Origin of the sequence: Microcoleus sp. Pol11C2, from assembly GCF_036701505.1 — a bacterium.
GTDB lineage: Bacteria > Cyanobacteriota > Cyanobacteriia > Cyanobacteriales > Microcoleaceae > Microcoleus.
On record NZ_JAUBQX010000009.1, the window covers coordinates 1 to 57,472 of the forward strand.

Below are 57,472 nucleotides of genomic sequence, written 5' to 3' on the forward strand. Positions count from 1 at the left end.
AGTTGGCGCAAGTATTATCAACTTATCACCGTATTCTCCCGATTTTAATCCCATTGAATTATGGTGGTCGCAACTTAAGTCTTTTCTGCGTAAGTTTTCTCCAACTACCACAAAAATGATTGATACATTAATTGCCGTCGCACTCGATTTAATAAATCCTCAACATCTAAAAAACTGGTTTACTAAATGCTGCTACTGTCATCTATAAACTTGCAATCTGCTGTATAATTAAGCGGTGCATCTATTTAGGACTAAACTCAATGGCTAACTCAACTCAAGAAACACCGCAACCAGACAAAAAAGAATTAACTGACATCACAGCTAAACCTCAAGAACAACAAGAAGAACCGCCCAATAAAGGTGACGGGCGGAAATAGTCGATCGCGCGGAATGATACCGCAGCAGAAGGTAAAGAAACCGGGTTTTTTGACTCTTATTGAAGGTTTTAAGCAAATATTTTGGTTAAACAACCCGGTTTCTAGCTACCCGCGCGTCAAAGAAATAAGTTGACCAATTATTCAGTTTGTGAAGTGCCGTTGTTCGATCGTAACTTCGGCTTTCCCGGCTTTCCACGGAGGCCGTTTAAAGAAACCACATCAGCCTCAGAACTCTCCCTCGCCACCCGAATCAGCAACCCCGACAACAACAAACTTGCCAACATCGAAGAACCCCCGTAACTAAAAAACGGCAGCGGCAAACCCGTAGTCGGCAAAACCCCCGTCGCCACCCCAATATTCAGCAGCGACTGTCCCACCATCACCACCATCACCCCAATCGCCACCAACTGACTCTCACTATTTCGAGCCTTCATCGCTACCCTCAAAGCCACAGTAGAGTAAGCCGCCAACATCAGCAACAGCGAGAAACCTCCCACCAAACCAAACTCCTCAGCAAACACAGCAAAAATAAAATCGCTGTACTGAATAGGCAAATAAAATAACTTTTGCTGGGACATCCCCAAACCCACACCCCAAACGCCCCCAGAACCGACAGCCAGCAGACTTTGAATCAACTGATAGCCGTCTTGCATCGGATCAGCCCAAGGATTGAGAAAAGACATAATCCGGCGGCGCTGATATTCCCTAAAACTAATACTTAAAACCGCTAAAAGCATTCCCCCCATAGCCGTTGCGCCCAACTGCAAGTAAGGCAAACCCGCAGCCAAAGCCACCAACCACAAAGTCATCCCGCACAAAGCCGTGGTACTTAAATTCGGCTGCAACAAAATTCCCAACAGCATTGCACCGAAAATTAACAGCCAAGTTAAGCGAACTTTATTCGTCAACCGGTACCAGTTGCCGAAAATGCGGGCGCTTTGGAGAACAAAAAACGGCTTGATCAACTCAGAAGGTTGAATAATCGGAACCGGACCAAGAGATATCCAGCGAGTCGCCCCGTTGATTGTGGTTCCCACCCCCGGAACCAAGGTCAGCCACAGTAATCCCAGCAGTAACAAAACGCCTAACTGAGATGTTTTCATGATGTAGCGCAGTGGGGAGTACACCATCAAGTTAAAGCCGGCCAGCCCGATCGCCACTGCGACTAGCTGTCGTTTAAAATAATAAAGGCCGTCTCCAAATTCATAATTTGCAATGGGATAGGAAGCCGAAAACAATGCTGTCAGCCCTACAAACAGCCACAGAAAAGTCAGCCACCTCAGCCACCGAGCCTCAGCGGCCCATTGAGAAGCGCTGGGGTCAAAAAAGGGAATCAAGCGTCGAATGTCATTAGCCATAGGATTTTAGAATGCTCTCCATAAACTCTAACAAAGATGGCTAAAGTACCAGATTGGTTAATTTACGCATTAATCTGCTCGCTATTATATGGTTTGTGGGGATTTTTTGGCAATTTAGCGACTAAATATATTGACTACAAAACTGCTTTTGTTTATGAAGCAATTGGCGCTATTTTAACTACTTTATTTATTATTTTCCACACTAATAATTTTAGTTTTGAGGGAGATGTTAGGGGAATTTTGTTTGCGATGGTAGTTGGCGTTTCTGGCACTGTGGCATCATTAGTATTTTTTATAGCCCTTGGTAAAGGTGAAGTTGCCAATGTAGTGAGTGTTACGTCTATCTACCCGCTGATTACTATATTATTATCGTCTTTATTCTTGAAAGAGGCTATTACATTACCACAAATGCTTGCTGTTTTGTTAGCGATAATCGCAGTTATACTTTCTGCTTATTGAAATATTTATCAATGATTAGATTAACAACGTTGGACATTCTTCCTTATACTATAACAAACAAAAAAGAGGTCATCGCGACCTCTTACCCCTCTACTAATCCAGCTTCGGCTCTTAAAGTAAACCTGTATTAGCTCCGGGCTTACCGGTAGCCAGTTGCACTTTAATAATTCTGCCGCCCATTTTCATAATTCTTTGCTGTTCCCGGAACCAGTTGTCGTAAGGAACGAGCTTAGTAAAATAGGTATTTTGCAATTCGCGCTGAGTGCGGATGCGAGTTTGACTGGGGACGCAAGCAGTCACCTTAAACATTCTCATGGGAAACTAACTCCTGAGTAGGTTTACAGATTATTAGATGGATTTTTTAAAGATTGAAGGCAGGGAGTTAGGAGTCAAAACTAGCTCGTTAAAACTCGTCGGGCTTTCTCGACAAGCCTTTGACGGTCTAGCAATCACTCTCAACTTCCCTGACCTCTTTTCAAAGCCAAAGGTAACAAGTCCAAAGTTAAAAGTTAAAAGAGGCAAGAAATAAATGTTATTTCTTCTTCTTTCTTTCTTCTTCCTTCTTCCTTCTTCCTGAGTCTTAGCTCAAGCCAGAGCAGATGTAGTCGAAATAGACGCCCATTTCTTTACCAGCGTCAGAACCGACCAAACCAGCGGTGACTTCTTTCATTGCTTGGATTGCTTGTACGGTAGAACCGATGGGCACGCCCAAGGAGTTGTAGGTTTCTTTCAAACCGTTGAGCACGCGCTCATCGAGGATGGAAGGGTCGCCAGCTAGCATAGCGTAGGTGGCGTAGCGGAGGTAGTAGTCCAAGTCGCGGATGCAAGCTGCATAACGACGAGTGGTGTACATATTGCCGCCGGGACGAGTTACGTCAGAGTACAACAGAGACTTAGCAACTGCTTCTTTGACGATTGTGGCTGCATTGGCGCTGATGGCTGTAGCGGCGCGGACGCGCAGTTCGCCAGAAGCAAAGTAGTTCTTGAGCTTGTCTAGAGCGCTGATGTCCAGGTACTTACCTTGAACGTCAGAGGAATTGATAACGGCGGTAATTGCGTCTTGCATGGTTGTCTTGTTTCCTAGAAAGTGGCTGAGTCAGTCCAATTTTGGAGCTAGAATTTGGAATTTGGGATTTGGGATTTGAGATTTTTAACTGGCTGGTTATTTGCAAAAGCTTTTAACTTGTTGCCGGCAACCCCCAATTTTTCAATCTAAAATCGAAAACCTAAAATCAAAATTCCTTACTGCATCGCACCGATAACGTAGTCGAAGTAAGAGGAAGCTTCGGAAGCATCTTCTCCAGACAGCAGCGAGCTTGCTGCATTTTTCATAGCACGAACGCCTTCGGCGACGGCTTCAATCGGGGTGCCGAGAGATTTGTACATTTCGCGGACGCCGACAATACCGATTTCTTCGATCGGAGTAATGTCGCCAGCTACGATTCCGTAGGTAATCAAACGCAGGTAGTAGTCCATGTCGCGCAAGCAAGTTGCGGTCATTTCTTCGCCGTAAGCGTTGCCGCCGGGAGAAACAATATCAGGGCGCTTTTGGAAAAGTTGGTCGCCTGCTTGCTTGACGATGCGTTCGCGGGATTCGCTCAAAATTTGGGCGATGCGGACGCGGCGTTCACCAGAGGTGACAAAGCTCTTGATCCGATCTAATTCACCTGGGCTCAAGTAGCGAGCTTCGGCGTCTGCGTTGACGATTGATTTGGTGACGATACTCATCTTGTGTGTACCCGCTGGATATTTTGCTATATGAACTGCTCTGCGCTGAGCTAGCGAAGGCGGGCGCTTGCGTCCCGTATCTTTCCTGCTCAGGCAGGAGCTTTGACGGGGAAGGCTGGACTTTCCACAATCAGCAACTGTTGAAGTTGTTGGGGGGTGACTGCCTTCGGTGCTTAACGGCGCTGGTTCTTCACGCCGGTGCGCTTGTGAGTGCTCGCACTAAGCCTGTCGCTTACAATACCATAAATGACTGATGCGATCTTTAATTTATGATCAAGATTGCAGCAGGCCACTTAGTGGCGATCGAGTGACTGTCGGGCAGTTAGTAAGGATATTGCTTCTCTGACACAACTACCTCTCGCAAGTATTTTGAGGCATTATGTTCACATTCTGAGTGTTACTGTAATAGTTTGTAACATTCCTTTTCATATTTGGGCCCTCGCTTGGGTCTTCTCGGTTAAAATTTCACAGTTAAAAAATTGCTAAAATTATCTCGCAGCAATGCTTACAGGCGATCGAGCATTGAGCTGGAATTGTGACGGGCGACGGCGCAACCATCAAAGACTTTTCCCTGAGAGGGAAGGGAGACAGGCCGGAGGCAGGGGGCTGATTGGTGTCAACTTAAGCTTTTAGTCCACCATTCCTCCCACTCACCAGGCAGTCCGCCAGGGAATGAATTCCTTGTCTTATAGCGAAAGTCCACAGCGAGGAGGACTAAGGAGTTCTTCAGTCCTCCTCGCTGTGGACTTTCGCTTTGAGGCTCTTGTTTCCCCCCCTGACGGGCTATCGATTTTACCTTAAGCTGACACCAATGAGGGGGGAGATGTGCGATCGTCTCACATCTTGCACCATTCTGAATAAGTCTTCGACGGGCGGGATCTCCTGCCCAACCCCTACTACCCACAATAAAACTCACTCTTTGTGTTTGTGCAACAGGCCGTGGGCCCTGTTCTCGCTCGCGATGCCAGATATTAAGATCATCAGAAATCGTAACTTTCGAGCTTGTAGCTAGATTTGACTCTCACTTTTAATCTGGTGCGCCGTGAAAAGAAATCTATCAGCCCTTAAAAAAGCTTTACAGTTTGGCATTAGCGGTGCTGTCGGCGGTTTCGTCGGCAATCTAATCACCGAACCTTTCATGCAGGGACTCACTGGTTCGGAATCTGTTTTTGACAGTGTATTGTCCACAGCTCGGTGGTTTGGATTGGTAGGCGGTGGCATTGCTACGGCTATCATGTTCGGCTATTATTACTATATCAAAGGCAAGCCTCAAATTAAACAAGCTTTAAAAAATGGCGGATTGTTTGGTTTAATAGCAGGAGCAATTTCTGGGGCGATCGCCGAAGGTATTTACAGCGGAATTGGCGACGGAAACAACGAATTATTGCGAGTAATTTGCTGGGGAATAGCTGGCAGTTTGTTAGGACTTGGGCTGGCACAGCGGATTCCTAATTTGGGAGCGCTTCGCGGCATGGGAGGCGGCGGTGTGGGAGGAGTTTTGGGTGGCTGTTTGTTTATTCTGTTTGCTTACAATCTATCCGGTACAGCAGGCCGTTTAGCTGGGTGTGCTGCGATCGGTTTTTGGATAGGAATTATGTTGGTTGTAGCTGAAACTTTGTTCAACAAAGCTTGGCTGGTAATTAGTTATGACACCGGAGCAAATCGCACTCTCACTCTGGGTTCGGAACCGGTGACTTTTGGCAGTGATGAAAATTTGTCTATTATTTGCATTCCTAATGTTTCGCCTTTGGCAATGCGGTTTCAGTTGGAAGCAGGTCAAATTGTTTGCGAGAATGTGGATAGCGGAGCGGTTAGTTATTTGCGATCGGGCGACCAAAAGAGAATCGGCAACTGTACAATTACAGTAGGAAACTCGGACTTGCCAGCCCCAACATCGGCAAATATTCCGCCTACCTTTATATCAGATCAGCCCGCAGTAAATTCTTTTACCAGCGGTCAATTTTCCCTGAAATTAAGAAGTAGAGTTATTCCTCTGAGTGCGGGAACTCAACTATTCACCTCTGACATACCGAGTTTAACAGCCGCAGCATCTAACGGTCTTGTAGCTATAGTCACTTCTAGATCGAGAAACGAGCTTTCGTTAGGATTGACCAATTTGTGCGATCGCGCTTGGTGGGCTACAGACATTCAAGGCGATATAAAAATGGTAGAACCTGAAAGTACCCTGACTTTGGCGTTGGGAACTCAAATCGAATTCGGTGAATTAGAGGGCGAAATTGTGTAAGTAAGATAGTAAGCTGTTGCACATTTAAACTGTGATACAAGCATTACCCTTGTTTTGGATTTTGCGACCCCATTTAATTACAGCACTTTCTGATGTTAGGAGGTAGGAGCGATAACGTGGAAAACAACTTATAGGCAAAGGTAATGAAATCCTACTCCCTCGACCTCCGCTCAAAAATAGTGACAGCGCACTTGGTCCAAAAGTTATCAAGTGAGAAAAGTAGCCACCCGCTTTTGTGTCACTAAAACTCTACTTCAAAAACGGGTCAAGCAACAACGAACTGAGCGAAACTTGCTTGCCAAATAGAGAGGAAAACGCTGATTCAGCCCTTTGAATAATGCAGAGGCAGAAGTCAGAGTATGCTTTAGCTGAATATCCCGATGCTACTTTTGCTCAATTGTCTGAATTATTCCTACAGCGAAGGGGAAATTGGGGGGAGCATCCCTGTTTCAGACCAGGCGTTGCTTAATCAGGGTATGAATCACTTTTTCGATTGAAGTTACAAAACTCACCCAACTTGGCTTAGAGCAATTGGGAAATCTTGAATTCATACCTGTATTCAGCAACGCCTATTAGCAATACCGATCCCGCCAACCCCCAAAGAAATTCCGGCGATAGCTCCCACCATAACCGTAAATAAACCTATCACATTGCTGAAAGTATCAGATAAACGCAGATGAGTGCACAGGAATTACTCATCAAAAGCAAAGAAACCGGGTTTTTGACCGTTTCTGCGGGTGTAACGCGTCTTTTCAGCAAAAAAACCCGGTTTCTGACTACCCGTGCGTAAGCCTTATAAACGTAAAATATCGTTTACGGTTGTTTCTGAATGATTAAACCGCAGAGAACACAGAGGACACAGAGTCAGAGAATGAGAGAGATGAATAATTTCGATGCCAATGGATTTGAGATCGGAACATTTGTCATAGCAATCCGCGATAGCGAATAAACACCAACATCACCGCCCACGATCCTAATGCTACTTTGACTGCAACCAGGATATTGAGCAAGGGGAGAATTCCACCGCTCAAAAGCGTGCCTAACTCTCCGTGCGGTAACTCATATCCTGACAGAGTGATAACGGACAATACAATGAAAACAAGTACCGAAACCTTCTCCAAAGTCGCGGCGTGCCAGCGCTTGTAGATTTCTTGCATCCACTGGGGTGATGAGGTAATCGCCACCAAGCCGATCGCAGTTCCCCCCGCTACACCCGCCGCAAAACCACCGCCTGGACTTAAATGCCCGCGAATTGCTAGTTCGATACCCACCAAGGCGGCAATCGTCGCTCCCAATCGCGCCAAAATAATCGATGGTTGATCGGTAAACTGATATATGGCGCAGGACGGCCTTTCATTTGCTAGCAGAAAGTTTGCACCCAAAATGGCGATCGTAAATACCACGACTTCAAAGATCGTGTCGTACAGCCGATTCCGCAAAATGATACCGGAAACCGCATTGGGTACTCCACTATCTTGAACAACTAATTCGACGATCGAACTTTGCTGCGATAAGTCCATTGTTGGATTGGCGATGAGCAGCATTTTGACAAACAGCGCTATTCCTGATAAAAAGTAAACCCACTTCATCAATGCTTGTCCTCTGCGTCTGGTGTATTTACATAGGTTAGGGTTGTCCCCGGTGATGAAAGTTCGGTTTGCATGATGTCGTAGACACGCCGAACTCTGATTGCGGTGTGATAAAGTTGCGCTTCCCCGCCCTGTTCCAATTGGCTTTGTGGCGCACAAGCTGCATGGACTTCTTTTTCGTTCAGTGCCCGCTCCAATGCCTGTACACTCGCATAGGGAACCAGTTCCAGGCGCATATGGCGTTTCTGAAAAACTGTGCGGATGTCATCTATCAGTTGCTTAAAATGACCTGCGGTTTTGTCGTTTGGGACGGCATCGCCCTCTGTCCCCTCTTCGATGACACCCAGACGCAGCACGAATGATGAACGCACCGTCACTGCATAAAGTGTAATCGCGAGTAGAGTACCCATCAAGGCTTCGGTCAAGCCCACATCCCCCGCCCCTAAAATTGTATATACCAAGGCGGCGATCGCTCCCAATACCCCCCGCAGTACCAATGCGTGGTATGGATTGACCTGAAATACCACCATACCAGCAGCTAACGGTAGCAGACCGACGAGGACATAAATGTAGCTATTATCGTTCATAGTCACTCCCTGTTTGGGAACAATAAGCCAACACATATCCCAGCATTGTGTTCCAGATTGCTAAGCAAATGATCGCCAGAATCAGCAGGGGCCATTTATTGGGTATTTTCAGCAGCAATCCGACGAGGATCGCCATCGAACCCAGCGTATCTGCTACCGAAAGACTGTGCAGTTTATATAAAACCGATCGCTTCCCAAGTAGGAAAGAAGTACCCCAAAACCAGAAAAAAATCCCTATACCGATGCAGGTATAGCTCAATACATCTATTACGATCATGCTTCAGTGATACGTTTGATTATTTGTGCCAACAACATCAATCCAGCATTACCCACACTGAGGATAATCGCCGCCACCACACCAATCATCCAATCATCGCGCCAGACGGATATAACGAGAGCGATGATTGCCGCCTTGGTCGAAATACTGGCAAACGCCAACATTGTCTGCCAGATATCATGATCTTTCCATACCTCGTACATGGGTATGAGCAGAGCCAAAATCATCGCAATTAAAATCAAGTTGTTTAAGTTGTTCAATTGTGTGCACTCCTGATTTTTCTTACTTAGCTAAATCGGAATTACTCATTTCTCTCTTCTCTTCTCTTCTCTGACTCTGCGTCAATAGCGGTTAAATCATTCAGAAACAAACTTGAGCTAGGTGTTTGATGTCCGTCGCACTCGGTGTACTTCGTAAAAACCCTCTTCGTGATATTTCACGACAATCGTCTTAGGAGTAAAAGTGATCAGGAGGACATCTAGGAATATCAGCAAGGGGGATCGATGGTTTGGCACTTTTTCCATGATCACATCTTCGTGTCTATGGGGACGGAAGATGAGTTCAAAAGCTTCCAGATAAGCTATCGGAATTGCCATGAAGATTTTACCCAACACCCCCAACCATTCCCTCAAAGGTTCCGGGGGTGCGTAGCTGCGCGGCAACAGGGCAGCAATGATGATGCCGATCGCAATATTTGCCAAACTAAAATCGGCTGTGAGTAGAAACCAGATCGTCAGTCTTAATATTAGCTGTCCAATCATGTTGAGAATGCCATCCAGAATAGTAGGAGCGAAATCAAGCTCATAAAACCGACCAAATGATCGAATTGTTCAAGCATACGTGGCAGTTTGATTGCCGTGCGTTGAAAAATTAGAAAATAGGCTGACCAACCAACGCCGATGATGGCGATCGCCTTAAGCATATTTCCCAGCGTATAAGCCTGAAAATCAAAAGCATTGGCTCCAATCAGCCCAGCTAGCAACAGCAACACCGCAGGCCAAAAACCGGGTTTGGCTGTTGTTGATCCGCCACGGGGTAGAAAGATGAATTTAGCAAAAGAGATTGCTGTTCCAACTGCTGCGACATTCATCGCGATCGTTTCCCAGGGTCCCAAATTCTTCACCGTCAACACCTTTGCCCCAAAGCCAACCAACAAGGGAAAGCCAGAGATTGATAAGCTAGCTATGACTAAAGCAATCCAGATCTTGGTATCGATCGGCTTCTGTTTCAATTCTTTCAGATTACGACTCGGTAACGATCCTGCAATCAGAAACAGCGACGATTTGACCAAACCGTGGGCCAGCGCATAAAACCCACCCACGGACGGTGCAGCGAGGATAAAGCCCAACTGCGAAACCGTGTGAAAAGCCAACATCCGTTTGCTATCTTTTTCTAAAACGGCATAGAACACGCCCAGCAGCGCCGTCCCGACGCCAAAGATTTCGACGATGGGTGCCACCTCCTCCACCATCAGCGCACAGCGCACGAGGGGATATACCCCCGCTTTGACCACAATCCCTGACAGCAAAGCCGACACAGGCGTTTCTGCTTCCGAGTGAGTTAACGGTAGCCATAACCCCGATACAAACACACCTCCCTTAACCAAGAGTCCCATAAAGATCAGAGCGATCGCCTCTGGGGGCGCTGCGCCCAAGCCGGCAAAACTAAACGAATTACTTGCCTTATAAACCAGCACGGCACCGACTAGATAAAACAGCATTGCCGTGTTGCTAATAAATAGATAGCGCAAAGCCACCCAAATCGAGCGATCGGTGCGAGGATAGGCAATCAACAGAAACGCCGCAATGCCGCTGACCTCTAACCCCACATATAAACTGATAAAGTCTGTAGAGGCAAAGGCCGCATTCAGGCTGCCGTGTACCATCAGAATTTGTGCATAAAAAAATGCCGTCTTATCTGTGGGCCAACAGTAGATAATCACCGCTGCTGTGACTAAGGCATTGGTTAAGATGAAATAGCCGCTCAAGCGATCGACTAGCAAAGTAACACTGAAATTATCCAGTAACTCCAGCGTCACCGCTGACGGCATAGCAAAAAGCTGGAAGGCATAGGCAGCAGATGCGATCGCTCCGAATATTGCGAGATACTTGTCAAGCTTCGGAATCAAATAAATACTAAACCCGACAAAAAACGGGAGTCCAATCCAGGCTAGCGTCAGGGTATTCATGGGGTATTATTCATCTCGATTTCGTTACTTTCTAATGTCGGATTATCTCGTGCCAGCTTCATCACACTGACCAGCATTAAAGCCTGAATCGAAAAGCCGATCACGATCGCCGTTAAGATCACCGCCTGGGGCACCGGATCGGCGTAAGCGACATTTTTCCCCTTTGAAATAATTGGTGTCAGCCAGCCTTCTCGCGATGCCACCACCACGTAATAGGCTATAACCCCTGTACTCATGACATCCATACAGACGATTTTCATGATCAGGTTCTTTTTAAAGATAATACCAAAAAATCCGCAAAATACTGTCGCCAATACCAATGCTTCTAACATGGAAATTGCCTGTTGGATAAGGGGTTTTTGTTATTATATTTGAATAAACGTATATTATTTCTAATGGGACTTAGGATCGCGAATTAAATAATTTACACAAGTTTGTGGGGTGTCCCGCCCCCCTTTCTGGACGGGCTTTCTGGCCCATCCCACAAGAACCATCACGCATTGTAAGTTATTTAATTCTCATTCCTTAGACATTTTCTAGCCCCTCAAAGACCTGAAAACCTCTCTAGGTAAGGGAAAGAGTTTGATGCCCCGTTATAGCTGAAACCCTTGTCAGTTCGGGACTGAACCCAATTCAAGCTCAAAACCTTTACCTGTCTGAGTTTGCAGCCATTTGTGACCTTGTTTTTGTCTAAGTCCCCTTAGCGAATCTGTGGCCGACAACGAAGTCTGATCGTCCACCAAACCCAGTTTATGACCATTCGTGCGCTAGGACTATAATTGTGACACTTGCGTTCAGGACTGTTCAATTTAACTGGGCCCAACGTCACTAAGTTCAATCATTCCGCAAGGCTGCAATCGGATCTAAGCGAGCGGCATTCCGAGCCGGCAATACTCCAGCTAACAACCCGACGGTAAAAGACAGCCCAAAACCCGCTGCGATAGACCATACAGAAACCACAAACGGAAATTTAAACGCTGTCGAAGCCCCAAAGGCGATCGCAATTCCCAACCCAATACCCGCCGTTCCTCCCACGGTGGACACTAAAATAGATTCCGCCATAAATTGAATTAGAATTGCGGCATTAGTAGCCCCTACCGCTTTGCGAATCCCGATTTCCTTAGTGCGTTCCACAACAGAAACCAACATAATATTAGCAATACCGATGCCGCCAACCACCAAAGAAATTCCGGCGATAGCTCCCACCATAACTGTAAATAAACCTATCACATTGCTGAAAGTATTAACGATCTCAGCTTGATTGACAACTCGAAAATCATCCGGTTGTGGCGGATAAATATTGTGGCGCAAGCGCATAATATTTTCCACTTGAAATTGAGCATCTGCTAAATCCGCTTCGCCGGCAGTTTCCAACCAAAAACCCGAGATCGCAATCCCTGCTAAAGAATTTCTCCCCACAATCCGCGAAGACATATTTTTGAGGGGAATATACACTCGATCGTCCTGATCGGTTCCCCCTACAGACCCCTTGCTTTCCATCACTCCAATGACCTTGTAGCGGTTTCCCTGAATGCGAATATCGGAGGATAGCGCATTAGCTCCGGCTCCAAAAAGTTCGTCCCGCACCTTAGAACCGAGGACAACTACAGGCTCAGCAGCATTCAATTCATCCTCGTTAAAAAACCGTCCTTCTTGGGGTTGAATGTTCTTCACATCGGGATAATTTAAATCCGTTCCCAAAATAGCAGTAAATGAATTTTGTCCGCCGTAAACGACTTGCACTTGGCGCTGCAAATAAGCCGAAATTGCCTTAACTGCAGGAGCTTGTTTGCCGATCGCCTTAGCGTCATCCCAAGTAAGGGTAGTAGCAGAACCGCTTCCCTGACTAACACCGCCCGATCGCGAAGCGCCGGATAAAACCAACAGCACATTTGTACCCAAAGCCTTTAACTGTTCTTCAGTGGATTTTTGTACTCCCTGTCCCACCGAAGTAATGGCAATTACCGAAGATATCCCAATAATTACGCCCAGCATAGTTAAACTGGTACGCAACTTATTATTCCACAGCGCCTCTGTCGCCATGAACGCGATTTGAACATTAGAGATTTTGTTGGTACGGGGGCGAGTCTGTAATTTCATATTATTTGTTATTTGTTATTTGGTGGCAACTTCTAAGAAGTATGCCTAAATTGGCCCCTAATTTATCACCTGACGATGCAACCGGAAACGATAGGATTTGTGGCACGACCCGCCGGGGGTTGAAACCCCCGTCTCATAGAAGACAGTCGGTTGAAACCGACTGAAAATTCGTCTAAAACCGATGTACATCAACTAAATCTTCAGTTTTCTTGAAAGGACTTTCGCTATGAGACAGGAATTTCAATCCCTGTCGGACTATCGGACTCACTCGCGGACTAACTAATGACTAATGACTACTAACGCAAGCGCGTTCCCCCACCCGGTTGCAAACCTGGAATTCCACCCGACGATGGATTTTGGGATCTAGGCCGCAATCCCGGGGGGAAACTCATCAGCACTTTTTCATTTCCTTTCAAACCCGATCGCACTTCCGTCTTATCATCCACCGTGATACCAGTCTTAATCGGCATAAAAGCAGGTTTACCATCTTCTCCACCGGGAACATAAACCCCCGATTCCCTTTGTTGGCGGACAATTGCCGCAGTCGGGACTACCAAAACATTTTTGAGTTCACCGGCCTTAAACTCAACATTCACATTCATGCCCGATCGCAGCATTTGTTGATCATCATTAATAATTGCCGCTTTTACCTCAAAACTTGTCACATTTTGCTGGACGATCGACTGAGGCGAAATTTGAGTGATTTTACCTGCAAAAGTCTTTCCCGCAAAAGCATCGGCTTGAATAGATGCAGCCTGGCCAATCTTAATCTGAGAAATATTAGTTTCTGCTACGTTTGCTACTAATTGATTTTTTGAAGCTAAGGACAAAATCGAAGAAGAAGTCGCCGAAGAAACCGCACTACCTGCCGTCGTGGGAGTCACAAAAGCGCCCGGATCGGCGTACTTGCGGGTAACAGTGCCGGTGAAAGGAGCCCGCAGCACAGTGTCGTCGATCTGCGCTTGAACGCTTTGCAGGCTGCCTCTAGCGGCGAGAACTTGGGCGCGGGCTTGGGCGATGTCTTCGGGGCGAGAACCAGCTTCTAGCAGCGCCAAAGCTTGCTGTTTTTGCTCCACTGCGGCCTGGGCTGCTGCGATGTCTTCGGGGCGTGCGCCCGATCGCGCCAGGGCCAAAGTTTGCCGTTTTTGCTCCACAGCGGCCCGCCCTGCTGCGATGTCTTCCGGGCGTGCGCCCGATCGCGCCAGGGTCAAAGCTTGCCGTTTTTGCTCCACAGCAGCCCGCGCCGCAGCGATTTCTTCAGGGCGAGCACCCGCTTGCAGCAAAGCTACAGCTTGTTCGGCTTGTCTGACTTGCGTTTGAGATCGATCGCGCTCGGTGCGGGAGTTATTGACAATTTGCAAAGCAATGGCTCCGGCATTATAGAGTTGCTGATTTCTCTGAAAGTCTTCCTCAGCTTGGTTTTTGGCGTATTCGGCATCTCTGAGTTTGGCGATCGCTTGGGCGATGTCTTCAGGCCGATTTCCCTTAAGCAATTTTTGTAAATTTGCCTGTTGTTCAGCTAGTTGTGCCTCGGCTACGGCAATATCCTGGCTTCGATTGCCGTTGAGCAATTTTTCCAGACTTGCCTGTTGCTCTGCCACTTGTGCCTCAGCTACAGCAATGTCTTGGGTTCGATTGCCGTTGAGCAATTTTTCCAGACTTGCCTGTTGTTCTGCCAACACTGCCTTAGCCACAGCAATGTCCTGGGTTCGAGTGCCGTTGAGCAATTTTTGCAGGTTTGCTTCTGCGGCTGCGAGTTGTCCGCGAGTTTGGGTAAGTTGCCCTTGCAGGTTGGAGTCGTCCATGTAAGCGAGAATCTGCCCTTTTTCAACTTTATCTCCTTCCTTGACAAGCAAACTTTTGAGCATTCCTGAAGTTTTGGGGCTGACGTTAACGGAACGTTCGGGCACAATTGTGCCGTTTGCCGAAATAGTAATCGGCAGGTTCACCCTTTCGACAGCAACGGTTTTTTCCTTGCGTCTGGTTTCGCGGCTGGATCTGACTGTGAGTTGGCTGTAAGCTGTGTAGCCTACTCCTGCAAGCAGGGAAGCGGCGAGGAGTCCGCTAAGCCAGGGAGTCAGCTCTTTTTTAATCTGAAAGTGCTTTACTAAGTACATATAAATTAGACCTGATGGGTCTGTCTTGAATTTAGACCCATCGGGAACAGAAAAGGTTCAATTATGATATTTTTAGTTAGGACTGATCATTTGCCACTCACATCAACCGTTATGCCACAAGTCCTCTATGGGGGTGTGGCGGGAAGCCGATCTTTATAAGCACCTTCTTTCTGGTTGATTCAGAAGCGTTTAGGACTGCACCACAATCGTGGGAGGTATGATTTTGATCGAGATCGAGATATTTACTGCTCAAATACGAATCTAGTTGGTAGAGACTATACTGGAAAATAATAGGAGGTTAGAGCAATGGATAAGCCTCATCGATACTTGCGAATCGCCCTTGTTGTTGTCGGAATTGCCTTTCTGCTTGTCTATCCACTGATGAAGATTTGGTCATCTGGCTGGTCATGGCAACCAGCCCAATACGAATACGAACAGATGATCGTCGGCATTTATGCGACGCTTGGTGTCTTTTTGCTGTGGGCTTCTCGAAAACCAGAAACGCATCTCAGCTTAATCTGGTTCACCGTTTGGTCGAGTGTTGTCCACGGGCTGATCATGGCGGTACACGCAGTGATTGATTCTGCGGAACGCGGACACCTCCTCGGCGATGTTCCAGCATTGATTTTGGTGGCAATTGTCCTTGGTTTCCTAGCGTCACGTGAAGTGGTGCCAAGTGAATGAACGGGCGCGGCAGAAAAAATCAAATCCAGCAGACAGACGAAACCCGGGGTGCTGAGTTAAAGACATCTACGGCTGCTGATTTGAGCCGTTCGATCGCTCATTGTGCATTTTCTCGATTAGTACGAATCGCTGCTAAGTCAGCAAGATATATCTCACCCCACTCATAAAGCGTTGCGATCAGCTAAAGGAAAATTTCACCTAATGATGTTAGTGAATATTCAACCATCGGTGGGATATTGACATATTCTGCTGGAGCTTATATCAGCTCCGGGCGCTCGCGTATAAAAAGATCAAACCGATCGAACTTTTCAAAAGTTCGATCGCCCATTTCCTACTCAACAAACAGCCACTACACCCAACTCCTGAATCGCAGCCTCCGGGCCCACCAAAGAAATATATGGTTCTACAAAATATTTCTTAGCAGCATCCCGCGCTTGTGAAGCTGTCACCTGTGCAATTTCTTCTTGAAATTGCTGGTCAAATTTAATTCCCAATCCCAAAATTTCGTACCAGCCTAAAACTTGGGCAATTTGCGAATTAGTTTGTTTTCCTAAAGCATATTGACCGAGCATTTTATTTTTGCAAGCTTGCAATTCTTCCTCGCTTAGTTCGGTGTTGGCGAGTCGATCGACTTCTGCGCGCAATCCTTCAAAAGCAGTCGCCGTATTTTCCGGCGCCGTACCCATGTACACGACAAACTGAGCCGTGTCCAAGCGCGTCGCGTATAGCGCGGAAACGTCGTAAGCCAAGCCCCGCTTTTCCCGCAATTCCACAAACAATCGGCTCGACAAACCGTTACCCAAATAAGTATTCAGCAACTTAATCGCTGCATAGTCGGGATTTTTGACAGAGGGTGCGAGGTAGCCCAGCATAATCACTGATTGCTGGGTATCTTGCGCCGTAACGACCGATTGAGGGGAGGGGTACAGGGGAGGGACGTTTAAAGTTGGTAAGGGTGTTAAAGGCGCTTTCCAGTCCCCAAAAGTTCGATCGATCAGGGCGATCGCATCTTCGGTGGATATTCTGCCGGCTACCGAAATAACTACATTATCGGGACGGAAATAGGTTTTGTGGAACTGTTCGAGCTCGTTTCTGGTTAGCTTTGACATCGTAGCTTCCGTGCCCAAGGGAGAGAAAGCATAGGGATGTTCCTGGTACATCGAGTGCCGCAATTGCTCGAAGGCGATCGCAAATGGCTGTTCTTGTTGCGATCGAATTGCTGATATGGCAATGCGACGTTCGAGTTCGACTTCAGCTTCCGGGAAAGTGGGCGATCGCGTCAATTGCCCCGCCAACTCCAAAATCTCCTCAAAATCCGCAGAAACCGTCTTCAAACTCACTAAAAAATAGTCTGTAGTAGAGTCGGCACTCAACCTCGCTCCCACCGATTCTACACGTTCGGCAATTTCCAGCGAAGACAGTTGATCGGTTCCTTTAGTCATTACCGCCGACAGCAAGTGACACAATCCTGCTTGTTCCGGCTGCACGTAGCGGCTGCCGGCCCGCAGGAATATCCTAGCTGCAATAATATCTGCTGCTGGATTTTCTGCTGCCAAGACAACAATACCGTTGTCTAAAACCGTGCGCTGGATTTCATTTTTCATTGAATTTTTTGTTAACTGTTGACTGTTGACTGTTCGCTGTTCGCTATTGGCTGTTGACTGTTCGCTGTTGATTGTTGACCACAGTAACAGATAGATTTAACGCGGTAAATCTAGGAATCCACCTAAATCTACTTTGTATGGGATATGCTTAAAACGATCGTGACTTAATATAACCATCGCTCTTGCTGTTTTAGTTGCAAGTCTTCTCTTAACTTTTTTCAATTAACCGTCAACCGTCAACCGTCAACCGTTATTAGATTGGTTTGAGTACCACGGCTGTATAGCGTCGGGGAGAGAGATATTGTTGAGCTAGGCGCTGGAGATCTAAGGGCCCAAATGCTTTAATCCTGGTGGGATAGCTAAGCGCTAATTCCGCAGTGGCGATCGTATTGTAATATCCGTAAAGACCGGCTAGCTGTCCCGGCGTTTCGAGCGAGAAAGCAAAATCGTTGCACAGCAAACGCTTACAGCGGAGCAATTCTACCTCGGAAACTGGCTCAGACTGCAATTGCCAAAGTCGATCGCAAATCCGAGATTCCACCTCTTCGACATCCTTCGCCTCCAAGACTGCACTGATAGTAAATAAACTCGATTCCCGTTGCAGCGAGAAAGTGCTGTCGATCGCCTCTACCAATTGTAATTCTTCCCGCAGTTCCCTGACTAAACGCGAAGTCCGCCCGTCTGCGAGCAACACCGACAGCAAATCCAAGCCGCAAGCACTTTGCAAGTGTTCAACTCCCGGGCCCGTCCAGGCCATCATCAGCCGCGCTTGTTCCAATCGGGGGAGACAGAGTTCCTGACGGCGAATTTCTATCAGTGGCGGTTCCGCCTCTGCGGTTAATTTGGGACAATCCCACCGATCGGAAAACTGCTCGAAAGCTTTCCCCGTAATATCTCTGGCCTGTTGTTCGTCAATTCCCCCGACTATCACCACAGTCATATTTTCCGGCTGATAGTGCGATCTGTGGAAACAGCGCATTTCGTAGGGAGTTCGGGACATCAGCAGTTCTTCCGTGCCCAATACTGATCGCCTGTAGGGATGTCGCTGGTAAACTGTTTCCATCATTGCTTGGAAACCCAGCCAATCAGGATTGTCTTGAGCTTGACGGATTTCTTCGAGCACTACATCTCGCTCGCGATCGAATTCCTGATCCGGAATCGAAGCCCGCAGCAGCAATTCTGCCAGTGGCTGCGCTGTTTCTGCTAAATAATCGGCCGCAGCGTTGACGAAAAAATGGGCGTAGTCGTGACTTGTAGCTGCGTTGGCGACACCCCCGCGATTTTCGATTACCTGGTCAAATTCTCCAGGGGCGATCGAATCCGTCCCTTTAAATATCATGTGTTCTAGAAAATGAGCCATTCCAGACCAAGAATCCGGCTCCAGCGTAGCGCCAGCCTTCACCCATACGTCTAGCGCGACCACCGGTGTGGCCGAAATCCGCTGGTGAATGACCGTTAACCCGTTGTTGAGCTTCCAGACATTTGCTGGGAACTCTAAAGCAGTGAGCAGTTGAGACAAGCTAGTTATTCTTAAACTTTAGTTAACTTCGGCTGCAACTATGGTAGCGCTTTACAGCTCTGCGATCGGGATTAATTGATACAGAAATCTTCACTCATCTGCGATTCATCCTTACTCATCTGTTGTTTTTTGCTTTTTGCTTTTTTCAAGCAGTCTCAAATACTTACCCTTTTTTTGCTCAAAAGTCAATAGGTTGCGCGGGATATTAATGAATCAGTCGGGAGAAAGAGGATGTTATCAGAATATATCAATAAATTAAGAGATGTAAGAACACTAAAGACCTTGAGAGGAGAAACGACAGATGGTAGCTACCCTAGAAGATACCAAGCGCCAAGCGATCGCAACTAAATTAGCAGACATGAAAGCGCTGCAAAACCTGTTGATCGCCAACGAGCAATTGTTCATCAATTCCTGCAACGACTCCGAACTAGCCCAGCGCTTCCGGGATATGCTCGAAGACGATCGCAAAAACTTGGGCGTATTAGAAACTACGATCGTGCAATACGGCATTCAAGCCGAGCCCAAAGAAACCAGCACAAAAATGATTGAAGAAGTTCAGAAACTCATGCAAGGTTCTGAACTCACATTGTTTGAAAAAGTCAGCCAGCACGAACTGCTCAAACACAAACAAACAATGGCCGGTTTGTTAATTCACAAAGCTGCGCAAGTAGTCGGCGCCGACATCGAAGCTGCCATTACCCCGCTCAACACAGTTAACTTTGAGAACCGCGCTCACCAAGAACAACTCAAAGGAGTTCTCGAAATTTTAGGCGTGCGCGAACTGACCGGCAAAGACCCCGACCAAGGCGTTTGGGCTCGCGTACAAGATGCAATGGCAGCTATGACCGGCATCATCGGCGGTGCAGTTACCCGCAGCAAAGATGAGATGAACATCACCGAAATCATCTCAATGGATCACCGCAAAGCCGATACCCTCTTTATGGAAATCGCAAGCACCGACGATCCTCAAAAACTCCAAGAATTCTTCGGTCAACTTTACAAAGACCTCAGCGTTCACGCCGAAGCCGAAGAACAAGTTGTTTACCCAGCAATTCGCAGCTACTACAGCAACACTCAAGAACTTTACGACGAGCAAGCAGAAATGAAGCAAATGCTCGCCAAGATTAAGTCAATGAGCCCGAGTTCTCCTGAGTTCAAAGCCCAAATCAAACAGCTCCAAACAGCAGTTCAGGATCACGTAAAAGAAGAAGAAAACGATATGTTCCCTCAAATTCGCCGCAACTTGAGCGAAGCACAAATGGAACAAATGGCTACTCAATTCAAAGCAGCCAAAAGCACCATCCAGCAAGAAATGGCTAACCTGAGCTAATTCAGCAGCGAGCTAATTGTAGCTCTAACTGAGCTCAAAACTAGCTAAACTGCAACCTATCAATCCCGCTACCTTGGTGGCGGGATTACTATTTTGTGTAAACTCCTCCCAGTTCAAAAACTCATATCAAATCTGTTATAGGAATCCTTGCAGGAGTCGTAATTTTTTTCCCCCACCCCAACCCTCCCCTTGCCAAGGGGAGGGAGTAAGAAATTCACAAATGATTTAGGCCTCCTATAGCATGGAAATTATTTATCTATCTATTCTCGACCTCTGCGTGAATCAGCGTCAATCCCTTGTCATCGGCGGTTCAGCAATTCTTTTTTTTGCCGAAGATGAGGGGAGATAAACACAGATTAACGCAGATTAATTGTATCAATTTTGTTTGCATCGTCCGTGATTGTTGACCCTTCGGCGAAGCGGAGCTGGCATCACTTTTGACTGTACTTTACACCCGATGATGCTAGCAGATTGAATATAACTAAAAAAATGAATAAACCCGCCCTAGGTAACGTGGTTGTGTGGGCGGGTTTATTTAGATTGTGAGTTATAGTCAGAGATTGTGGGTGAAAGTCGCCCCCATAAAATGCGGTTATTTATAATTAACTCGCGCCAAATCTACCCGTTAATCACAGATCCGCCGTTGGGATGCAAAATTTGACCAGTCATGTAAGACGAATCTTTTGAAGCTAAAAACACGAAACTGGGGGCAACTTCATCGGGTTGACCGGCGCGTCCCAAGGCCGTGTCTGCACCAAATTTCTCCACTTTTTCTTCAGGGAAAGTTGCAGGAATTAGAGGCGTCCAAATCGGACCGGGGGCGACTCCGTTGACGCGAATTCCTTTCTCAGCTAAACTTTGAGACAAAGAGCGGGTAAAGGCAACAATTGCTCCTTTTGTGGAGGAGTAATCTAGTAATTGTTGATTGCCTTTGTAGGCGGTGACAGAGGTAGTGTTGATAATTGCACTTCCCTCTTTGAGGTGTTTGAGAGCGGCTTTTGTAAGATAAAACATCGAGAAAATGTTGGTGCGGAAGGTGCGCTCTAATTGTTCGGCGGTGATGTTTTCGATGCTTTCTTGGGGATGCTGTTCGGCGGCGTTGTTGACGAGGATGTCGAGGCGGCCGAATTCTTTAACTGTTTGTTCTACAAGGTTTTGACAGAGGCTTTCATCGCCGATGTCGCCGGCGATCGCAATACAGCGCCGACCTTGTTGTTCGATCGCCTCTTTGGTTTTTTTGGCATCATCATCTTCGTTAAGATAGCTGATGACCACGTTAGCGCCTTCTTTGGCAAAGGCGATCGCCACTGCACGCCCGATACCGCTGTCTCCGCCAGTAATTAAGGCTACTTTGTCCCGCAATTTGTCGCTACCGCGATAGCCCTCCGCGAAGGACTGAGGTTGCGGAGTCATTTGCGATTCAATACCGGGTTGCTGTTCTTGATGTTGAGCCGGATTAATCTTCTGTTCGGTTGGCATAAAAAATTCCTCTAAGTTCTACCTATATAAATAAAGGTTTTCTGTAACTAGGGAATCGCTCTTTTTGCCGATCGCGCTCTACGACTAAAGACAGTAATTAAAGAGATAAATAAACACGTCAGCCGAGCCCATGATTGTGACGGGCTGGTTTATATAAATTGTGAGTTTTCCTCAAAGATTGTCGATAAAACCAGCGCCTACGATCAAGGGGATATATTTGTTGTAGAGGCGGGTTTCACGAAAAATATTTCTGGTAATTAAAGAAATCGATAAACCCACCCCGCGAACCTCTAATTGTTGTCACAATAGCAAAAAGCACGCCAAAACATCATTTGACGTGCAGTTTAAACAACTTAGCTGCTAATTGCTGAGTCTCGAACTAGAAACCCAACCTAACATTAAAACCAGGTAGTCTCCTGAGTAGCAGGGCCCACCAGTAATTCTTTAGATTCCTCTAAAGCCTGCTTTCTTACCCACAAATTAATCTGTTGCCTCACCGAGCCTGCCAACAGGTCCAAGTCAACGGGGCTAACACCTGCAGTGTTACGTGCGAGCAAGAAGTTATCGGGGCTAGGGGCCTGTACCCGAGTCGCCGCTGAAGGGGCGGGGTTATTCAGAGGATCGGGAGCGGGGATGCTAGAAGCAGTTACCCCATCCGTGGCGCCGCCAGTCAGCAGATCGATGCTATTACCGGTTCTTTCTGGTTCCGTCGGTACTGGCGCCGGCGCGATCGGCGTCACAAACGCATTCGGCCCTGGCACCGTTAAAGGAACAGGGTTGGGCCCGGTCGGAATCGGGAACGGGTTCGGAACGCCCGGAGCGTTGAAAACTTCCAATAGCGAATAGTTGCCCGGAGCTAAATTGGTGAACAGCACCTCGCCCTTAGCATCACTCCTGACCAGAGGCTCGGTACCAGCATCGTAGCGGCCATTGTTGTTCAAATCCAAGGTGAACGGGATATCCTGCAAAGGAGGCTCGCCCTCATCTTGAAGACCGTTGCGGTTGTCGTCCCGGAATTTTCTTCCGATCGCGTTAAAGAACTGGCCGTTGCCCACCAAAGCACAAGTAAACGTTTGGTTTGCGCCCAGAACGATATCCAGTTGTTGAGTAGTTTGGAAAGAATTTGAAGGCGTGACTTCCCGGACTCGGTAAATACCGGGGGTCAAATTGTCAAACTCCCAGCGGCCGAACTGATCGCTGACGCTAGTGGTTTCTCCCGCATCGAGGGCGTTGTTACCGTTGGTGTCGAGGTAGATTGCGACCCCTGAGATCGGCGTTTCAAAGCCGTCTCGGTAGCCGTTGCCGTTCAAGTCTTGGAATTTGCACCCAGTGATCCGGCTGTTGGGGGTGTTGCCAAAGACGACGTTGGCATCTTGATTGCTGAGGTTGAACTGCACCCGAGCCGGAGTAGTAGCACTAAAACCAGCCTGCGGCACTTCCCGAACCACATAATTGCCCGGTTGCACGTTGGTGAAAGCGGCGCGTCCGTTGGCGTCAGTTACTCTCGACTGTTCCCCTGTGTCGAGGACGCCGTTGTCGTTGGCATCAATGTAGGCCGTGACGCCGGCAATGCCCCCTTCCTGTGGAGTGTTGCCCGGTTCGTAACGACCATTAGCGTTTTTATCGTTGTATTTGAAGATCGTGATGTTGGGGAGCGTATTCCCGACACCACCGCTGCCTGGATTTACCGGAATCGGCGTGAAGAATACTGCGGGTTCCGGGTTGACCGGCGGGAACGGGGGCGGAAAGTTCGCCGCAATGACCCGCTGGCCGCCTGGAACTGTTGGATCTGCCACTATGAAAGGCAGTGTTCCCTGCTGTCGCGATTCGGGCCCGGGGGCTGTGACTTCTACCGGGTTCTGGGTAGTGTTAATTGGCGGCTGGTTGGCTATGAATGTTTCAAAGGTTTCCAATACTGAGTAGCTGCCAGCTTTCAAATTTCTGAAGGTAGCCCTTCCGTTAGCGTCAGTTAACAGTCGCGGTTCGCCCGCGTCTGTTCTGCCGTTGCGGTTCACATCTATGATGAACGGGATGCCCTGGAGAGGAATTTCCCCTGCGTCTTGTATGCCGTTGGCGTTGTCGTCGCGGAATTTAAAGAGCGGGATTTCGTACAGGGGAGTGTTGCCCACTTGAGCGCAAGCCCAGATTTCGCCAGGGCCGAGGTTAACGTCAAGCAGGGAGATGCTGCCGGGGGGGGTGCTTTGGGGAAAATCTTTTTCTAACGGTTCAGTGCCCGGCCCGTTGGCGCGCTCTTCCCGAATCCGGTAAAGCCCTGGCTGCAAATTGGTGAATCGGAACTCGCCGTTTCTATCAGTTAAGGTACTGGTGTCCCCTGCATCTAGCTGACCGTTGTTGTTGGCATCGATATAGATCCTGACGTTTTCCATCGGGGGTTCACTCCCGTCTCGAAAGCCGTCGTTATCTACGTCGAGGTATTTGCAGCCAATTATCTGACCACCGATCGGGATCGAACTATTGCCGAACAACACTGTGGCATTAGTGCCCGCGAGGGTGACGACGACTGGGTTGGGAGTTGTCGGGCTGAAATTGGCTGGCGGGATTTCCCTGACTGTATAGCTGCCTGGAAGCAAGCCTGGAAATACGAAGTTTCCGCTGGCGTTTGTCAACGTCGAGGGTTCACCTGGCTCGACATTGCCGTTGTTATTGGTGTCAATAAAGATTTGGACGTTGGGGAGTCCCGGCTCGCCTGCATCTCGAATGCCGTCGCGGTCGAGGTCATTGAACTTGGTACCCTGGATACCCGCAGGAGCGTTGCCAAAATTGATGGTTGGCGGTAGCACTATTGGGGGTAATACAGGAGTTACCTGACTAGCATTTCTTTCTGCCATGATTTTCTGTTCCTTCACACCTAAATCTACGTAAGCTACAGGCTACTGTATCACTTTGTCAATCAGCAGTTAGCTGCTGCTAGCGACTGACGATCGCTACTCAATCATACATACGTCTACGTTGCTCGAAGGTTCCTCATCTAACATCAGGCTTACTCCAGCTTGGTCGCACGAGATTATATCAGGTTTTGAATAACGGTGGCAATTTGAGCGCAATATCTTCAAGATTTGCGCCCTGAGTTCTTCTGCCCGTGGACACTTGCTGTTTTGAGCTGGAACAACGTTAAAACTCACTGCACCTCGGTGACTTGAGCGACCATGCCACAAGGGCGATCGCTCTTGGGGAATTGTCTGATAATTCCTAAAAACAGGTATGATACTGCCTCTGAATCTTGCTCCCCATATACAAGCCAGCTTTGGGCTTCCCGGAACTCTGGCTATGCGTTGGAGGTTGCCAACAATAGGGTATCACGCGATCGCCCTTTAACCTCTTCCGGATTTTTATCTGCGGTTTGGGATTCCGGGCTATCTAGTTTTGTGTCACCCTACATAACCTAGAAATCTCTCGCGCCCATCGGCACACACGACTGAGCGATCGCCCCCTTGATTTAATTCATTTGTATTGACAAAATCACCAATTTGTGCATTAGGCGCCAGGCCGACATTCTGTTGCCCAAAGTTAGGAATATTGCCTAAATTCGCAAAAAATCCATCGCTCAAAAATTTACTAATTTGATAACTATCACGACCCTGGCTCAAAAGCAAGCAATCGGCTCCCATATTGCCCGCAGGTTCGCCCGCATAGCTGCTGCCATCCGTCAGCGGGTCGCCCTTTAAGGATTTAGCTGACCTACCCTCAGCCTCTCCCGTCACCACATCGATGCTGCTAGCCTGAATCTCTGCCGAGACAACAACCACCGCAGGCGGAGTCGTTTGAATGAACCCGGGTGGCGGAACTTCCCTGACAACATAACTACCTACCGGAACGTTACGGAAACTGTAATTGCCCTGAAGATCGCTGAAGGTACTCGCTTCACCCGGATCTAAACTGCTGTTATTGTTAAGGTCGATGTAAATTTGAGTATTGGCGATCGGGGGTTCCCCGGGCTCTAGGATGCCGTTGGCGTTAAAATCGTTAAATTTCACACCGCTGATGGTGCCAGTCACCAACACGTTACCAAAGCTGAGATTAGTGGCATTTGTGCCGTTACCCACGGTGATCGGAGTCGGATTTGGCGTGGTTTGTCGAAAACCGGGCTGCGGGACTTCCCTCACCACATAGGTCCCTTGAGGCAAATTGATAAAAGAGAAATTACCTTCGGGGTTCGTTAAAGTCGAAGGTTCGCCCGGATCTAAACTGCCGTTGTTGTTGAAATCAAGGTAAATCGGCCAGTTAGCAACTCTCGGTTCCGTCGGTTCGTTGATACCGTTAGCGTTGAGGTCGTTGAACTTGAAGCCGCTGATGCTGCCGGTAGGAAAATTGTTGCCGAAATTGATGCCGACAGCGTTGGTATTGCCGGTTATGTCGATCGGGCCTGGATTTGGCGTAGTCTGTACCCATCCCGGTTGCTGAACTTCCCTCACCAAATATCGGCCGGGAGAAATATTGGCAAAAGTGTAGTTGCCTTGCGGGTTGGTGATGGTGTTGGGTTCGCCCGGCTCAAAGCTGCCGTTGCCGTTGAGGTCGATGTAAATTGGCCAGTTGGTCAGAGGCGGGTCTGTCGCATCTCGGACGCTATTGGCATTGAGGTCGTTGAACTTGACACCGCTGATGCTGCCGACAAAAAAGACATTGCCAAAATTGATGTTGTTGACAGTGGCGTTGGAAGTAACGTTAACCGGGCCGGGGTCAGGTGTGGTTTGAATAAATCCCGGTTGCTGGACTTCTCTCACCAAATATGTTTCTGCGGGAATATTGACAAAAGCATAATTGCCTTCAAAATTTGTCAATGTAACAGGTTCGCCGCCGTCGATTCTGTTGTTGCGGTTGAGGTCGAGGTAAATTTGCCAGTTAGCTAGCCCTTGTTCCCCAGGATCTCGGCTGCTGTTGTTGTTGATGTCGTTGAATTTTGTACCTGCGATCGTCCCTGCATTAAAGTTGTTGCCAAAATTGATATTGCCAGCGTTTGTGCCGCTGGTAATCGTGATGGGTGCGGGATTTGGGGTAGTTTGGCGAAAGTTCGGCTGCTGGACTTCCCTAACTTGGTAAGTACCCGGCGGCAGGTTGGCGAAGATGTAGTTGCCTTGCGGGTTTGTAAGGGTGGAAGGTTCGTTAAATTCTGGCTGACCGTTGTTGTTGAGGTCGAGGTAGATTTGCCAGTTGGGAATGGGGACTTCTCCGGCATCTGGGAGGCCGTTGGCGTTAAAATCGTTGTATTTAGTGCCGCTGATGCTGCCGACTTGAAAGTTCCCGATGTTGACGTTGCCGATGTCTATTTGGCTGGCGGTTCTGGATTCGGACATGGTGTTGCTGGGGCCCAATGAACGCGGTTCAATGTTTTCTGTAGGGCAATCTAGCAGTTTTTTTGCCAATTGCAGCTATTTCATGGGATAAATTATTTTTAGGAAAGGGAAGATGAGAAAAGTTGTGAGTTTTGAGTTAACTCGTTCGCAGGCATAGCCAGGGAATCAGTTAATGCCTTATGCCCAATTCCCTATGCCGAAATTCCCACTTTTTTCCAGATTTGATGTACGATCGCTACCAGTTTTGCAGAGGTCGAATTCCCAATGTCCCAAAACTTGACAGCAAGCTGGAATAAAGCCCGCGAGGTTCCGAGTTTGCTCTTCGGCTGGAGTTTGTGCGGTTTATTGGCAATAGGCTCGATCGCCCCTACCCGTGTTGCAGCACAGGTACCTACCTCCGAACAAGGTAACATTAACAGCCCGATCGCTCAAACAGGTGCGATCGTCCGCCCCGCCATCAAATTGGGCAGCCGCGGCTCCGAAGTAATCGAGCTCCAAGCTGCTCTTAAATTATTGGGCTTTTACGCTGACACTGTAGACGGGATTTTCTCCCAAAGCACCGCTAGAGCTGTATCTCAGTTCCAGGAAGCAGCAGGCTTGGCTCCCGACGCCATAGTCGGTCAAGATACTTGGAACCGGCTGTTTCCTGCGACTCCGAGCGCGATCGAAAACCCCATCGCTAACGATCCTGTAAATGCCGACAATTCAGAGATTAACCCCCAAGCGCAGCCAACTAATTTTCCGATTTTAAGAAGACGAATGCGGGGGGCGGCAGTCAGAGATTTGCAAGAACGGCTGCGGGCCAAGGGATTTTTGCGGGTGAGTGCGGACGGCGTGTTCGGTCCGGAAACTCAAGCTGCTGTCAAAGCGGCTCAGCGACAATATCAACTGCCAGCAGACGGCATTGTCGGCCGCGCAACTTGGGAAGCTCTGCTGCGTTGACAGCAAGCGCAAAGTGCCGGGTGTGCACGTTGCGGTATCGGGCGATCGTACAAATTGTTAATAATCGCTTTTGGAAGTATTTCATCACATCAAAAAGTGTCAAGTTTGGTAAACAAAGTGTTTTTATGCGGGCAGTTGGTGTTAACTTAAAAACATGAGGGGCAAAACCAAGAAGCACAAAAAACTTGGATAAAAATTTTGGAATTAGAGTATTTGTCCCGCTCGGCTCTAGTCCGCAGGCAACGCCTGAACCGTGTAGCTTATTAGCAAAGAAAGGTTGATATTGCGATTCGTATTGGTTAGATAGCTTGAGGCTATTGGATTAATCAAAAGTTGCGATCGCACAACAGTCAAACACAGAAGTCTGAATAGACTCCGCTGATAGCTAGCTCGTCCGCAGAGGAGTTGCAAAAAAGTCCACCTTAGTTGTAGTTTGCTGAAACTCAGCAGAGCTAAAAACCCACTTGAATCAACTTAATTTACAAACTTTTTAGGGTCTGGCATCCGATATGCTAGGCCCTAAAATTTTGATTTTTTTTGGAAGTAGTCAGCAGTCTTTGGCTGTTATATCAAATCCGGTAGCATCAGAATTAATATTACCCACAGCTTTCGAGACGGCGCTGTGTCGTTTATATCATGTCGCTCGTGCAACTGCCAACGATATCATATCAGTTCCGGTTGCATCCGAATGATTTAACCGCAGAGAACGCAGAGAACGCAGAGGGACATGAGAGAGAGATGAATAATTCCGATGCTAACGGAATTAATATCAGTAGTTTTTGACTGTTAACAGTCAAGAGTCAACTAATGACTAATGACTAATGACTAATGACTAATGACTATTTCATTTAATTTCTTCAATTCGAGCATTCAAACCGTTAGCGCTGAGCATTTGTAGCAATTCCTCAGCTTTTTCGCGTTCCCGAAAAGCACCGGCTTGCATCACCGGTCGCCCGCTGGCAAAACTGCGAAAAGCACCGGGAACGAGGGATTGCATTTTTTGTCGATCGCCCGGCCTGTCGGTATCCACCACAACTCGATAGCGCAAACCCAAAGTAGACGGTAGATCGAATGACGGCGAATTATCCTCAGCCTCGGGCAAAGAATTCCCCCCTAAAGGTGCCGGTACATAGCCTCCCCTTCCGATAGGAATGTTGCGGCCCGGAACCGGCAATCTACCCTCGGAAGAAACCGAACTCGAACTATCAAAATTGGGAGGAATCATTGGTTGCTGTACCGAAATTTCCGAAACCGATCGATAATTCGGATCGGGCACAGGAATTGCGATCGCCCCTTGGACTACCGATGAACCAGCGCCATTCCTCGGAGAAAGCTCTTGCTGCAACTGAGCGCTTGGCGGTGTCGATCGATTTTGCACCGGTCGCCTGGAAACTGGCGCAGGTGGGGGAAGTGGCGCTCTTTCAGTTCTGGGACTTAGCCGCCCGGGAGTGTAAGCCGGGAGAGAAGTGTCTGGGCCACCGATGCTGGGAGGTCGATCGGCCCTTAGCTGCAAAGCACTTCCCCCCATTGGCGGCGGCGTAAAAGTTCCCGCCACATCAACCGAGCCCGTCGTCCGGCTGCTCAACAATTGATTGCCGTAAGCTGGGATTACTTGACCTTTAGCCGCATTGTTGACATCGTACTGACCGTTGTTGCGAATGACATTGCCCCCCGGTTCGGCAGCAGTTCCCAAATCCGGCAGAGAACTCGCGATCGCCACAATTCCGTCCCGCCGGTTACTCTCGATATAATTGTTACGCAGCACAGGTCTAGCATTAGCTTGCACCACCACGCCGTCCTTATTGCGAGTAATTTTGTTACCGATGAGCAGAGGCGAAGCGTTCTGCGCTACATTCACCCCAAATCCCGTGTTTTCAAACACATTATCTCGAACTTCCGGCTGGGAACTGCCAAAAATCGTAATGCCGTTAGCTCCATTTTTCGAGAAAACATTCCCGCCAATCGTCGGCCTGGAAGTACCCACTACTGAAATGCCGTCGTGAGTGCTGCCAGAAAAAGTATTGTTGACAACCGTTGGAGAACTCGATTCGATCCACAAAGCGTAACCGCGATCGTTGGTATTCGTCACCGTCACCCCGCTGAGTCCCGCCCCGTCTGCGCCTAAAATAGCGATATTTTGACCCGCCGAAGTCGGACTGATAAAGTATCCTCCGCCTTTGATGACAATATTCTGACCGCGAGTGTTGGGATTTCCCTGAACTGTCACGCTGGGCCTGAGCATTAATGGAAATTTTTCGCCGGTTTGCTCGCTGTAAGTACCGGGCGCTAGCAAAATCGCTGTTTTGGGCGGGGCCACGCTTAAGGCGTAGGTAAGGGTTTTAAAGGGAGCTTGATCGCTGCCGTTGCCTCCTGTGTCGCTGCCGCCGGTCGAGCTGACGTATAGTATGTTAATCTCGCTCTGCAGCGTCTGAGAAAGTAGCTGCACTCCCGGTATCCCGGCAGCGATAACTGACGGTTGATGGTTGCAAAGGGCGGTCATCGCAAAGACGAGCAGAAGGCAAGAACTCAAACAAGATTTTTGCGATCGCTTTTCTTTGCACTCGCTATATTGAGAATTTAGGAGCATAAATAAACCCCACTGATTTGCGATCCGAGTTCCGCTTCCCGAGTTCGGTGTCGGGTTTTCGCGATCGAACTTTGATTTCACCCGCCTGCTGGGGTTTTCTTCTGTTAATCTTTTGTGTTGTTCTGCTAACCTCACGGCTCTCCTCCGAAGTGTGGTATGCAGTTTAACGATTCCACTCTCATCAAGTTTGATCTATTATGCTTTGTTTTCATCAAATTCAATAAAACTTAAAAAATTATTGTCGAATTTACATCGGTTTATGCCAAAATTAAGCCGCCTGCTTTGCCACAATCTTGACGGCGTGGGAGAACATAGCGGGTTGATTGGTAAGATTAATTATAATTAGGGTGGTTCTGAATGACCGACAAACAAAACAGAACTTTACCGGCACAGCCAGCGCTCTGCCGGATTTTAGATGCAAATTTAGATCGATCGCGCGAAGGGTTGAGAATTATTGAAGAATGGTGCAGGTTTGGTCTCAACAGCGCGGATTTAGCTGGCGAGTGCAAGCAACTGCGTCAAGAATTGGCTGCTTGGCACGTCGCAGAACTTCGCAGTGCTAGGGATACGCCGGCCGATCCGGGTACGGAGTTGACTCACCCTCAGGAAGAGCAGCGTTCGAGCATTCAGCAGCTACTGGAGGCGAATTTCTGTCGGGTGGAAGAAGCTCTGCGGGTACTCGAAGAGTATGGCAAAATTTACGATCGGAATATGGGCGCGGCTTTTAAGCAGATGCGCTATCGGGTTTATACTCTCGAAAGCAATTTGCTGGCTTACCGGCGCTATCAGCAGTTACTTCGATCGCAGTTATACCTTGTAACTTCGCCGAGAGACAACTTGATGGGAGTCGTGGAAGCTGCTTTGCAAGGCGGACTGACTTTGGTGCAGTACCGCGACAAAAACTCAGACGACGGCGCAAAGTTGGCTAATGCGCGCCAGCTTTGCGAACTTTGTCACCGCTATGATGCTTTGCTGATTGTGAACGATCGCGTGGATTTTGCGATCGCAGCAGATGCCGACGGCGTACACTTAGGACAGGGAGATTTGCCTGTGGCGGAAGCGCGCAAGTTGCTCGGCCCGGGACGCATCATCGGTTGTTCGACTACGAATGGCGAGGAAATGCAGCGAGCTATTGATGCGGGAGCAGATTATATTGGAGTTGGGCCGGTTTACCACACTCCTACTAAACCTGATAAACAGGCGGCAGGTTTGGACTATGTGCGGTATGCTGCTGATAAGTCGCCGATTCCGTGGTTTGCGATCGGCGGAATTGATATCAACAACATCGATGAAATATTGAATGCCGGAGCTCAAAGGGTTGCCATAGTACGCGCAATTATGGAAGCAGAACAGCCTACTTTAGTGACGCAGTTTTTCATCTCGCAGTTGATTCGGATGCAGAATCTGAAAGCTCAGAAAGCTTTGCACGGGAAAAACTAGGTTGATTGGGGATTTGTAGGGCGGGTTTAGCACAGTAAATCGGTGCATCAAATATAATTTTGTTACAAAACCCGCCCTGAAAACAGATATTTTACTGATGATAAATCAAATTGCGCTGCAAGTTAACGGAGAAACCCGCAATTGTGCGATCGACACACCGTTACCAGAATTACTAAAACAATTGGGATTAAACCCGCGCTTGGTGGCTGTCGAGTACAACGGCGAAATTCTGCACAAACAATTTTGGGAAACTACACAGATGCAAGAGGGCGACATCTTAGAAGTTGTCACAATTGTCGGAGGAGGCTAGGCAATTTTTAGGAGTAAAAACGAGAGTTTTTCCTGCTTCTCTGGTTCTTCGTAAGCACCCACAGTCCTTTCTCCGGCGAAACAAATTGCAAAAAGCTCTGCCTCCTGTAAATTTCTAATAACATAGAAAATCAGGAGGCAGAGCCTTGCTTATATGCGTTCCCAGGCATAGCCTAGGAACGAGGAATTAATATCGCAATTAAACAGCGACAGCTTCAGCCACGGGCTCAGCCGCAGGTGCTGCTACAACAGGATAAATGCTGACTTTCTTGCGAGTTTTGCCTTTTCTTTCAAAAGTCACCACACCGTCAATCATGGCAAACAGAGTATCATCTCTGCCGATACCAACATTATTACCGGGGTGAACTTTAGTGCCGCGTTGACGGATCAAAATGTTGCCAGCTTTGACAACTTGACCGCCGTACTTTTTGACACCCAGACGCTGAGAATTAGAGTCGCGTCCGTTACGTGTACTGCCTGTACCTTTCTTGTGGGCCATAATATCCTCAACTGTATTTACTATGTTTTATTCTGAATCAGTTTCGGCGGTTTGGGGAGTTTCCACAACTGCTTGAGTTAAGTCTCTGGCGGCTAAGACTGTACCGTTGACGCTAATCGAGTCAATCATAAAGCGAGTTGTTTCTTGACGGTGCCCTTTTTTCTTCCGAGTTTTCTTTTTCGGCTTCATCTTGTAGACGAGGACTTTGCGGCCCCGGAAATGCCGGAGAACCGTTCCTTCTACTGTGGCATTTTCTAGTAAAGGCTGGCCGATATGAACCTCGCCTTCGTGCTGGATCAGAAATACTTTGTCTATGGTGACTTTGGATTCAGCTTCAACGTGAAGCAGTTCGATGTCGTAGAAGCGGCCTGGTTCTACCCGAAATTGTTTGCCGCCGGTTTCAATGATTGCGTAAGTCATGGGATGGTGGTTGAGATTGCCGTACAGGTAGCTGATGAGTCATTGGTCATTGGTCGTTGTGGACTTTTGACTGCTGACTGCTCTCCAGCTTTTGGAATGTCTTAACCTGATCCGAGCCGGATTTAGACAGACAATCTACTATTATTGCGGATTGTTGGATTTTTGTCAAGGTAAAAGCTACTTAATCTTTTATAATTGTTAGTTTTAGAACAGATTTGTGGCGACGAACTACGGAATGCTTACAAAGTTAAATGTAGATTTTCTCAGGTTCTCTCTTCAGAAACAGGGCAGGTAAAAATGGCAAATCGCATCTGGAAATTCTTAACTACTGATATCAAAGAACTGTGTTCGGCCGAAGCAGCGGAGGGAATCGGAGAAGCTGGGAAAACAGCCGCAGAATTGGCAAAAATGTTCAAAGAACAAGGGCTGGACAATAGCAACTTGCTGCTGGAGGTTTTGAACTCTCCCTTAGCTCAAGTTGTGGGAACTGGATTGCCATTTGTCGGGATGGCGGCGAAAATGCTGGCGTTTTTTATCGAAAAAACTCAACAGCAGCCGACTTTAGCTGAGTGCATTTTCCTCGTCAGTCAGGCGGCTTATCTGGAAAGTTTTAAGGAGTTTTTTGAACAAGACGAGAGTCTGTTAAATCGCATCGGGCAAACTCCGGTTTCTGATAAAGTCAAGCACTTGCTTAAAAAACTGGCAGATTTAGAATTTAAGGATAACGATCAGGAGAAACCAGTCACAAAAACTGTTATTTGCTTCCGCGATTCGATATTAGCTGAGGAATTCAACCTAGTGCTGTCACAGCGGCTGCAACAAGCCGGACTCAAGGCCGAGGAAGCTCAAATTTTGACAAAGAGAGTTGCTGCTAATACTCACCGCTATTTAATCGAAGCTTGGGCAGTTTGCGGCGAAGCAATGAAACATCTTGGACAGCCTTCTATCAGGGAATGGCGGGAGGAACAGGAGAAATATCACAGCCTTGACCACTACCTGCAAGAACAGATTGGCTCTCTACCGCTACAACCCGTATTTACAGAAAATTTCTCATTCAAGGATATCTACGTCCCTCTGAAGGCAAAGGCAATTAATAAAAATGGCAAGCCCATAAATGATGCAGAAGTTTTCGATTTACCAACTTGGGCAAAGCAATTCCTAGAGGATGAAAAGAGAAAAAATCGGGTAATGTTTGTCGAAGCTGGACCCGGACGCGGGAAAAGCGTTTTTTGTCGGATGTTTGCTGACTGGGTGCGGCAACATTTGCATCCAATTTGGACGCCCGTGTTAATTCGGTTGCGAGATATTCCCACATTGCAAAAGAGTTTTCGAGAAACCCTAAAAGAAGCTGTTAATACTGGTTTTGCTAGCGATCACGGCTGGTTGACGGCTCGAAACACGCGATATTTGTTTTTCTTGGATGGTTTTGATGAGTTGCTGATGGAGGGGAGAAGCAGCGGCGGTTTAGAGCAATTTCTCAAACAAGTAGGACAATTTCAGCGGGACTGCGATCAGAATTCGGAAATGGGGCATCGGGTTTTGATTACTGGCAGAACTTTAGCTTTGCAAGGGATTGAAAGGCAAATGCCAGATAACCTGGAACGAGTCGAAATTCAGGTAATGGATGACGGACTACAGCAACAGTGGTTGAGCAAGTGGGAAGCCCAATTTGGGGCGGAAAAAACCTCTGCTTTTCAGCATTTTTTGCAAGATGAATGCTGTCCAGAGAATGTAAAATCAGAACTGTCGCGAGAGCCGCTCTTGCTTTATCTGTTAGCGGCGATGCACCGAGACAAAATCTTGAAAGTTGAGGATTTTCAAGGAACTAACAGCACTCAAGCAAAAATTTTGATTTACAACCAAGCTGTGAATTGGGTACTCACTGAACAGCGGTCTAAATTGCTCAATCGCAATTTGACCGAACTGGAAACAGAAGATTTGCGGCGCATCCTGACAGAAGCAGGGTTGTGCGTGGTGCAATCGGGAGGAGAATGCGCTCCTGTAGCGATGATTGAGGAACGATTGAGAGAAGACAACTCGGTTAAAGCATTACTTGAAGAAGCACAAAAACGGATTGGCGACAATCCTCTAAGAAATGCTTTGGCAGTTTTTTATTTTCAGCAAGGCAGCAAAGAAGGTTCTGTAGAGTTTGTACACAAGAGTTTTGGTGAATTTCTGTGTGCGGAACGGTTGAAAGAAAGTTTGCAAGAGTGGACGGAACCGGGAAAGAAAGGTAGAGGATTTAATACTCAAGACTCTCAGATGGAGTGGGAGATTTATGATTTGTTGGGTTATGGGCCGCTGACGGGAGAAATTGTGGAATATTTGATGGGGTTGTTAACAACTCCGGCTGTTGCAGGGGAAGAACGTCTGTTTCGCCCTGTGGAGTTATTCCAGCGTCTGGAGGGTTTTTATTTGCGGTGGTGCGAGGGAGAGTTTATTGATATGCTGCCGGAAAGTTTGCCTCAGAAGAAGATGCGCCTACTGCGAGATCAATGGAAAACCCAAGAATTGGGACAGCGACAAATAGATGTTTATGCTGGTTTGAATGTGATGATTTTGCTGTTGGAGTTGCACCGTTACGGTCAGAAGACACCTGAATTCAAAGACAAAATGGTTTTTTATCCTTCCGGGAAACCTAATGCTGAAGGTAAACTTGACGATGCAAGTCGGTTGTTGCGTCTCATAGGTTATAGCTATTGTATTGGGAATTCTGGCTTTCTCCACACAGTTGGGAGATTCCTCAGCGGCGCAAACCTCAGCGGCGCAAACCTCAGCGGCGCAAACCTCAGCGGCGCAAACCTCAGCGGCGCAAACCTCAGCAGCGCAAACCTCAGCAGCGCAAACCTCAACCGCGCAAACCTCAGCAGCGCAAACCTCAGCGGCGCAAACCTCAGCCGCGCAAACCTCAGCCGCGCAAACCTCAGCCACGCAGACCTCAGCGGCGCATACCTCAGCGGCGCAGACCTCAGCGGCGCAGACCTCAGCGGCGCAGACCTCAGCGGCGCATACCTCAGCGGCGCAAACCTCAGTGGCGCAAACCTCAGCGGCGCAGACCTCAGCGGCGCAGACCTCAGCGATCGCACTTTTGGCGATGTCAAATGGGATGAAAATACAAAGTGGGAAAATGTTGGAGGTTTGGATACAGCCGTTAATGTTCCAGAAGCGTTAAGGCGACAGCTAGGAATGCAGTAGAAACCTTTTTCCAGGCTTGGCGTATCATTTTTATGAACAGGCTTTCCGGCCTGTTCCAGAAAGAGTGAATTTTCTTGTGGGGTGGGCCCTCCTAGTCCGCGCCCGAAAGACCGATCGACCTTCGTATGTCGATCGACCTTATTTTATCTAAAAGGTCGATCGAACAGGATTTAAGCAGTGGCAGAACATTTGCGCGATCGTAACAATTCCAAAGCTTGCTGTTTCACCCTACCTTCCATCACCTCTTTTTGCAAATTAATAAAAGCCTCAAAATCTTCTAAACCATACTTGGTCATCTGCAACTGCTGTCGCAACTGTTCTTCGGCCTCAACCGTTAAGTAACCTGTTGCCAAAGCTTTTCGGACAATTTTACTGATTAAAGTCATAGTAGATTTACCCTGAAGATCTGCACATTAAAACACGGGAGTTTTGTCACCCGACTAACTCAGCTTTTAGTTTGTTTCATAATTACCCTTAAAATAGGTTAAATCTACCTTAAGGTCTATGTAAATAAAGTTATTTTTGATACATCCCTGAAACTTTAGCGATTTTAAATGTACAGTGCGATTAAATTGATATATTTAGTTTTTGCCCGACCACATTATTCTTCAAATACGTTAAATCTACCTTAAGGCATAATTTAAACATAGCGATTTGTGACCGGGGAACTTGTATCGATTTTAACTGTAGAGTGCGATTAAATTGGTATATTTAGTTTCTGTCTAACAACAGCCGCCATTCTCTGACAGCAAAAGGAGGAACCAGCACTTGTGTCTCATTTTGATTTTTCACGGGCAAACTCAACAGCAAAGGTCGATTAGTTTCCAATTGTGTAATTATTGATTTGAAATCGTATTCTCCGACATTAATTGGCAAACCAGACTCGTTCCAAATATCATTAGCCTTGCCAATTTCGCGCTTGCCCGCCGCAACTTTCAGCGGAACTGGATGCTGCATTTCTGTTCCGGGAAATCCTACTAATCTCAGATTTAAAGACTTTACTACTCCCGACTTTACTCGCTTGTACAAAACAACTTGCCATGCTTTATCGTCTGTATCGCGCAGGCTTTGTACGGATCGGAACATTACTGTCTCAGCAGTTTCCGGGTATTTGTGAATCGAGGCGAAAGCGGGCGGGCTAACCGCTAAGATTAGATACCAGCACAAGCTAATAATAGTTAAAGTTCTACGCCAACACTTATTTTTTTTCACCTTGCAATACTCCGAGAATTTACACTTTTTTACCCAAAAATACAAAAAAAACAGGTTTGTATTGAGATTATTAAGGGATGAACCATAAAAGACAAGAAGCAGGCAGGTTTTGTATAAAGATTATTGATCGATGACCAACTTACGCGCTAAACCTGCCCCTACATTATACCTCGGCTTGGTTTCCTGAAGTTAGGCGCTAAACCTGGCCTTACAATGTACATAGTCTGGTTTATTTCCAATCGGTTTCGGCTTGGGATAGCACGTAAGCTGAAACATCGATAATTTGTTGTTCCGACAAACGATCTTTGTAAGCAGGCATAATACCTTTGCCGTTGGTTACTAAATTGGAAATGTTGGCGATGGAATCCATGCCGTATTTTTTTAAGGCTTTTTGTTTCAAGTTTTTGCCGCGCCTGATAATGTTGCTGCCGTTGATGTGACAACCTGCACAGTTGGTGCTGAAGACTTCGGCTGCGGTGGGATTTGTCGCTGTATCTGCGATCGCACTTTGGGAATTAGTGGCGATTTCTACAAATCCCAGTGTCAGTATTAATAGGATGGCGGTGAGAATTTTTTTAAAGTTATTTAGCGAAATCATCTATTTGCAATTTGAAAAATAGTGCTGGATTTAATGATATCACTAAATACGCATTTTGGGGTTAAGTCAGCGATTTATTCTTCCCAATCGAATGTGCGGGAAACTGCTTTTTTCCAAAAGCGATATTTTTGCTCGCGAAGTGCGATCGGCATTTTCGGCTCCCAAGTACAATCCACCGCCCAATTCTCCCGCAATTCGGCTAGCTGACTCCAAAAGCCCACCGCCAAACCGGCCGCATAAGCCGCACCGAGTGCAGTAGTTTCTGCTACCACAGGCCGCACCACAGGCACTCCCAAAACATCACTCTGAAACTGCATCAGCGTGTGATTTACCACCATTCCTCCGTCTACTTTTAAAGACAAAAGCTGCACAGCAGAATCCTGATTCATAGCGTCCAATATTTCCCGCGTTTGCCACGCTGTAGCTTCCAATACTGCGCGGGCAATGTGTGCCTTAGTCACGTAGCGAGTTAAACCTGCAATTACTCCGCGCGCGCTGTCTTTCCAATAGGGCGCGTAGAGTCCCGAAAATGCCGGGACAACGTAAACTCCGCCACTATCTTCGACTGTATTTGCTAATGTTTCTACTTCCGCAGATGTGTTGATGATGCCCAAATTGTCCCGCAGCCACTGCACTAGGGCTCCGGCGATCGCAATACTGCCTTCCAAAGCATACACAGCGGGCGATTCCCCCATCTTGTAGGCGACTGTTGTTAGTAATCCTTGCTTTGAAGGGACGATCGCCTCACCAGTATTCAGCAGCATAAAACAGCCCGTACCGTAAGTATTCTTCGCCTCCCCCAGACTGAAACAAGTTTGCCCGACGAGTGCGGCCTGCTGATCGCCCAAAGCAGCAGCAATCGGAACACCATCTAACAATCCTTTTGCAGTTCCAAAAACTTGACTCGAAGGGCGAATTTCTGGCAGCATCTGGCGGGGAATTGCCATTATTTCCAAAGTTTCGGCATCCCAATCAAGGGTTTGCAAATCCATCAACATCGTGCGGCTGGCGTTGGTAACATCGGTAAGGTGCGCGCCGCCAGTCAGATGCCAAATCAGAAAACTATCGACATTGCCAAAAATCGCATCCCCTTGATTTGCAGCTTCCCGCAATCCGGGAATATTGTCCAACATCCACTTAATCTTCGGCCCGCTGAAATAAGTTGCCAGCGGCAAACCGCATCGTTTTTGAAATCGATATTTGCCCTCAAACTCGGCTAATTCTTCGCAAATTTGGTGAGTGCGAGTATCTTGCCAAACAATCGCATTTCCATAAGATTTGCCCGTTTTTTTGTTCCAAACAATTGCTGTTTCGCGCTGGTTGGTAATACCGAGTGCAGCAATATCTTTGGGGTCGATATTGCCGATTTCGAGGGCATTTTTAATCACGCTTTGGGTGCGCTGCCAAATTTCATCGGGATTGTGTTCAACCCATCCTGGTTGCGGATATATTTGCTGGTGTTCTTGTTGGTTGCTGCAAATTATCTGTCCCCGGCGATCGAATATAATAAATCTGGTGCTGGTGGTTCCTTGGTCGATCGCTGCTACGTATTTTTTTGCCAATTGTCTAAAACCTTTTTAGTAATGAGCTATTTAACGTATATGATACTATGTAAAATACAAGGTAATCTCAAAAACTTTAGTTTAGGGAAGTCCACAAGTTGAAACTGGCAGATTTGCTCAGGCTCGATCGCACAATTAAGGTTATTGGCTTTGACGACGCTCCGTTTTCTCGTACAAGCGGCAGTCTGGTGTCTATCGCGGGCATAGTCTGCGGGGGAACTCGATTTGAAGGAATGGTGTGGGGACAAGTTTTCCCCGACGGATTAGATGCCACGGATGCTATTTCTGGGTTGCTCCTCGGAGGCAAATTTCTGCCGCAATTGCATCTCGTTTTGCTAGACGGAATTGCTTTCGGTGGCTTCAATATTATTGACCTTCCCGAGTTAGCATCGCGGCTGCAAATTCCTTGCGTTGCTGTAATGCGCCGCCAACCAGATTTAGCTGCTGTTGAAAAAGCCCTCCGCCATTTACCCGACTCGGAATACCGCTTAGAATTGTTGCGTCGCGCCGGAAAAATTCACGTTTTTGAACCTTTCTTTTTTCAAGTTTGCGGTGAAAAACCAGAAGTAATTGCGCTGGTGCTCCAGCGTTTGACAGACACTGGTAAAGTTCCTGAAGCTTTGCGTTTGGCTCATTTGATTGGTGCGGCGGTAATTAATGGAGTTAGTGGCAGTTCTGCTTGAATTATTGTTAAGAACGGGCAAGATGCCCGTTCCACAAAGAGTAAATTTTCTTATGGGCAGGACTTACGTAACTGTCACAAATGCTTCGATAGCCTCTCCAAAAGTTCCAAACTTTGCCCTTGGTTAGTTGATGAGTGCCGTACCGAGGGACGGCACTCATCAACCAACCATCCGAGCTCGGGTGTCAGCTTTCTGAATCAAAAATTATCTCAGTTTATTGTCATATTTTTTAGACAATAAACATCGGAATCTGCGGCGTTTCAGTTGTTCAATTAAATAATTTGATAACAGCCCATTTTTGATTTGATAGATTGTTCGACCTGTCCGAGCAGCTAAACTTTTAAGCCTTACCCATACAAGTAAAGCGCAAGCAATATGATTTCTTTGAATCTGAGATTTCCGACACTGACAAGACTATATTCCTGTTAATTGCTTGATTTCTCGGTTGCCTTCTACAATTTTCCAACGAATAGCACACACATTTTGTACGTCATTTGTGTCTGACTGAGTTAAGTCCTTAGTCGCGACATATTCCGTCTTCTTGGTGGAAACAATTACTCGGAATAATTTCACTTTCTTGAATTTCAATCCTCACGACAGTTTGGGGAACGAGACTACAAGCTTACGCGGGGCAAGGAGCATAAATAAAGTCGAATTAAATGCCGCCTCATGGGTGGAGCTGACATTGATTTAATTATCCACAGTGGCTCAAAATCAAGCGAGAATAAGCAATTGGGCTATATAAAAACTGTCGGGACTATTGACTTAAGAGAACTATCAAATATCCCTCAACTATCAAATATTACACCAGCATTAGGCTCTCGGCTGAAAGCTACATTAAAAGTATCAAGACGTTTTAGTAACCGAAAAGTAGCTGGCTTGTTAGAGTAGACTACCCCAAAACTAGCAAAAGATCAGCTTAAATACTGGTGTTCATATCAAATCTGTTAGCCTCGGTATCATTCAGCTCGCTATTCTCGACCTCTGCGTGAATGAGCGTCAATTCATTGTTATCTGCGGTTCAGAAATTATCTTTTTTTTACCGCAGATACCGGCAGATCAACACAGATTAACGCAGATGAGTTATATCAATTCCGGCTGCAGCGTGATTGTTGACTGTTGACTGGATTTTAGGGCCGACGATGCTACGGGATTTGAGATAAAAATGAAACTAGAATGGGTTTAAAAAGCATTGAATGACAAAGAATTACAGCTTTTGGAGTTAAAGCAATAGGTAAAGTTAAATGAAATTTAAATAAAATTGAAAAAAGTCAAAAGTAAGAAAGCCAAAAGTAAAAACTTGTTTTTACTTTTGGCTTTTGACTTTTGACTTTTAGCACATCGAGTATTCAACTCAAAACTCAAAACTCTTAAGGCGCTGCTGCCGCCCTGCGGTTGGCAACAATCAGATTAGCTTGATACTCTGCCGCTTTTTGCTGAGCCTTTTGATAGTTTGGGCTGGTTGACGGTACGGCTCTCATGAGCTTAACCGCTTCCTGCCACTCGCTTGCTACTGCGATCCACTCATTTTGAGACTGAGCCTTCTGGGCCGAAATTGCTGCTTTCTGAGCTGTGTTAACCGCTTCTCTCCAAGAGTCAGGCTTAGGCGCGGCGGGTTTTGGTGCAGGAGAGGCTGGAGCTGGGGTTGCTGGCGCCGCAGCAGTGGGAGCGGGTTTTGGTGCAGGGGAGGCTGCCTGTGGGGTGCCCGGAGATGCGGCTGGAGAGGATGCAGCGGCTTTAGACGCGGGAGATGCGGGTTTCGGGGAAGGGGAAGCAGCTTCGGGGGCGATGGGTTCTGGGTTCGAGTCGCCGAAGGGGAAAGTTTTAGTAAAGAAAAGCCCTGCGATCGCCGCCAGAGGTACTAAGATACCCACAGGTATTACCCATTTGGGAAATTGTTTTTTCGGAGGCGGGGCTTGATCTTCGTCTTCGTCTTCGTCTTCCTCGTCGTCATCTCGATCGAATTCTCCTTCTTGATAATAGTCTTCGCCTTCGGGCTCGACATCATCTAAACCTACAGAGTCGTCAGGCATTCCACTATCCAAGGGGTAAGGCATTGAATCCGCAGGCATCAGATCAATTTCATCTTCCCACGTAGGCGATCCCTCACCTGTTCGACGCCCGTAAACCTTTACAGTGTGAATTGATTCGAGTCCCAGCTTCGTCATGCCGGTGCGGATGAAATCGACCAATACCATTTGATCCGGTACTTTGTCTGCCTCCAGAATTATGTGGAGGCAGCCGTTGTCCCGCGTCACATCGGCGTTGATGCCTTTGGGTTTGAGTGTACGGTTGATGCTAGATGCGATCGCTTTTGGATCGCCTTGCTTGAGCAGTTCCCGCGGGTTCTGTTGTGTCATGGGTAGCGCTCTTTTTTTGGGGGGGGTGGAGAGCCGGCAAATAATATTAACCGATCGGCATTCGGCGGACAATATTTATTTACCACATTAACTTCTACTTTGCCATTCTGAGAGTATTTCTAGTATCTATTGACCTTTTGGCCCGTGAGCCTGTATCAAGCACATAGCCGCTATCGAAATTTGTTGTAAAAATTTACAGTAAGGGGCCGATCCTGTGCCCTGTCGCGCATCAGCGGAACAAGCTAGAAAGTTCTATAACTTTGGTTTGCAGGGTTGAGATTTCTTCTCGCCCCCGCTTTAAAGAAGCTTCTAACTCTAGCAGCAAAGGCAAACTTTTTTGCAGTTTTTCTAGGCTGGCGTTCTTGACTTCTTGACGAAAATAGTATACTCGTTTCGGATTGCCGAGATCTAGAGCTTGAGCAATTTTATCATCGCGATCGCCCGCTTGGATCATCGCCTTTACCCACAGCCAAATCCGAAATTTACCAGTCAAGCCAGCCACAATCCTCAAACCAGGCTCGCTGCGGCCAGTTAAGCCCGCCAATAAATCTAAAGCCGCGGAGGTATTGCCCTCGCGAATCGCATCGGCTAGTTGGAAGGTATTCTGGGCGTGACAGTGCACCAGTGCTGCAACTTCCTCCGGGTTCAGAGGTTGGCTGCGGTCGCCTGCAAACAGCAGCAATTTTTCGAGCTCGCTGTATAGCTGGCGGGTATCGCTGCCAATGGATTGGGCCAAAAGTTCGATCGCTGTGGCTGTCAATTTTACATTCATTTCGCCCGCGACTTGACGCACCCGCTGGGCTAATTCTTTGTCATTCCAAGGCGGAATCGGTGAAAATTCCCGCACTTGGGCGGACTGGGAAATTAACTTGGTAGACTTGAGCCGACTGTCGGGTTTTTTGACGGATGTCAGCAGCAGCACGGTGGTAGGGGGAATCACTGGCAGCGTCCGTTCAAATTGGGCCAACAGTTCTGGAGAACACTGCTGCGTTACAGTCGTATTTGCCAGCCAGACAAAACGGCTGCCGGTACCGAAGGGCGGCGTTAAGGCTCGATCGAGCCCTTCGACCACAGCGTCGGCTCGATCGGCAATAATCTTGTCATAGTTAAAACTAGCCCAGTTGGGGTCGAGGACTGTTTGCCGCAAACTTGTCACAGCCTGCGCGATCGCAAAGTCGTCTTCCCCCCAAAACAGGTAAATTTGCATGAAAAACGCTCAGTAGCCCAAATAATCAGAGTTGCAGGTTCTGCAAGTCCAACATATCCTGAATTGGACTGTTGGATGCCCGCACCATAATATAAAATTTGGTGTGGGAGTTTGTCACCGCGAGGAAATCAAGATTGGATGATACTTATCAAGCTTACGTAAATCGGGTGGCGCGAATGACGCTGCTGGACTCTTACAAGTCCCAGGTGGAACACATTCAGGAATCTCCAAAATTTAAGCCGGACGAAGCTGGTCACAGAGATCCTGTACCTTTTCCGGGTTATTCGGTGATTACGCCGCCGGCTGGGGAAGATGCAGAAAATGCTGCACTTTATAGTAATTTGCACTCGATCCAACAACGGCTATTGCATGAAATAGCGGACGGTGCGATCGTGGCACTGCCTCCTGATAGCTTCCATTTAACCGTAGCCGATTTGATTTGGAGCAGCGCTTTTCGAGATGCCTCTGATAAAAATCCCGAATTTGAGGAGCAACTGCGCTCGCGCATGGCCGATCGTTTTGCCGCCTCCAAACCCTTGGCGGGGGGCCCTCCCATTCGCTGGATAGTGCTGGGGTTGATGGTGATGACTAGAGCTGTGGGTGTTTGTTTAGCACCGACGGACGAAAACTCTTACAAGCAAATTCTGGAGTTTCGCCGATCGATCTATCAAAATCCCGATTTAATGGCTTTGGGAATTGAACAGCAATATCATTTTACGGCACACATTACTCTGGCTTATTTTGGGGACGTTGGGCCCAACCTAGACCGCGATCGCTTGTGCGCTTTGCTGTCAGAGTTAAACGAGCAATGGCTGGACACGCCGCAAGAACTGTCTGTACACCGAGTGGAACTGCGGAAGTTTGACGACATGACCACCTATCTCCGGCAACCGGACTGGCCTGTGTTTGAGTTTTAACGAAGGAAGAGGGAAGAAGGAAGAAGGAAGAGGGAAGAGGAAGAAGGAAGATTTTTTCCATCTCCCACTCTCTCGCCCCCCTCTCCCCCTCTCCCCTGTGACAATAGTCAGGATATTGCCTATTAAATGCTTTAATTATTTTTGTTTGACAGTAAAGTCAAGGAAAAAATTTATGAAAAACCAGGAAAAATCAGTAATTCTGGTTTTTTACTTTTTGCTTAAAAAGTGACAGTACATGTTGTTGGTATAGGTTTAGATGGAGCTGCTGGGCTGAGCGAATCGGCGCGGCAGGTTGTAGAAATGGCTGCTCTGCTAATAGGGAACGAGCGCCATTTGAGCTATTTTCCCCAGCACGACGGAGAGCGCTGGGCGTTGGAAGATTTGACCGAAGCAATTCTGGAAATTCGCCGCTGGTGGGCGACTGAACCCGAATTAGAATCCTCTGCGGGGACCGTGGAACCCCGCGATCGACCGATCGTAATTTTAGTGGCCGGCGACCCGCTGTTCTACGGCTGGGGAAAGTTGTTAATTGCCCAATTGCCGGCAGAAGAATTGACTTTTCACCCCCACGTCAGTTCTGTGCAGTTGGCTTTTAATCGCTTGAGAATCCCTTGGCAAGATGCTCATTGTGTAGGCTCTCAAGGACGCTATTTTGAGGAGCTGACGGCGAAGCTGAAGCTCGGTGTGGAGAAGATTGCGGTGCTGGCGGACGAAGCTCACACTCCGGCTGTACTCGCAAGTTTGGTGAAAGCTCTAGATTTGCCGACACGCTACGAGTTTTGGGTTTGCGAAAATTTGGGGGCGGCCCAGGAACGGGTAAGCCGCAAGTCTCTGGAAGCTTTGCTGGGAGAGTCTTTTGCACCGCTGAGCGTGGTTGTGATGCTGCGAGAGTCCCCGCCGAGGGCAGAACCTTTGGATTTGGAAAAGTTGCCTTTGTTGGGCATTCCGGATGCAGCTTTTATCGGTTGTGGCGACAAGCCGGGTTTGACGGTGGAACGGGAAGTGCGGGTGTTGGTGCTGGGACAATTGGCTTTGCAACCAGGACAAATTGTCTGGGATGTGGGTGCTGGTAACGGTTCTGTGTCGATCGAAATTGCTCGTTTATTCCCGCAATCTGAGGTGTACGCGATCGAACAAACGGTTTCTGGCACTTCTGCGATTGAGTTCAACTACGGTCGTTTTGGGCTGCAAAATGTGTTTTCGATTAACGGAACCGCCCCGGAAATTTTGCACCGCTTGCGTCCTCCGCACCGGATTTTTATTGGCGGTAGTGGCGGAGGGTTGACTAAAATTTTGGGCGTTTGCGCCCTGCGGCTGCTTCCTGGAGGCTCGATCGTCCTGGCTTTGGAGGCTTTTGAGGATATTGCTACTGTTTTGAGCTGGATGGGCGATCGGGTGCGCCGGGAACCGCACTGGAGTTACCGAATCGTGCAAGTGCAGTTATCGCGTTCTGTGGGTGGAGGGAATTCAACTCGTTTTGATGCGTTGCGGCCTGTTTCCATTGTGACGATCGATCGACACTTGAATTAATGTCGGAATTTTTACCGCTGATTTAAGCTGATTAGCGCGGATTAACGCTGATTTGAGTCAGGAAGAGTAAGGTTGCGGTTGCTAGTAGCAATAAAATGCCGGCTGCACCTGCTAGCGGTTTCGCTGCTATTCCTGTAATCCATTCTGGTGTGCGGCCTGTCGGATTAATTGCGCCTTCTGTATCTACGGTAGTTATACCCCAAATCCAAGCTGCGTGAATGCCGATCGCCAATCCCAAACTACCATTGTCGGCGATGCGGGCTAATGTTAAAACCATCCCCATCAGCCACAATCCGGGTAGTTGCGGTAAAGTTTCTTTGGCGGCCCAAATTAGGTGGGCGATCGCGAAAATGAAACTGGCGATCGCTGCGGCGATTAGCACTGAGTAATCTTGCTGGAGTATTGTTTGCAAGCAGCCGCGAAAGATTAACTCTTCTGTGGCGCTAATCCACAGTGCTAATAACAGAGTCAGCAGACTAGCAGGGTTAAAAATTAAATTCCAAAAATTAATTTTTTTTTCGCCTGTTTCGGTGGAAATTTCCCCGATTTGTAGCTCTATCCAGCCTGCGGTTAATTGCAGACCGAATAAAATTACTAAGCTGATTATTCCTAATCCTAATCCCCGCATTAATGACATTAAAACTGCGGGTTGCCAATCCCAGCCCCAGTTAACAAAAGATGTGTTTTCGATCCAACTTGTCGCCCATAAAATGAAGGGGACAATCACGTAGAGGGAAGCGAGTAAAGGTAGTTTTTTGTTTCCCAGGGGTTGGGGTGGATGCCATTTGAGGGCGATCGCCAGCACAATCGCTGCGGGAAGCCACACCACAATCCAAGTCGAGAAAAACAAGATTATTTTGACAATTGCTGGTATTGACGGCGACAGGAGTCGCAGGTTGTTTATGCTATTCCACATTTAAGGGGTTGCAACTATAATAGTGTTGACTGTTAACTATTAATTAATGACTAATGACTACGGCCAACTGCCAATTGACTACCGATCGAGCTTGCGCTGAATTTGCCTCAGAGACTGGTACATTTCGGGCAAGCGGTTGTAGACGGCTGCGGCTTTGAGAAATAGTTTGTGGGGAATTGCTGGAACGCCCGTCACGATCGCACCTGCGGGCACGTCGCTGTGAATTCCGGCTTTAGCAGTGGCGATCGCCCCATCTCCGATTTTGGCTTGATTGGCAATTCCCACTTGACCTGCCAAAATTACATTGTTGCCAATTTTCACCCCGCCAGCCATGCCAACGTGAGCGGCAAAGGCGCAATTTTTTCCTACTTGACAGCCATGACCTACCTGTACTAAATTGTCGATTTTTGTATTTTGGCCGATGCGGGTTTCTCCGACAGCGGGCCTGTCGATCGTGCTGTTGCAGCCAACCTCAACGCCCTCTTCTAATACAGTGCAGCCAGACTGCTCCATTTTCACCCATCCTGTGGCTGTCGGCACGAACCCAAAACCTTCGCTGCCGATCGCCGCACCGCTGTGAATCACGCAATTTGCCCCGATGCGAGTACGTTCGTGAATTACACAGTTAGCGTGTAAAACTGTGCCGGGACCTATTTCCGCATCTGGGTAAATTACGACATTTGGATGAATGCAAACGTTGCTGCCAATTTTGACTTTTGCTTGAATAACGACGTGGGGGCCAATATAGACATTTTCACCAATTTCTGCTGAGGGGTGAACGACGGCTGAGGCATGAATTTCGGATGCTGGGCGAAACGGTTGATAGAAAATGGCGATCGTTTCAGCAAACAGCAATCGCGGATCTGCTGCGGCAATCCAAGCAATATTGCGATCGTCACATTGAGCTTGGATACTTTCATCTAAGGGTAAAATTAAAGCCGAAGCATTTGTAGTGGCTGTATGAGTGGCAAATTTAGCACCTTCTATGTAACTGATAGTACCGGGTGCAGCTTCATCAACAGGGGCCGCGCCTGTAATTTCTGGATCGGTAGCAACCGACGCTGTGAGGGTGCGACTGGTGGCTAAGTTAAGTTTTTGTACTATTTCGCTAAACTTCATCTATAAAAATTTGTTGTTAGCACAGATGGATCATAGTTAAAATTACCAGCTTTCGAGCACGATCTGAGCAGTTGCCATTTAAAAAACAAAAACCCCAATTTCTTCAAGAAATAGGGGTTGTAGCGCTCGATTATTTTTGGCAATTATTTTACAGAAACTGCATCTACGTCAACGGTGCTGCCTTGGGCTTCAGAATAATGGACACCGGTGGCTTCGGATGCTGATGCTGTCTCTGTTTGGCGGGATTTAAAGTAGTCGATCGCCATTTGGGACACTTCGGAAATCAGCAAGACAGCAATTGCCACATCGTCAATTTGTCCGATGACGGGGAGAAAGTCTGGGGCAATGTCGATCGGGCTTACCAGATATGCCAGCGTTCCCAGAATAATCCACCAGCGGTATTTGGGGTTGCGGAGGGTGTCGCGGTACCAGTTGTAAACAGATTGTATAGAAAAGTTCATGGGGTTGTCCTCTACTTATATTTTCAATCTTGACAAATTGTCGCTCGAAATGCTTGTGGAGATATCCCCCCTAGGGTTGGCAAGAGACTTCTACCTGGGAGTATAGGGAATTGGGGAGGGAGAAGTTGTCAAGCTGTGTTGAAAGGGCGGGGACTCTTGACAACGCCCTACAGAAACCTGACAGATGAAAGCCGATAGAATTAATCTGTGTTTATCTGCGTTTATCTGCGGTTTAAAAAAACATTCATATTGTTGACGGTAGATTCGGAATCTATTACTTTTATATCGTAATTAAAGCAAGTTACTTAGATTGGGATTTTGCAACCGCAGATGTCAGCAGATAAACATAGATGAACCCCGATGGGATTTTGCAACCCCAGATATCAGCAGATAAACACAGATGAACGCTGATGGGATTTATCTGTCTTTGTCTGCTGTTTAAAGAAATTTTTATCTATTACTTGTATACCGTGATTAAAGCAAGTTACTTAGATTGGGATTTTGCAACCGCAGATGTCAGCAGATAAACACAGATGAACGCTGATGGGATTTTGCAACCGCAGATGTCAGCAGATAAACACAGATGAACGCTGATGGGACTTATCTGTGTTTATCTGGTGTTTAAACAAATCTTCATCTATTACTCACGAATTTTGAAAGATCCATTTTTGGTCGCCGATCGCAATTTCGCAGCCATTTGGCAGCCAAAAAGGCTCGTTAGCCGCCAGCCTCTGCCCACCCACAAAAGTGCCGTTGGAACTGCCGCTATCGACAAGCTGATATCGCTGTTTGCCAATTTCGTCCGTGGCCCGGCGGATTTGAGCGTGGTAGCGCGAACTTTGCGGATCTTGTAATACTAAAGTGTTGGTTGGTTCGCGTCCAATTGTAAAGGGATTGGCTGTTAGGGCGATCGCTTCTCCAGAAAGTTTGTAGATTAAATATGCGGTTGTTTTGCGGTCGCTGCTTGCGAGTACCGTAGGTGCAAGTTGGGGAGGATTTCTCCCCGGTGGGAGGCTGTTTTGAGCAAGTTGTTCTGTGAGTTGTTGTAAATCTCGATCGAACCCCGCTGCTGTGTCTGAAGCTGGAAGAGAAGCAGGAGAATTACCTGAAATTAAGTTTAACTGCTGTACGGGAGATTGAGGAACAATGGGACGGCCTGCTTCGGCAATTCTCATTTGCAGGGCGGCGGCATTTTCTGCTTCCTGTCGGGCACTCATTCCTTCAACTTGGCGAATAACTCCGTTGGTTTCGGGAAAGCTGACATCCCCAATTCGCACGTCTTCTAAGTTAAAACCTAGGGTATAAAAATCTTGGACGCGATCGAGCAAATTTTGCCGCAGCAACAGCCGTCCTTGACTGATAAGCTGTTGTAGGGGTATTTGCCCGATCGCTAATCCCATACAATCCTTAACTGCACTTGCTAAAACAGCTAGAGGATCTGACAATTCCAAAGCTACTCGTTTCGGATCTATAACTTGATAAATAACAGTCAGAGTGGCATCTATTAAAAATCGATCCTTAGACAAAAAATCTCCATGCGACTGTACCTCCAAATTGCGGAGTTTGGTGTCTACGAGGACAATTTGAGACTGTTCCAGCAGGGGAAGGGCGAAGCTGAAATGCCGCCCGGATTTCAGGGTACGCACGACGCGGCCGTTTTTGACCAACAAACCCGTGTAACCCGCCCCTATAAAGTCCATACTAAACCCGGCCCAGCGTTCTGGAGTCACGGTTTGAATCAAGGGAGAAGCGTTGTTCATGGGAGGGAGTTGAGGGAGGGGAGATTCTATTTTTAGGGTAACAAATTGCTGGGGGCGAGCGATCGGGCTGTGTGCCGGTTCCGCAACCTCTATTCTATACTTCTAGACACCCCGCGATTCAGCGCGGACTCGATCGAGTTTGCACCTCAGCAACCCACCTTCTGTTCCTACTGCATTCCCACTTTTGCCATCACCCGTTGGGAAGCAATATTTTCAGATTTAGAAAGCGCTACAATGCGATCGAGTCCGAGACTTTGAAACCCGTATTCTAAGATAGCAAACGCTGCTTCAGTTGCTCAACCCATGCCCCCAGTTTATATCTATTTGTACTCACTTAATCACGAGTCTTAAAGTGCATACATTCGCCAACAATCTTGAAATTATCTGCGTTGGATCTGCGGTCTCCCCATCAATCAAAGATTTATGCAATAAGTCTAGTGGGTCGATCGCCCTTTTGATTTACCGCACCAAAAAAGCCGCACACTCAACATGAGAAGTCTGAGGAAAGAAATCCGCAGGCTGCACTCGCGCTAACTTATAATCCCCATTTTCGCACAAAATCTTCAGGTCGCGAGCCAAAGTAGCAGGCTTGCAGCTAACATAAACAATGCGATCTGGTTTGATTTCCTTGATAGCTTCCAAAACCCCGCGATCGCAACCTTTCCTCGGCGGATCTAACAGCACAATATCCGGTGTCAATCCCAAGGAAGGCAGCAAACTCTCTACTGTTCCCACCTGAAAATCGACATTTCTCACGTCATTTAACTCACCATTTAATCTGGCTTGTTCTATCGCCGTCGCTTGCACTTCTAAACCTATCGCTATTTTTACTTGTTTTGCCAGGGGTAAAGTAAAAGTACCAATGCCGCAGTAAGCGTCAACCAAAATCTCGTTTCCCTGCAAATTCAATTCCCCTACAATAACCTCTAACAACGCTTCAGCCGCCTCTGTATTTACCTGAAAAAAAGTATCGGCTCTTAGCTGAAATTTCAAACCAGCAAAGCTTTCTCGCAGATAAGAACGACCCGCAATGCAGCGAGTTTCGGCACCAAAAATCACATTAGTTTGAGCGGGATTTATATTCAAACAAACCCCTGCCAGTTGAGGATATTGTTTCAGCCACTCTGATGCTTGCTCTTCGAGTCCCGGCAACTCTCCAGTGCGAACTATTAAAGTTAGCAGCATCTCGCCGGTGCGCCGTCCGATTCGCAAGGACAAGTGACGCAATTCTCCTGTATGTTTCTTTTCGTCGTAGACTTGCCAATCCCGCCAGTGGATGTCTTCTTTGACTTCTTTTAACAAAGGGTTGAGGCGCGGGTCTTGCACGGGACACTGATTGAGATTGACTAATTTGTGAGTGCTTTTTTGATAGTAACCTGCTTGGACTTGACCTGTCGCAGATATTGCCACGGGATAAGTCGCTTTGTTGCGGTATCCCAAAAATTGGGGAAATCCCTCGATTTTTCCCGTTAAAATTTCATCAACTTGCGGATTGCTAAATCCGCCAATCCGTTCTAAGGCTTGAATGATTTGATTTTGCTTGGCTGCAAGCTGATATTGATAATCTACGTGCTGCCACTGACAACCGCCGCACTTGTCGGCCACAATGCAGTTAGCTCGAATTCGGTGTTCGGAGGTTTCCAGAAGTGTGTCCAGCTTGCCTGTAGCATAGGTGGATTTGACTTGCACGAGGCGCACAAGGACTCGATCGCCCGTCACGGTATCGGGCACAAACACTACTAACTCACCAAAACGACCAACTCCATCGCCGGTGTCTGTCAAGTCGGTAATCTCTATCTCAATCAGTTGACCTTGCTGGCAAGGGTTTGCCAATTTCGTCGAGTTTGGGGTGGGGAATTTAGATTTGGTCACAAGTAGTCATGGTAGGATTTAATATGGTAATGCAATATCGCTCTCTCTTTCCTGAGATAAGTCGTAGCGAAGCGGGGCGTAAGCCATCGCACTCAAGCTCAATTGCAGGCGGTCTTCCTGCTGCTGAACGTCTTGCTGCTAAAGCCAAGCTTCAACCGGGGAGTCAAGCTTGTCGCGAGTTGCCTCGATCCCGTCGGTGCGATCGGCTGTTGGGGCGATGTAGCAAAAACTCGTTAAACAGTCAAAGTGTCTGCCGACATCCAAACTCTCACTCGCAGTTTTTGAGTTTTTCCCGCAGTACCCTGGAACACAAGGAAACTGGCTTGAATATCAAGCATAACGCTTGGGGAGATTTACCCTCTACTTCTAGGATTTATAAATGTTAGGAGCAAGGCGAGTCTGCGAACCAAGAATCCCGTCGCCAACAGATGGGAATGTTTATTAATGTTATCCTCAAATTTGAATAACAATGAGCGTAGTTAGCCAATTTATTCTCCAAGCCGACGACGAACTTCGTTATCCCAGTACCGGCGAACTCCAAAGTATCAATGATTTCTTTAAAACCGGAGAACAGCGGGTGCGTATTGCTACTGCGCTGTCTGACAGTGAGAGGAAAATTGTGGAAGAAGCTAGTAAAAAACTCTGGAAAAAACGACCTGATTTTATCTCTCCTGGTGGCAATGCTTACGGCCAGCGCGAACGGGCTTTGTGTCTGCGCGACTACGGCTGGTACTTGCGCCTGATTACCTACGGTATCTTGGCGGGTGACAAGGAGCCGATCGAAAGCATCGGTTTGATTGGCGTTCGGGAAATGTATAATTCTCTCGGCGTTCCTGTTCCTGGCATGGTCGAAGCTATCCGCTGTTTGAAGGAAGCTTCTTTGGCTTTGCTCAATCAGGAGGATGCTAAGGAAGCAGCTCCTTATTTTGATTATATCGCTCAGGCAATGTCTTAATTGCTTTGGTGATTGCTTTCATGAATGTGGCGGAGCATTCGCGGGTGATTTTTGGGGTGATTTGATCTCGCAATTGCTCGCAAATGTTTCGCTTCTGTTTTGGGAAAGGAAGAGTTGACAGTTGACAGTTGACAGTTGACTGAATCAAAGGCAAGGGTTTCAGCAATTAACAGCGTCCTTACGGTTGGGCGCGGTTGCTAGTGTTAGGAAATTCGCTTGATTTCTCCTAGGAAGCAATGCAGTTTAAGCTTTCCCAGATGTTGAGTTCGTCTCGTCTTTCAATGCAGATTTGATTTAAAAAGTCAAGTGTTTTTTGGAGAGATTGTTTTTTGAATTTCCGGCTGTCGTAGTGAATGGATGTTTTGAGCTGCGAGAGTTCTCCAAGGCTGGGGCAGGTTTGGATATGATGGGCGATCGCATTTTGCCATTCTTCCAGCCTGCGGTACGAGATAAATTGTCCGCCTCTGTCCCGCCGATGCACGAAAACCACGAAAGCCCAAGATTCGACTCGCTTAATTTGATTTTGGCTGATTTTGAGCAGTTGGGCGATCGACCTGACCGTGATGCGGAGCTTTTTCGAGGGTTGGATGCGGCGAAACAGTGCTGTCATAGCTGAGTCACTCCTGAACTTGGGTGAGTTAGTAGGTGTTCGTCTTTGTATCTTACTCTATCGTATCATTCTACACGAATGCAGAGAAGTTGCAGTAATGTTTCTAAGTGTGTAATCCTCAAACCCTGTGTGCTGCCTTGAGCAAGGCAAAAGTACAGCTAGCTTAAGAGTTAAATTGGATCTGTAAAATGCCGGGATTTCTTGACTTTAAGGCTGTCGTCGATCAGGAAAAACTGCGCCCTGTGCGATTTACGGATACGGGACGCGGTAGATTGGGCAAACTTCTGAAAGCAGCTAGAGAGATTCGGGGCTGGTCAATTATTGAAACAGAAATGGTCACAAAAGAATACGAGGCCGCTCTGTTTCGGACAGCCGGAGATCCTGTACCAAAAGATGTCGGTATTAGTAATGCTACTGTTAGTCGCTACGAACGCGGGAAGTTAGAAAGTTTGGATTGGCGATCGCTCAGTCTGTTATGCTTTGTCCTCAAGCCGATCGATCCGGTGACTGGGGAAGCCCTGGAACCGACAAATGCGCTTTATATTGCTTGCGAACATCCGCCGTACAATGACGCGAAGCTTTACGAGTAATTGATTGCTGATATCTGAACTGATGCAGCCAACTTCTTGAGATTGGGAGTTTTGAACCGCAGATATTAGCGGATGAACGCTGATGAACGCTGATGTCATTTTATCTGTGTTTATCTACGGTGATTGATTACCAGAAAGAATTGGTTTAAAGCCCCAAGCATAAGCGGGAGAAATTAAAAGAAGACTATTCATTACTCCAATCCTCTTGCTTTCAGGTAGAGGTCGCTATAAAGCGGTCAACTGTCAACTGTCAACTGTCAACTGTCAACTGAACGATCGCCCTTTTGTTTAGCAATTAAAGCTTTAGCTTGCTGCCACAGAGATTCTAACTCTTGTGGGGCATAATCTGACAAAGGTCGATCGCACGCAGCCTCTACCTTCGCAAACCGCTGCACGAAACGATCGTTTGTTCCTTGCAAAGCAGCCGACGGATCTAAATCGTACCAGCGAGCTAATTGAATCAACACAAACATAATATCTCCCAATTCCGACTGCTGCGCTGCCTTATCCTCGTGTTTGAGAGCGTGTTCAAATTCTGCCATTTCTTCGTGAAATTTATCCCAAACGCCCTCTACACTGTCCCAATCAAAACTCACTTCCGCAGCTTTTTGAGAGATTTTCATCCCGGCGGTAATGGGCGGCAAAGTGCTGGCATAACGGCTCATTTTCGAGGCTAAAGTTGCCGGCTTTTCCGAAGTTGTGCCTTTTTCTGCTGCTTTGATTTTTTCCCAGTTTTCGTTGACTTCATCCACGCTGTTGAGTTCGACATCGCCAAAGACGTGGGGATGTCGCCGAATTAGTTTTTCTGTAATGCCCCCAGCGATTTCTGCGAAGGTAAACTGATTGGATTCGCTGGCAATTTGAGCTTGCAGAATTACCTGTAACAGTAAGTCGCCCAATTCTTCGACGATCGCATCTTTATCTCCTTTGCGAATCGCGTCGGCGGTTTCATAAGCTTCTTCGATTATGTGAGGAATTAGAGTTTGCGGAGTTTGGGCTAAATCCCAAGGACATCCGCCGTCTGGCGATCGCAATTTAGCCACAACTTCTATAAGTTCTTTGAGTGCTGTGAGCGATCGATTTTCAGAATTAGACATAATAATTTACCTTTTATATCAACCGCGCCCGACGGTTGTAACGTTGTTAAGGGCTCCAACCATTGATTTTATTACTTCTTCCTTCTTCCTTCTTCCTTCTTCCTTCTTCCTTCTGCTATGGATTTGCTAGATGTGCGAGTTGGAGCTTTGATTTTGGGCCTCTTAATTGTCTTAGGAGGGCGCAACCCGCTCAATCCTTTCTTTTTTAATCTTTTGTAAGCCGAGCCGCCCCAATCGCTGAGATAGTGGCTCATAGCACCCAATTCTAGACCGATATAAACGGCTAAAATTTCGATGTGGTGTTCCCAGATCGATCGCCCGTAACTCAAAACCACATCCTGCCAATTCCCGCCTAAGTTCCCGACTTTTTCGGCAATTGCCAATCCCACAATTCCGAGAACCGCGATCCAGATAGCGAGGTACAAGATTCGCAAAGCAGTGCCGATCAGAGGGCCGTGGGACAAAAAAGAACGGTGGCGCAGGCTTTTTTGGTACGGCAGCCAAATCGGTTTAAACCATCCCCAGCGCTGATACTGGCAAGAGTAGATATCCAAGTCGGGGCCAAACATCAGCCCGCCGAATAAGAAACTTCCGGAAACGAGCAAAGTCAGGTTGCTGCTCTGAGTCTGGCCAAAGGTGAGGGCTGCCACCAAGGGCAAACTCCACATGGTTATTTGATCGTGGGTGCGGCCAGAGGGCATTTAAAGTTTAGGATTTTTTTTACTTGATCTTTCTGAGTTACTGTGATATGATAAATCCTTGTGAGTGCAATTGGGTGATTAGCTCAGTGGTAGAGCGCCTGCTTTACACGCAGGATGCCGTAGGTTCAAATCCTACATTACCCATCCGATAACTCAATATCAACAGTTTCAGCCGTTTTTAGCCGTCAAGCCGAGAACGGCTGTTGCTATTTAGGGTTCACTGTTCAATTGGGTGACGACTAAATTTAACATTCTGTGGCGGATGTCTCAAAAGTTGGCACCCCATGCTAGAAAATTAATTTATTGATTTTCTTTTTTAGAACCGTGTATATGAAGCCTAAAATAACTAGCCCGATCGCTTGGCAGCAAGCTGAACTGCTAATGCAGCCAGCGATGATCCGAGTGATCGATAACATCCGCAAACAATTAGAGGAGTCAGTTTGGACGGGTACTTATCAAGAAGTGCAGATTCCCATTCCGGGCTATCAACTAATTTTAGAGCTTCAAGGCGAGCAAAGATGTGTCGATATTTGGGAACTTTGCTATCGAGTCTGCTTTGTCAACTACCAGCCCGCCCACAGTCAAATCCAAAGCCAAGAAGTTGTAATTGATACTAGCTTGATTGATGATGAGACTGGCGATGTAGATTGGAATCGTCTAGATGCTAAAGCCAGCCAATTAATTCAAGAAATATTTGCCACTTTGGACAAATAGTCAGTTGACAGTAATGAGCTTTCCAGCGAACAGCCAACAGCGAACAGCCAACAGTTAAGACTCAACAGCCAACAGTTAACAGTCAACAAAATCTTATGATTCAGGAATTGCACGACATTCAAGCAGCGGCCGGTGCTACTTTTGCAGAGTTAACAACCAAAGAAATTGTGCCAGTCAGTTTTGGTAACGACGCAGAAGCGATCGCAGCAACGAAACAAGGTGCGGCTTTGTACGATCGCACTCACTGGGGACGCATTCAAATC

Annotated in this window: 53 protein-coding genes, 1 tRNA gene and 2 pseudogenes (1 of these 56 cut by a window edge); 19 read left to right on the forward strand and 37 right to left on the reverse strand. The window is 47.4% G+C overall.

What is annotated here, in order from left to right; translation table 11 throughout:
* Positions 1–208, forward strand: a 208-nt coding sequence (locus tag QUA42_RS27655; protein WP_445301295.1) for a transposase, incomplete at its 5' end; no start/stop codon positions are given.
* A gap of 306 nt (positions 209–514) precedes the next feature.
* Here QUA42_RS27655 and QUA42_RS07925 read toward each other — a convergent pair.
* Positions 515–1,735, reverse strand: coding sequence for an FtsW/RodA/SpoVE family cell cycle protein (locus QUA42_RS07925; RefSeq protein ID WP_333136642.1), 1,221 nt, complete (start codon positions 1,733–1,735; stop codon positions 515–517).
* Between the two features lie 36 nt (positions 1,736–1,771).
* Here QUA42_RS07925 and QUA42_RS07930 point away from each other — a divergent pair, with 36 nt between their 5' ends.
* Positions 1,772–2,194 carry an EamA family transporter gene (locus QUA42_RS07930; RefSeq protein WP_190734960.1) on the forward strand — a complete coding sequence of 141 codons (423 nt, stop codon included), beginning with the start codon at positions 1,772–1,774 and terminating at the stop codon, positions 2,192–2,194.
* Positions 2,195–2,305: 111 nt separating this feature from the next.
* Here the strand turns inward: QUA42_RS07930 and QUA42_RS07935 are convergent, their stop codons facing one another.
* From QUA42_RS07935 to apcA, 3 genes are all read right to left on the reverse strand, one after another.
* The gene (locus QUA42_RS07935) at positions 2,306–2,509 is read right to left on the reverse strand and encodes a phycobilisome linker polypeptide (RefSeq protein WP_006634929.1); all 204 of its coding nucleotides are present in this window, start codon (positions 2,507–2,509) and stop codon (positions 2,306–2,308) included.
* A 265-nt stretch (positions 2,510–2,774) separates the two neighbouring features.
* Entirely contained in the window at positions 2,775–3,260 is a 486-nt protein-coding gene (gene apcB / locus QUA42_RS07940; RefSeq protein WP_006634930.1) for an allophycocyanin subunit beta, read from the reverse strand.
* Between the two features lie 176 nt (positions 3,261–3,436).
* A complete protein-coding gene (gene apcA, locus QUA42_RS07945) occupies positions 3,437–3,922 on the reverse strand; it encodes an allophycocyanin subunit alpha (RefSeq protein ID WP_333036136.1) in 486 nt (161 codons plus the stop codon).
* A gap of 1,042 nt (positions 3,923–4,964) precedes the next feature.
* Here apcA and QUA42_RS07950 point away from each other — a divergent pair.
* Positions 4,965–6,167, forward strand: coding sequence for a hypothetical protein (locus tag QUA42_RS07950; RefSeq protein ID WP_333136644.1), 1,203 nt, complete (start codon positions 4,965–4,967; stop codon positions 6,165–6,167).
* A 923-nt stretch (positions 6,168–7,090) separates the two neighbouring features.
* Here the strand turns inward: QUA42_RS07950 and QUA42_RS07955 are convergent.
* From QUA42_RS07955 to QUA42_RS07995, 9 genes are all read right to left on the reverse strand, one after another.
* Complete coding sequence (locus tag QUA42_RS07955) at positions 7,091–7,756, reverse strand: Na(+)/H(+) antiporter subunit B (protein WP_333136870.1); 666 nt, start codon at positions 7,754–7,756, stop codon at positions 7,091–7,093.
* On the reverse strand, positions 7,756–8,343 hold the full coding sequence (locus QUA42_RS07960; RefSeq protein ID WP_333136872.1) for a DUF4040 domain-containing protein: 588 nt from the start codon (positions 8,341–8,343) through the stop codon (positions 7,756–7,758). Before QUA42_RS07960 ends, QUA42_RS07955 begins: the two co-directional genes overlap by 1 nt.
* On the reverse strand, positions 8,333–8,620 hold the full coding sequence (locus tag QUA42_RS07965; protein WP_333136646.1) for a monovalent cation/H(+) antiporter subunit G: 288 nt from the start codon (positions 8,618–8,620) through the stop codon (positions 8,333–8,335). The genes QUA42_RS07960 and QUA42_RS07965 overlap by 11 nt, the downstream gene beginning before the upstream one ends.
* A complete protein-coding gene (locus QUA42_RS07970; protein ID WP_190739580.1) occupies positions 8,617–8,847 on the reverse strand; it encodes a hypothetical protein in 231 nt (76 codons plus the stop codon). The genes QUA42_RS07965 and QUA42_RS07970 overlap by 4 nt, the downstream gene beginning before the upstream one ends.
* A 150-nt stretch (positions 8,848–8,997) precedes the next feature.
* Complete coding sequence (locus QUA42_RS07975) at positions 8,998–9,381, reverse strand: Na+/H+ antiporter subunit E (protein WP_333136648.1); 384 nt, start codon at positions 9,379–9,381, stop codon at positions 8,998–9,000.
* Complete coding sequence (locus QUA42_RS07980) at positions 9,378–10,808, reverse strand: cation:proton antiporter (RefSeq protein ID WP_333136651.1); 1,431 nt, start codon at positions 10,806–10,808, stop codon at positions 9,378–9,380. Before QUA42_RS07980 ends, QUA42_RS07975 begins: the two co-directional genes overlap by 4 nt.
* Complete coding sequence (locus QUA42_RS07985) at positions 10,805–11,140, reverse strand: cation:proton antiporter subunit C (protein ID WP_015176833.1); 336 nt, start codon at positions 11,138–11,140, stop codon at positions 10,805–10,807. Before QUA42_RS07985 ends, QUA42_RS07980 begins: the two co-directional genes overlap by 4 nt.
* A gap of 502 nt (positions 11,141–11,642) precedes the next feature.
* Entirely contained in the window at positions 11,643–12,908 is a 1,266-nt protein-coding gene (locus tag QUA42_RS07990) for an ABC transporter permease (protein WP_333136653.1), read from the reverse strand.
* Positions 12,909–13,204: 296 nt separating this feature from the next.
* Entirely contained in the window at positions 13,205–15,025 is a 1,821-nt protein-coding gene (locus tag QUA42_RS07995; protein ID WP_333136654.1) for an efflux RND transporter periplasmic adaptor subunit, read from the reverse strand.
* 306 nt (positions 15,026–15,331) lie between these two features.
* On the opposite strand from QUA42_RS07995, the gene QUA42_RS08000 reads away from it, so the two are divergent.
* Positions 15,332–15,709 carry a DUF6632 domain-containing protein gene (locus tag QUA42_RS08000; RefSeq protein WP_333136656.1) on the forward strand — a complete coding sequence of 126 codons (378 nt, stop codon included), beginning with the start codon at positions 15,332–15,334 and terminating at the stop codon, positions 15,707–15,709.
* Positions 15,710–16,044: 335 nt separating this feature from the next.
* Here the strand turns inward: QUA42_RS08000 and QUA42_RS08005 are convergent, their stop codons facing one another.
* Positions 16,045–17,313: a pitrilysin family protein gene (locus tag QUA42_RS08005; RefSeq protein WP_333136658.1), complete on the reverse strand. Its 1,269-nt coding sequence runs from the start codon at positions 17,311–17,313 to the stop codon at positions 16,045–16,047.
* A gap of 253 nt (positions 17,314–17,566) precedes the next feature.
* On the reverse strand, positions 17,567–18,832 hold the full coding sequence (locus QUA42_RS08010; RefSeq protein WP_333136660.1) for a pitrilysin family protein: 1,266 nt from the start codon (positions 18,830–18,832) through the stop codon (positions 17,567–17,569).
* A 301-nt stretch (positions 18,833–19,133) separates the two neighbouring features.
* Here QUA42_RS08010 and QUA42_RS08015 point away from each other — a divergent pair, with 301 nt between their 5' ends.
* Positions 19,134–20,162 carry a hemerythrin domain-containing protein gene (locus tag QUA42_RS08015; RefSeq protein WP_333136662.1) on the forward strand — a complete coding sequence of 343 codons (1,029 nt, stop codon included), beginning with the start codon at positions 19,134–19,136 and terminating at the stop codon, positions 20,160–20,162.
* Positions 20,163–20,780: 618 nt separating this feature from the next.
* Here the strand turns inward: QUA42_RS08015 and QUA42_RS08020 are convergent.
* The 3 genes from QUA42_RS08020 to QUA42_RS08030 form a co-directional block, all read right to left on the reverse strand.
* Complete coding sequence (locus QUA42_RS08020) at positions 20,781–21,641, reverse strand: SDR family oxidoreductase (protein WP_333136664.1); 861 nt, start codon at positions 21,639–21,641, stop codon at positions 20,781–20,783.
* A gap of 398 nt (positions 21,642–22,039) precedes the next feature.
* Complete coding sequence (locus QUA42_RS08025; protein WP_333136666.1) at positions 22,040–24,490, reverse strand: SdrD B-like domain-containing protein; 2,451 nt, start codon at positions 24,488–24,490, stop codon at positions 22,040–22,042.
* Positions 24,491–25,030: 540 nt separating this feature from the next.
* Positions 25,031–26,953 (reverse strand): SdrD B-like domain-containing protein, encoded by a 1,923-nt coding sequence (locus QUA42_RS08030; RefSeq protein WP_333136668.1) that lies wholly within the window; start codon positions 26,951–26,953, stop codon positions 25,031–25,033.
* A 264-nt stretch (positions 26,954–27,217) separates the two neighbouring features.
* Between QUA42_RS08030 and QUA42_RS08035 the strand changes: the two genes are divergently transcribed.
* A complete protein-coding gene (locus tag QUA42_RS08035) occupies positions 27,218–27,895 on the forward strand; it encodes a peptidoglycan-binding protein (protein WP_333136670.1) in 678 nt (225 codons plus the stop codon).
* Positions 27,896–28,739: 844 nt separating this feature from the next.
* On the opposite strand, the gene QUA42_RS08040 is transcribed toward QUA42_RS08035, so the two are convergent.
* A complete protein-coding gene (locus tag QUA42_RS08040; protein WP_333136672.1) occupies positions 28,740–30,617 on the reverse strand; it encodes a DUF1565 domain-containing protein in 1,878 nt (625 codons plus the stop codon).
* A 222-nt stretch (positions 30,618–30,839) separates the two neighbouring features.
* On the opposite strand from QUA42_RS08040, the gene QUA42_RS08045 reads away from it, so the two are divergent.
* Both QUA42_RS08045 and thiS read left to right on the forward strand, forming a co-directional pair.
* The gene (locus QUA42_RS08045; RefSeq protein ID WP_333136674.1) at positions 30,840–31,922 is read left to right on the forward strand and encodes a thiamine phosphate synthase; all 1,083 of its coding nucleotides are present in this window, start codon (positions 30,840–30,842) and stop codon (positions 31,920–31,922) included.
* A gap of 97 nt (positions 31,923–32,019) precedes the next feature.
* Positions 32,020–32,232 (forward strand): sulfur carrier protein ThiS, encoded by a 213-nt coding sequence (gene thiS, locus QUA42_RS08050; RefSeq protein WP_190738130.1) that lies wholly within the window; start codon positions 32,020–32,022, stop codon positions 32,230–32,232.
* Positions 32,233–32,430: 198 nt separating this feature from the next.
* Here thiS and rpmA read toward each other — a convergent pair whose 3' ends face one another.
* Both rpmA and rplU read right to left on the reverse strand, forming a co-directional pair.
* The gene (gene rpmA / locus QUA42_RS08055; protein ID WP_333136676.1) at positions 32,431–32,730 is read right to left on the reverse strand and encodes a 50S ribosomal protein L27; all 300 of its coding nucleotides are present in this window, start codon (positions 32,728–32,730) and stop codon (positions 32,431–32,433) included.
* A gap of 27 nt (positions 32,731–32,757) precedes the next feature.
* The gene (rplU, locus tag QUA42_RS08060) at positions 32,758–33,150 is read right to left on the reverse strand and encodes a 50S ribosomal protein L21 (RefSeq protein WP_333036112.1); all 393 of its coding nucleotides are present in this window, start codon (positions 33,148–33,150) and stop codon (positions 32,758–32,760) included.
* A 297-nt stretch (positions 33,151–33,447) separates the two neighbouring features.
* On the opposite strand from rplU, the gene QUA42_RS08065 reads away from it, so the two are divergent.
* Positions 33,448–36,345 (forward strand): pentapeptide repeat-containing protein, encoded by a 2,898-nt coding sequence (locus tag QUA42_RS08065; RefSeq protein WP_333136678.1) that lies wholly within the window; start codon positions 33,448–33,450, stop codon positions 36,343–36,345.
* A 170-nt stretch (positions 36,346–36,515) separates the two neighbouring features.
* Here QUA42_RS08065 and QUA42_RS08070 read toward each other — a convergent pair whose 3' ends face one another.
* The 4 genes from QUA42_RS08070 to glpK all read right to left on the reverse strand — a co-directional run bounded on the left by QUA42_RS08070 (position 36,516) and on the right by glpK (position 39,717).
* Positions 36,516–36,731 carry a hypothetical protein gene (locus QUA42_RS08070; RefSeq protein ID WP_015176895.1) on the reverse strand — a complete coding sequence of 72 codons (216 nt, stop codon included), beginning with the start codon at positions 36,729–36,731 and terminating at the stop codon, positions 36,516–36,518.
* Positions 36,732–37,056: 325 nt separating this feature from the next.
* Positions 37,057–37,557: a DUF3122 domain-containing protein gene (locus QUA42_RS08075; RefSeq protein WP_333136680.1), complete on the reverse strand. Its 501-nt coding sequence runs from the start codon at positions 37,555–37,557 to the stop codon at positions 37,057–37,059.
* 229 nt (positions 37,558–37,786) lie between these two features.
* Positions 37,787–38,155, reverse strand: coding sequence for a c-type cytochrome (locus tag QUA42_RS08080; protein ID WP_333136682.1), 369 nt, complete (start codon positions 38,153–38,155; stop codon positions 37,787–37,789).
* A 74-nt stretch (positions 38,156–38,229) separates the two neighbouring features.
* Positions 38,230–39,717, reverse strand: coding sequence for a glycerol kinase GlpK (glpK, locus tag QUA42_RS08085; protein WP_333136684.1), 1,488 nt, complete (start codon positions 39,715–39,717; stop codon positions 38,230–38,232).
* A 98-nt stretch (positions 39,718–39,815) separates the two neighbouring features.
* On the opposite strand from glpK, the gene QUA42_RS08090 reads away from it, so the two are divergent.
* Positions 39,816–40,400: an endonuclease dU gene (locus tag QUA42_RS08090; RefSeq protein WP_333136686.1), complete on the forward strand. Its 585-nt coding sequence runs from the start codon at positions 39,816–39,818 to the stop codon at positions 40,398–40,400.
* A 204-nt stretch (positions 40,401–40,604) separates the two neighbouring features.
* On the opposite strand, the pseudogene QUA42_RS08095 reads toward QUA42_RS08090, so the two are convergent.
* Positions 40,605–40,985: pseudogene (locus tag QUA42_RS08095) on the reverse strand (hypothetical protein); the annotation flags it as partial.
* A gap of 84 nt (positions 40,986–41,069) precedes the next feature.
* Here QUA42_RS08095 and QUA42_RS08100 point away from each other — a divergent pair.
* A complete protein-coding gene (locus tag QUA42_RS08100) occupies positions 41,070–41,291 on the forward strand; it encodes a hypothetical protein (RefSeq protein WP_333136688.1) in 222 nt (73 codons plus the stop codon).
* Between the two features lie 479 nt (positions 41,292–41,770).
* Here the strand turns inward: QUA42_RS08100 and QUA42_RS08105 are convergent, their stop codons facing one another.
* Both QUA42_RS08105 and holA read right to left on the reverse strand, forming a co-directional pair.
* Positions 41,771–42,760, reverse strand: coding sequence for a hypothetical protein (locus QUA42_RS08105; RefSeq protein WP_333136690.1), 990 nt, complete (start codon positions 42,758–42,760; stop codon positions 41,771–41,773).
* 229 nt (positions 42,761–42,989) lie between these two features.
* On the reverse strand, positions 42,990–43,967 hold the full coding sequence (gene holA / locus QUA42_RS08110) for a DNA polymerase III subunit delta (RefSeq protein ID WP_333136692.1): 978 nt from the start codon (positions 43,965–43,967) through the stop codon (positions 42,990–42,992).
* 176 nt (positions 43,968–44,143) lie between these two features.
* Between holA and QUA42_RS08115 the strand changes: the two genes are divergently transcribed.
* On the forward strand, positions 44,144–44,884 hold the full coding sequence (locus QUA42_RS08115; RefSeq protein WP_333136874.1) for a DUF1868 domain-containing protein: 741 nt from the start codon (positions 44,144–44,146) through the stop codon (positions 44,882–44,884).
* Between the two features lie 225 nt (positions 44,885–45,109).
* Positions 45,110–46,414, forward strand: a complete 1,305-nt coding sequence (gene cbiE, locus QUA42_RS08120; RefSeq protein ID WP_333136694.1) for a precorrin-6y C5,15-methyltransferase (decarboxylating) subunit CbiE — start codon at positions 45,110–45,112, stop codon at positions 46,412–46,414.
* Positions 46,415–46,445: 31 nt separating this feature from the next.
* On the opposite strand, the gene QUA42_RS08125 is transcribed toward cbiE, so the two are convergent.
* The 6 genes and pseudogenes from QUA42_RS08125 to rlmD all read right to left on the reverse strand — a co-directional run bounded on the left by QUA42_RS08125 (position 46,446) and on the right by rlmD (position 52,542).
* Positions 46,446–47,330 carry a CPBP family glutamic-type intramembrane protease gene (locus QUA42_RS08125; RefSeq protein ID WP_333136696.1) on the reverse strand — a complete coding sequence of 295 codons (885 nt, stop codon included), beginning with the start codon at positions 47,328–47,330 and terminating at the stop codon, positions 46,446–46,448.
* 78 nt (positions 47,331–47,408) lie between these two features.
* Positions 47,409–48,449: a UDP-3-O-(3-hydroxymyristoyl)glucosamine N-acyltransferase gene (gene lpxD / locus QUA42_RS08130; RefSeq protein ID WP_333136698.1), complete on the reverse strand. Its 1,041-nt coding sequence runs from the start codon at positions 48,447–48,449 to the stop codon at positions 47,409–47,411.
* A gap of 143 nt (positions 48,450–48,592) precedes the next feature.
* Positions 48,593–48,910, reverse strand: a complete 318-nt coding sequence (locus QUA42_RS08135) for a YkvA family protein (protein ID WP_333136700.1) — start codon at positions 48,908–48,910, stop codon at positions 48,593–48,595.
* A gap of 644 nt (positions 48,911–49,554) precedes the next feature.
* A complete protein-coding gene (locus QUA42_RS08140; protein WP_333136702.1) occupies positions 49,555–50,670 on the reverse strand; it encodes an SPFH domain-containing protein in 1,116 nt (371 codons plus the stop codon).
* A gap of 167 nt (positions 50,671–50,837) precedes the next feature.
* Positions 50,838–50,954: pseudogene (locus QUA42_RS08145) on the reverse strand (GNAT family N-acetyltransferase); the annotation flags it as partial.
* A gap of 175 nt (positions 50,955–51,129) precedes the next feature.
* A complete protein-coding gene (gene rlmD / locus QUA42_RS08150; protein WP_333136704.1) occupies positions 51,130–52,542 on the reverse strand; it encodes a 23S rRNA (uracil(1939)-C(5))-methyltransferase RlmD in 1,413 nt (470 codons plus the stop codon).
* Between the two features lie 102 nt (positions 52,543–52,644).
* On the opposite strand from rlmD, the gene QUA42_RS08155 reads away from it, so the two are divergent.
* Both QUA42_RS08155 and QUA42_RS08160 read left to right on the forward strand, forming a co-directional pair.
* Positions 52,645–52,779 (forward strand): hypothetical protein, encoded by a 135-nt coding sequence (locus tag QUA42_RS08155; RefSeq protein ID WP_333069268.1) that lies wholly within the window; start codon positions 52,645–52,647, stop codon positions 52,777–52,779.
* Between the two features lie 232 nt (positions 52,780–53,011).
* Complete coding sequence (locus QUA42_RS08160; protein WP_333136706.1) at positions 53,012–53,497, forward strand: allophycocyanin subunit alpha-B; 486 nt, start codon at positions 53,012–53,014, stop codon at positions 53,495–53,497.
* 226 nt (positions 53,498–53,723) lie between these two features.
* On the opposite strand, the gene QUA42_RS08165 is transcribed toward QUA42_RS08160, so the two are convergent.
* Complete coding sequence (locus QUA42_RS08165) at positions 53,724–54,107, reverse strand: hypothetical protein (protein WP_333136708.1); 384 nt, start codon at positions 54,105–54,107, stop codon at positions 53,724–53,726.
* A gap of 188 nt (positions 54,108–54,295) precedes the next feature.
* Here QUA42_RS08165 and QUA42_RS08170 point away from each other — a divergent pair, with 188 nt between their 5' ends.
* Entirely contained in the window at positions 54,296–54,697 is a 402-nt protein-coding gene (locus QUA42_RS08170) for a helix-turn-helix transcriptional regulator (protein WP_006634106.1), read from the forward strand.
* Positions 54,698–54,954: 257 nt separating this feature from the next.
* Here the strand turns inward: QUA42_RS08170 and mazG are convergent, their stop codons facing one another.
* Both mazG and QUA42_RS08180 read right to left on the reverse strand, forming a co-directional pair.
* Positions 54,955–55,794, reverse strand: coding sequence for a nucleoside triphosphate pyrophosphohydrolase (gene mazG, locus QUA42_RS08175; protein ID WP_333136710.1), 840 nt, complete (start codon positions 55,792–55,794; stop codon positions 54,955–54,957).
* A 71-nt stretch (positions 55,795–55,865) separates the two neighbouring features.
* Positions 55,866–56,495: a metal-binding protein gene (locus tag QUA42_RS08180; RefSeq protein ID WP_333136712.1), complete on the reverse strand. Its 630-nt coding sequence runs from the start codon at positions 56,493–56,495 to the stop codon at positions 55,866–55,868.
* Positions 56,496–56,567: 72 nt separating this feature from the next.
* Between QUA42_RS08180 and QUA42_RS08185 the strand changes: the two genes are divergently transcribed.
* The 3 genes from QUA42_RS08185 to ygfZ all read left to right on the forward strand — a co-directional run.
* Positions 56,568–56,639: transfer RNA gene (locus tag QUA42_RS08185), tRNA-Val, on the forward strand.
* A 186-nt stretch (positions 56,640–56,825) separates the two neighbouring features.
* A complete protein-coding gene (locus QUA42_RS08190) occupies positions 56,826–57,209 on the forward strand; it encodes a hypothetical protein (protein WP_333136714.1) in 384 nt (127 codons plus the stop codon).
* Positions 57,210–57,304: 95 nt separating this feature from the next.
* A protein-coding gene (gene ygfZ, locus QUA42_RS08195; RefSeq protein WP_333136716.1) for a CAF17-like 4Fe-4S cluster assembly/insertion protein YgfZ crosses the window boundary here: on the forward strand, positions 57,305–57,472 show its 5' portion. The gene runs 882 nt beyond the window's last position; only the first 168 of its 1,050 coding nucleotides appear in the window; its start codon is at positions 57,305–57,307; its stop codon lies off the right edge, out of view.

Excerpts from the sequence above, each read along its gene's own strand:
- QUA42_RS07995 (WP_333136654.1), bottom strand. The coding sequence starts at position 15,025 with ATGTACTTAGTAAAGCACTTTCAGATTAAAAAAGAGCTGACTCCCTGG.
- thiS (WP_190738130.1), top strand. The coding sequence starts at position 32,020 with ATGATAAATCAAATTGCGCTGCAAGTTAACGGAGAAACCCGCAATTGT.
- apcB (WP_006634930.1), bottom strand. The coding sequence starts at position 3,260 with ATGCAAGACGCAATTACCGCCGTTATCAATTCCTCTGACGTTCAAGGT.
- QUA42_RS07960 (WP_333136872.1), bottom strand. The coding sequence starts at position 8,343 with ATGAACGATAATAGCTACATTTATGTCCTCGTCGGTCTGCTACCGTTA.
- apcA (WP_333036136.1), bottom strand. The coding sequence starts at position 3,922 with ATGAGTATCGTCACCAAATCAATCGTCAACGCAGACGCCGAAGCTCGC.
- QUA42_RS08080 (WP_333136682.1), bottom strand. The coding sequence starts at position 38,155 with ATGATTTCGCTAAATAACTTTAAAAAAATTCTCACCGCCATCCTATTA.
- QUA42_RS08190 (WP_333136714.1), top strand. The coding sequence starts at position 56,826 with ATGAAGCCTAAAATAACTAGCCCGATCGCTTGGCAGCAAGCTGAACTG.
- QUA42_RS07975 (WP_333136648.1), bottom strand. The coding sequence starts at position 9,381 with ATGATTGGACAGCTAATATTAAGACTGACGATCTGGTTTCTACTCACA.
- QUA42_RS08005 (WP_333136658.1), bottom strand. The coding sequence starts at position 17,313 with ATGAAAAATGAAATCCAGCGCACGGTTTTAGACAACGGTATTGTTGTC.
- QUA42_RS07930 (WP_190734960.1), top strand. The coding sequence starts at position 1,772 with ATGGCTAAAGTACCAGATTGGTTAATTTACGCATTAATCTGCTCGCTA.
- QUA42_RS07935 (WP_006634929.1), bottom strand. The coding sequence starts at position 2,509 with ATGAGAATGTTTAAGGTGACTGCTTGCGTCCCCAGTCAAACTCGCATC.
- QUA42_RS07965 (WP_333136646.1), bottom strand. The coding sequence starts at position 8,620 with ATGATCGTAATAGATGTATTGAGCTATACCTGCATCGGTATAGGGATT.
- QUA42_RS08025 (WP_333136666.1), bottom strand. The coding sequence starts at position 24,490 with ATGGCAGAAAGAAATGCTAGTCAGGTAACTCCTGTATTACCCCCAATA.
- QUA42_RS08115 (WP_333136874.1), top strand. The coding sequence starts at position 44,144 with ATGACGCTGCTGGACTCTTACAAGTCCCAGGTGGAACACATTCAGGAA.
- QUA42_RS08045 (WP_333136674.1), top strand. The coding sequence starts at position 30,840 with ATGACCGACAAACAAAACAGAACTTTACCGGCACAGCCAGCGCTCTGC.
- QUA42_RS07955 (WP_333136870.1), bottom strand. The coding sequence starts at position 7,756 with ATGAAGTGGGTTTACTTTTTATCAGGAATAGCGCTGTTTGTCAAAATG.
- QUA42_RS08180 (WP_333136712.1), bottom strand. The coding sequence starts at position 56,495 with ATGCCCTCTGGCCGCACCCACGATCAAATAACCATGTGGAGTTTGCCC.
- QUA42_RS08105 (WP_333136690.1), bottom strand. The coding sequence starts at position 42,760 with ATGACACAACAGAACCCGCGGGAACTGCTCAAGCAAGGCGATCCAAAA.
- holA (WP_333136692.1), bottom strand. The coding sequence starts at position 43,967 with ATGCAAATTTACCTGTTTTGGGGGGAAGACGACTTTGCGATCGCGCAG.
- QUA42_RS08065 (WP_333136678.1), top strand. The coding sequence starts at position 33,448 with ATGGCAAATCGCATCTGGAAATTCTTAACTACTGATATCAAAGAACTG.
- QUA42_RS08020 (WP_333136664.1), bottom strand. The coding sequence starts at position 21,641 with ATGCCAACCGAACAGAAGATTAATCCGGCTCAACATCAAGAACAGCAA.
- QUA42_RS08070 (WP_015176895.1), bottom strand. The coding sequence starts at position 36,731 with ATGACTTTAATCAGTAAAATTGTCCGAAAAGCTTTGGCAACAGGTTAC.
- QUA42_RS07925 (WP_333136642.1), bottom strand. The coding sequence starts at position 1,735 with ATGGCTAATGACATTCGACGCTTGATTCCCTTTTTTGACCCCAGCGCT.
- QUA42_RS07970 (WP_190739580.1), bottom strand. The coding sequence starts at position 8,847 with ATGATTTTGGCTCTGCTCATACCCATGTACGAGGTATGGAAAGATCAT.
- QUA42_RS08125 (WP_333136696.1), bottom strand. The coding sequence starts at position 47,330 with ATGTGGAATAGCATAAACAACCTGCGACTCCTGTCGCCGTCAATACCA.
- rplU (WP_333036112.1), bottom strand. The coding sequence starts at position 33,150 with ATGACTTACGCAATCATTGAAACCGGCGGCAAACAATTTCGGGTAGAA.
- QUA42_RS07985 (WP_015176833.1), bottom strand. The coding sequence starts at position 11,140 with ATGTTAGAAGCATTGGTATTGGCGACAGTATTTTGCGGATTTTTTGGT.
- QUA42_RS08015 (WP_333136662.1), top strand. The coding sequence starts at position 19,134 with ATGGTAGCTACCCTAGAAGATACCAAGCGCCAAGCGATCGCAACTAAA.
- QUA42_RS08135 (WP_333136700.1), bottom strand. The coding sequence starts at position 48,910 with ATGAACTTTTCTATACAATCTGTTTACAACTGGTACCGCGACACCCTC.
- QUA42_RS07990 (WP_333136653.1), bottom strand. The coding sequence starts at position 12,908 with ATGAAATTACAGACTCGCCCCCGTACCAACAAAATCTCTAATGTTCAA.
- QUA42_RS08035 (WP_333136670.1), top strand. The coding sequence starts at position 27,218 with ATGTCCCAAAACTTGACAGCAAGCTGGAATAAAGCCCGCGAGGTTCCG.
- mazG (WP_333136710.1), bottom strand. The coding sequence starts at position 55,794 with ATGTCTAATTCTGAAAATCGATCGCTCACAGCACTCAAAGAACTTATA.
- rpmA (WP_333136676.1), bottom strand. The coding sequence starts at position 32,730 with ATGGCCCACAAGAAAGGTACAGGCAGTACACGTAACGGACGCGACTCT.
- QUA42_RS07980 (WP_333136651.1), bottom strand. The coding sequence starts at position 10,808 with ATGAATACCCTGACGCTAGCCTGGATTGGACTCCCGTTTTTTGTCGGG.
- QUA42_RS08140 (WP_333136702.1), bottom strand. The coding sequence starts at position 50,670 with ATGAACAACGCTTCTCCCTTGATTCAAACCGTGACTCCAGAACGCTGG.
- QUA42_RS08165 (WP_333136708.1), bottom strand. The coding sequence starts at position 54,107 with ATGACAGCACTGTTTCGCCGCATCCAACCCTCGAAAAAGCTCCGCATC.
- QUA42_RS08100 (WP_333136688.1), top strand. The coding sequence starts at position 41,070 with ATGGGTGGAGCTGACATTGATTTAATTATCCACAGTGGCTCAAAATCA.
- QUA42_RS08160 (WP_333136706.1), top strand. The coding sequence starts at position 53,012 with ATGAGCGTAGTTAGCCAATTTATTCTCCAAGCCGACGACGAACTTCGT.
- QUA42_RS08170 (WP_006634106.1), top strand. The coding sequence starts at position 54,296 with ATGCCGGGATTTCTTGACTTTAAGGCTGTCGTCGATCAGGAAAAACTG.
- lpxD (WP_333136698.1), bottom strand. The coding sequence starts at position 48,449 with ATGAAGTTTAGCGAAATAGTACAAAAACTTAACTTAGCCACCAGTCGC.
- QUA42_RS08030 (WP_333136668.1), bottom strand. The coding sequence starts at position 26,953 with ATGTCCGAATCCAGAACCGCCAGCCAAATAGACATCGGCAACGTCAAC.
- QUA42_RS08000 (WP_333136656.1), top strand. The coding sequence starts at position 15,332 with ATGGATAAGCCTCATCGATACTTGCGAATCGCCCTTGTTGTTGTCGGA.